Source organism: Bradyrhizobium sp. 87, assembly GCF_023073015.1.
In the GTDB taxonomy this organism is placed as follows: domain Bacteria; phylum Pseudomonadota; class Alphaproteobacteria; order Rhizobiales; family Xanthobacteraceae; genus Bradyrhizobium; species Bradyrhizobium canariense_D.
In genome coordinates this window covers 1-44,152 of record NZ_JADPIQ010000009.1, presented here as the reverse complement: position 1 = coordinate 44,152, position 44,152 = coordinate 1, and the positions used below count along the sequence as shown (strand labels likewise).

Sequence of the window (44,152 nt, the reverse complement as noted above, 5' to 3'; positions counted from 1 at the left end):
CGAACTTGTCGACAAGTTGCGCAGCGACTGGAAGGTATCGATCGTGCACTGTACGTCTACAAGTCGAAACGCGGCGACCAGGCCGACCTCAAGCATAGGATCAAAAAGCATCTGCGAGATCCGCGTGCGCTACGGATATCGTCGCATCCATATCCTGTTGCGCCGGCGGCGGGGCGAGATCACGGTCGCGATGATAAGCGGCCTCGCCTCGAATCTCGTTCCCAGCAACGTGAAGGAGTTTGGCGCCGCCAATCCTAGGGTCAAGCTCAACCTGGCGCTGTTCAATACCGGAGCGGAGATCTAGCTCGCCGTTGCCAGTGGCGAAGCCGATCTGGGTATCGGCTTCGATTTCGAAGGACAGCAACCTCAAAGTTCTGGCGCGCGGCGTCGGCCGGCTCGGCGCGGTTATGGTGCACAACCACCCCACTATCTCTTATTCGATCATGCTGGATCACGCTCGATCCCTCTGAAACACCTATAAAAATAGTGCATTCCCGACATTGCGCACTGGGGGCCGCTATGGCAAATTGGGAGCGTTAGAGGGATAGCGAACGGCCTTCCGCTCCCAGCAAACGATCCCCGTTTCTCCCCGACCGATCCCAGTTGCGGAACAGAAGAAACGCCATGCCAAGCCTGACTGATACCGCCATCCGACACGCGCTGAAGCGCGTCGAACTCAGCCGGAAACAAGAAAACCTCGCAGATGGTGAAGGCCGCGGCACCGGCCGACTTCTCCTCGTCCTCAAGCCGATGCCGAAGCGCGTGACCGCAGACTGGATGGCGCAGCAATGGCGCGATGGCAAACGCGCTAAAAAGAAGCTTGGCGCTTATCCGTCGACGTCCTTGGCTCAGGCGCGCGATATCTTCAAGCGCGACTACGCCGATGTGATCCAGAAAGGCCGCAGCATCAAGATTGCAACGGATACTCGTCCCGGTACCATCGCTGATCTGTTTGAGGGCTATGTTGCGTCGCTCAAGGGCGCCGGCAAACCATCCTGGAAGGAGACAGAGAAGGGCCTCAACAAAATCGCTGGCACGCTCGGGCGCAACCGACTGGCTCGTGAGATCGAGTCTGAAGAGATCGTCGAACTTATCCGGCCGATCTACGAGCGTGGCGCCCGCTCGATGGCCGATCACGTGCGATGTTACATCCACGCGGCCTATAGTTGGGGGATGAAATCCGACAACGATTATCGGAACACATCCCCGCGCCGGTTCCGTATCCCATTCAATCCGGCCTCGGAAATTCCGACCGAACCCAAGGTTCAGGGCACGCGCTGGCTCGACGAGGAAGAGTTCGTGCAACTCTATCGCTGGCTGGAATGCCCCGATACGCCGGTTCATCCTTCCTATCCCCGCGCTGTGCAGCTCATCATGCTGACCGGTCAACGCGTCGAGGAAATCGCGCGCCTGCATGTCGATCAATGGGATGCGCCGGAGAAAATCATCGATTGGTCCAAGACCAAGAACCTTCAGCCGCACGCCGTTCCAGTGCCGTCGATCGCCGCCGAACTGATTGGGTCGATCAAGCCGAATAAGTACGGGTGGTTCTTTCCCTCAGCGAAGGACCCATCCAAGCCCGTGAGCCACGGTACTCTCTATAGCTTCGTTTGGCGTCAACGGGACCGCGGCGTGATCCCCTATGCAACGAATCGGGACCTCCGGCGAACCTTCAAGACGTTGGCCGGCAAGGCCGGCGTGTCCAAAGAGATTCGAGACCGCCTGCAAAATCATGCGCTCCAGGACGTCAGCTCCAAGAACTATGATCGCTGGCATTACATGCCCGAGAAGCGCGCGGGAATGGCAAAGTGGAACAAGTTCGTGCGCGCCATGCTGGCAAAGAAGCGCTTGAAGGTGGCCGCATGATCAAGCGCCCTCCCAAATCCCTTAAAGTCCGAAAAGGCGCCAAACCGACGAGTGAAATTGACACGCGAAGCTATTCGGCGTTCGTTAGTGACCTTAAAAGGAAGATCGCGGAGGCGCGGCACCGTGCCGGTCTTTCGGTGAACCGTGAGCTGATCCTGCTCTACTGGAACATTGGACGTGATATTCTCGCGCGCCAGGAAAGGGAGGGATGGGGCGCCAAGATCATCGATCGCCTTGCTGACGATCTTGGCCGCGCATTTCCTGAGATGACCGGGCTTTCGGCCCGGAACCTGAAATATATGCGCGCTTTGGCGGAGGCGTGGCCGGATGGCGGATTTGTGCAACAGGTTGTTGCACTTTTGCCTTGGGGCCATAACGTCCGCCTTCTAGATGCCGTCAAGGCGCCGAAGCAACGTGCTTGGTACGCGCGACAGGCCATCGAACACGGATGGAGCCGCAACGTCCTCATCAATCAGATCGATCGTGACCTGTTCGCCCGTCAAGGCAGCGCACTTACCAACTTCTCGCGGACTCTACCGGCGGAGCGGTCCGAGCTCGCTAAAGAGATCCTCAAGGATCCCTACAGCTTCGACTTTCTTTCACTTGGCCCCGAAATGCTGGAGCGAGACCTCGAACGCGGGCTGATAGAACACCTGCGTTCGCTGATTCTCGAACTCGGCAAGGGGTTCGCCTTTGTCGGCAGCCAGTATCATCTCGAGGTGGGCGACCAGGACTACTACCTCGACCTACTCTTCTATCATCTGCGGCTGCGCTGCTTTGTGGTGATCGAATTAAAGATCGAGGACTTCAAGCCCGAATTCGCAGGCAAGATGAATTTCTATCTCTCTGCTGTCGACGACCAATTGCGACACAAGGATGACCAGCCGACGATCGGCATCATCCTCTGTAAGGCGCGTAACAAGGTGATTGTAGAATACGCGCTGCGCGACACCAGCAAGCCGATGGGTGTAGCCCAACACAAACTCTCGCCCGCACTTCCACCGCAGCTTGCGCGGGATTTGCCGACGGTAGAGGAGTTCGCGCGCGAGTTTCCACTCATGTCAATCGTTAAGCTTCGGATCGAGATCGAGCGCATCATGCGCGAGAACGGCATTGCCGTCAGACCACCCGCTGGGCTCGGCAACATGTTGGGCGAGCTGCATCGCCGCGGCCTCGCGCCTAAAAGCACTACCCCGCTCCTTGACGCTGTACGCGTCATGAATCAAGCGGCTCATGGTCTAGATGTCGACGCGGAAAGCGCCCAGCGAGCCGTCGATATCGGCACCGTGTTTCTGACCGAACTTCGAAACCAGCGAGGACGCGACGCCGGCAAGACATCATGATTCAGACCTGTTCACTCACCGTTAACTTCAGCAAATTTAGCGGCGGCGCCTGATCAGACCGGCGGCGCAAGAACCCGATCCACGAATAAGACCACAAGGCGCTGTTTTTGTTTGGATATTTCGAGCCCGAAACCTATTTCCTGAACTCCAAAGGGCCATGGTGATCCAGTCGGCGATAACGCTCGTTGCCGGCGTGGAGTTGGATCGGCATTAGGCCGCGTGGCGTCAGCTGACACCCGGATGTAGAGGAGCGAGAATCCTGGGGTCATCCAGCGCACCAGCCGTTTTCCGGTTGCGAATAAAACAGGAAATAGGAATCGTGTTAGATCTACGGTCGGCCGATTCTAATAGCGCGCAAGCTCCACATCGACGTTTGCGTTCAAACGGCGGTAGATTGATGGATCCGGCACGCGGCAAACGACAGTTGGATACCCTCGAGCAGCGGTTCCAGCTCGATGAGAGCTTTTTGTCATCGCCTAATACGGCTGCCCTGAAATCAGGAGTGATACGTGCTGCCGATCGTCGGACTGGCGACCCGGTGGTTCTCAAATACTGGGTGAAGACAGGGACCGCCGTCGACGCGGACTTCAGAGAGCTTTGGCGTCACGAAATGCGCCAAAGCGAGCGGGTGCGCGCTTTCCCCCGCGCGGACGAGGTTGTCGTCGAGGTGACGGCTTCGGGCGAAAGCGACGACGCGTTTTATATCGCCATGCCGGGCGATGTAGCTCCGCTCGAACATGCTGCGAGGTTCGTCCGTCCTGATCATTGGCTCCGAAACCTGCAAGGGGCGCGCCAACGCGCACTGCTCTGGAAGAACGTTCGCCGATTAGGGGAAGCCCTGGGCGCGGTCCACGGCCAGGGGCTGGTCCATGGAAGGATCGATAGCCGAGCGGTCTACTCCGCCGGAGCCGCGACCAAGCCGGACTTCCGCCTCGGCGGATTTGAATTCTGTTTGCGCGTGGCCGAGATCAATAAGACGCCCTTGCGGATTATCGCAAAGAGCCGCCCAGTGGGGTCAGTCATATTCTCCTTCTTGGATGACTGGCGAGCCCTTGGCCAGGTTGTGACCGACTTGGTCGGACTTGATGCAAGTACGCTGGAGCAAGAGGAGATCCAGTTCGTCGAGGGACGGACCAGGCTCGATCTTCGGTCATCAGAAATAGATCTGATTTGATTGCTGTTCCAACCGGAACGCAATCGCATTCTTGACGCCGCAACGGTTACGAGTCGAATAGACGCCATTCTCAATGAATTGGACGTGGAAGCATTTGCCGATAACGGCCGCTACGTGCTTGCTCTTCGACTGGGACAAACAAGTCGGTTATCTGCGACGTTGAATGCTGCGTCAGGCGACGCATTCGACACAGACGACGCGGATCGCCAAATGGATTTCATTCGCGCCGATCTGGAGACAGGTGCGAGCCCTGCGCGCACCGCGCGCGGCGATCTCCTGCTGATGACCGAAAATCTGGTCTATGATCTTCAACCTCTTCGAGCCGCAGGAGTGGACGAGAGTTGGAATGTCGCATCCTGCGACAACGCTCGTCACAGGGATCGGGTAACCCTTGGTCGGCGAGAAAACATTGAATTGCCATCGCATCGCATCGAGATCATCAGATTCGGACACGATCGCTTCAGCTTCTCAGCTTCGGTTTCAGCGCTCAAAGCAAAGCGCAGCATTCTTTCCGGCGCTGGCAGGCGGAGGAGTACAGCCAACCATGCGGCGGTCCGCCTGCCGCTACTCGCCAATTTTCAAGGTCGGGATGAAGCCGCCGACGGACCGGTTTTGGTCATAAATATGCAGCGGTAGATCGGCTTTCGGCATCAGCACTCTTCCGACCTCAACTGCCGCTGACGTTGGGAGTGCCGGAAAAACGTTGATGGTGGCCTGTTCGCCGTGAACCGCCTTGATCCGATCGAACAGACGCCGAAGATGACGCTTGAACTCCACGAGATCCTCGGGCCGCCGTATAATGTCGTTATGCGGGTTTTCCGCCGTCAAGGACCAGATAGCAGTATCATCACCAAGCACGGCGCGAATTCGATCATCCGTCACTGTCGCGCTTAGCGCCAGCTTGAGCGCAACGCTTGCGGCTGCTGGCCCCGAATACTCCTCAACGCGGAAGGTTTCGCGGCTTGGTTGGGCTGCCAGCGCCAGGTCGCGGGCTCGCGATACCGCTGATGGACCGTGACCGGGACGATATCTCCCAAGAGATGCCCGAACTGGATGAGCAGCGGCTGCGGCGCTAACCCGACCGACCCCTTGGAAAATTTTGTCGACAAATGGGCAGAGCATCCGGAGCGGGCCAAGCCGTTTTTCGAGTGGCTGCAGAAGGCCAGGACGGAATTTGCTCAAGCCGCGCGTTCGAACGATAGGAAACTCATCACCGAAACCGTGGGCCGCGGCGTCGGCGGCTCGCTGGCCGACCGCGCAGCCCGCCGCCGCCAGCCACCGGCTCGCCCTGCGCTGCTGAAAACCGCATCGGTGGCGCCGGCCTGCGGAATCCGGGGCAAAGCGGCCACCGATTCCGACGGAAGGCGGCCACCGATTCCGATCGAAAGCGGCCACCCGATCCGAACGAATGCGGCCACCCTGTTGATAGGGTGAGACGGGGGGCGTTGTCGGCAATCTGAACGGGGCAAGGTCCCTCCTTTTGCGGTTGACGCAATGGGAGGTCCGATGCCCGCCGAGAGATTGCCGATGCGGAAGATTCGAGAAGTTCTACGCCTGAAGTATGCTTGTGGGGTGAGCGATCGGGTGATCTCCCGATCGGTCGGGATCGGTCGCACGGCGATCGCGGAGTATGTCCGCCGGGCCGCGGTGATCGGCATCACCTGGCCGATCCCGGAGGAGCTCGACGACACAGCCCTGGAGCGCAAGCTGTTTGCGCCAGCCGGCTACAACCCGCCACGATCGAAGCCGCTTCCGGATTGGGGGCATGTCCATGCCGAGTTGCGCCGCCGCAGCGTAACGCTGGCACTGCTGTGGGAGGAATACCGCGGCCATCATCCCGACGGCTACGGCTACAGCCGGTTCTGCGACCTCTACGTCGAATGGCGCCACGGCATCACGGCGACCATGCGGCAGACCCACGCGGCCGGCGAAAAGCTGTTCGTGGACTTCGCCGGCGATACCATGCCGGTGTTCGACGGGCTCACCGGGGAGGTGCGCGCCGCCAAGATCTTCGTCGCGGTCATGGGAGCGTCGAATTACACCTTTGCCCAAGCCCGGTTCAGCGAGGCGCTGCCCGACTGGATCGGCGCCCATGTGGATGCGCTCACCTTCCTGGGCGGGGTGCCGAAGGCGCTCGTCTGCGACAATCTGAAGGCCGGGGTGACGGTGGTGAGCCGCTACGAGCCAGGCGTCAACCGGACCTACCAAGATCTTGCCGCCCATTACGGCACCACCATTATGCCGGCGCGGCCCCGCAAGCCGCGCGACAAGGCCAAGGTGGAGGCGGCGGTTCTTATCGTCCAGCGATGGATTTTGGCGCGGCTGCGCAACCGGCGCTTCTTCTCGCTCGCCGAGTTGAATGTTGCGATCCGCATCCTGGTCGACCAACTCAACGCCCGCCTGATGCGCAAGCTCGGTGCCAGCCGCCGCGAGTTCTTCGACACCATCGATCGTCCGGCCCTGATGCCGCTGCCGGCCGAGGCCTATCAGTACGCCGAATGGCGTCGTGCCCGTGTGGCGCCGGATTACCATGTCGAAGTTCAGGGACACTTCTACTCGGTGCCATCCCGCATGATCCGCCAGGTTGTCGAGGTTCGGGCCACCGAAGCCACCATCGAGGTGTTCCATCGCGGCACCCGCATCGCCAGCCATGCACGCTCGGGGGTGAAGCGCCGCCACACCACGATCCCCGAGCACATGCCGAGCGCGCATCGCCGATACGCCTTCTGGACGCCGGCGCGTCTGCTGGCCGCCGCTGAGAAAGTCGGTCCGTCCACAATCGCGCTGTGCGAGGCGATCATGCGGACAAAGCCGCATCCCGAGCAGGGCTTCCGATCCTGTCTCGGCATCCTGCGGTTGGAAAAGACCTATGGGACGCAACGTCTCGAAGCCGCTTGCCGCCGCGGGATCAGCATCGGCTCAGCGAGCTATCGGTCGATTGCCTCGATCCTCAAGACCGGCCTGGACAAGTCCTTCCTTCCCGACACCACCCCCGACGCCGATCCCATCCAGCACGGTAACATCCGTGGCCGCGGCTACTACCACTGACCAGCAACAAGGAGGCATTATGCTCAGCAATCATACCCACGAACGTCTCGCCGCTCTCGGGCTCGCCGGAATGGCCAAGGCCTTCGATGATCAGCAACGCCAACCGGACGTCACCGCGCTGACCTTCGAGCAGCGCCTCGGCCTGATGATCGATCGCGAAGCAACTGAGCGAGAGAACAAAAGGCTCATCGTACGCCTGAAGTTTGCCTCGCTACGGCAGGCCGCAATCGTCGAAGATGTCGATCTGCGCGCTCCGCGCGGCATCGACCGCGCCTTCTTTGCCAAGCTCGTCGATGGCGATTGGATCGGCCGCAAGCAAAATTTGCTCATCACCGGGCCGACCGGCGTCGGCAAGAGCTGGATCGCCTGCGCGCTCGGTCACAAGGCATGCCGCGATAATCGATCGGTCTTGTACCATCGCCTGCCAAGGCTGTTCGAAGCTCTTGCGCTCGCCCGCGGCGACGGACGCTATGCGCGGCTCCTCAAGACGTTATCGAGGGTCGATTTGCTCATCCTCGACGACTGGGGCCTCGCTCCGATTACCGGCGAGCAGCGTCGCGATCTCCTCGAAGTCGTCGACGATCGTCACCAGCGCGGATCGACCATCATCACCAGCCAGGTACCGATCGAAAATTGGCATGAGATCATCGCCGACCCGACCATCGCCGACGCCGTCCTCGACCGCCTCGTCCACAACGCTCACCGCCTCATCCTCAAAGGAGACAGCATGCGGAAAATAACTGCCCAACGCGCCAATCTTGACGCCGCGAAGAAAACCTGACCCAACTCCTCATGCCGGCAACGACACCCCGGCCGCCTTCGTCGGAACAGGTGGCCGCCTTCGATCGGAATGCATGGTCGCGTTCAATCGGAATCTCTGGCCGCAATCCCCGGAATCCGCACCGGCCAGTGCAGGTCTGTCCTTTCCCGACAAGAGCCGCGTTCCAACGAAGCCGCAGGGGTTCGGCGGCGCGGGATGATCTGGTGGCTCGAAAACCCGGGACGGGCCAGATCCGAGCGCCAGAGCGTCGCCGAGCTGGCCGAGCGCGTGAGCTGGCTCAAGAATTTGCGCTGGTATTTATCGGACGGCGCCGCACTTGCCGTCGATTTCGAGATCGACCACGACGGCCGGAGCGTTCCGCTCACGATGACCTACGCGGAATTTCACCCCAACGCGCCACCCATCGTCGTCCCGCGCGATGGAAGTCGGTTGTCGAGCCATCAATATGGCGCCGGCGGAAATCTCTGCCTGGAATATCGCGCCGACAACTGGGAAGGAAGCCTGACAGCAATGTCTTCATTGCCGCCATCAAGTCGACGGGCCTCTCTTCGCGGAGCCTTTCCGCCTGTTCGACGAAGCCCGAGAGCAGGCCCTTCATTTCATCCGGCGCCTTCTCGAGCCGCCTCGCTCCTTGCATCATTGAGTTCGATGCGACGCCTAGACGGTTTTCTCCGCTAGCGGTGCTTGAGATCTTCTGCTCGGTGGTCCATTAGGCGACGTTCATGGGTTCTTCCGCACATTTGGTGCAGGTGCAGGAGTTGACGGACAGTGCGCATCAGAGCATAAGGTCGGATTCAGCGTCCCCCAAATCGCTTAGCTCCGTGTCTTCCACTCGTTGCTTTTCTCGAGCTTCCGATTGTCCAGACTTCCCCAAACCGGAGTGTGGTACTCGTTGCTCGGGCGAAGTCGCGGTCTCACTCGGTCGCGTCCCTGCGCCAGAGACCGCGGCAGCAACAGCGACGCAGGATCTGATGGCGGCCCAGCGACTTGCGCCCCTGATATTGAGCGATGATGAGCGTGCCAGACTTTAGTCGGTGGCGATGCGCCGGAAGACGGCACAGGCGCTAGCTCTGAGAGCCCGGATCGTGCTGACCTGCGCGGAAGGCGGTCAAAACAAGGAAGTGGCGGACAAGCTAGGCCAGGAGCGGGGACAGTAGGCAAATGGCGGCGGGCCTACTACCTCACCGGTTCGTCGGATCTACTCACCATCGCGGCTGAACGCGCTTTCCTCGACGGAGGCGCCACATGAGCGAACACCTCCTTCTGGCGCCGCTCGTGCGGGCGCGGCTCTACGACGATCACCTCGACGTGTTCGTCGGCGGCACGCACCTCCTTACCTTGCCGCGCGGACGACCGCATCCCAATGGCAAGTACGATCAGGTCGTCGATTATCGGCACGTGATCCATTCCCTGCGGCGCAAGCCAATGGCGCTTCTCAATCTGGTCTATCGGGACAGGTTGTTCCCGCGCGAAGGCTATCGGAGAGCCTTCGACCGATTGCGCGAGCGCTTGCCGGACAAGAAGGCCTGCCGGATCATGGTTGATCTCCTCGCGCTCGCTCATGACCGCGGCTGCGAAGCCGAACTTGCCGATCAACTCACCGCCGACCTCGACGCCGGCCGACTGCCCGACCTCAACCGGCTGCGTGCTCACTTCGCCCCAGACCCCGGCAACCTGCCCAACGTCGTGGTGCAGCTCGTACCGCTTGCGACCTACGAATGCCTCATCGGTACCGCCGAGACCGGAGGTGCCGCATGAGCGTGACGAACACCGTTGATGCCGCGCGCCTCAATCTGTTGCTCAACGAGCTCCAGCTGCCTGCCATCAAGGTGCTGTGGGCGCAATTTGCCGAACAGTCCGACAAGGAAGGCTGGCCGGCCGGCCGCTTCCTCCCGACCATCGCCGAGCACGAGATCGCCGAACGCGGTCGCCGGCGCACCGAGCGCCATCTCGTCGAGGCGAGGCTGCCAACCGGGAAGATCTTCGACAGCTTCGACTTCGAGGCCGTGCCGATGATCTCAAAGGCGCAGGTGGATGCGCCGGTGACAGCTGACTGGGCAAAGGCGCCAATTTGCTCCTGTTCGGTCCGCCCGGCGGCGGCAAGAGCCACTTGGCGGCAGCTATCGGCCTGGCCCTCATCGAGAACGGATGGCGCGTCCTCTTCACCCGCACCACCGATCTCGTGCAAAAGCTCCAGCTGGCTCGCCGCGAGCTCAATCTCGAGGCCGCCATCAACCGCCTTGATCGCTTCGATCTCCTGATCCTCGACGATCTTGCCTACGTCACCAAAGACCAGGCCGAGACTAGCGTGCTGTTCGAACTCATCAGCGCACGCTACGAGCGCCGCTCCATGCTGATTACCGCCAATCAGCCCTTCGGTGAATGGAACAAGGTCTTCCCGGACCCCGCCATGACGCTGGCCGCCATCGATCGTCTCGTTCACCACGCCACCATCGTTGAGATGAATGTCGAGAGCTATCGCAGGCGCACCGCGCTCGAGCGAAAACGCGGTCCAGGACGGCCGCCCTCGCACGCGACAATCAAAACCGTCGCTGATTGACGCTCCGCGACAATCAGACTTCAACAAAACTCTTGCGCACGACAATCTGCGCGGCGATCATCAACTCGCCGCGACACTGACTCGTCATCCAGATTGCCGCGCCTTCCGACCCAGATCGACGCGCTACACGCGTCTTCTCACGATTGTATCGTCGGCTATTCCTAGAGCGCCTTCAGGCGGCGTTCGATAGCACCAGGCTCCGGTTCTTCGGCCACCTCGCGCAAAGGCCGGGATCAGCCAGGCGACCTATTTCAACTGGAAGAAAAAGTACGACGGACTGCTGCCGACCGAGATGCGCCGGTTGAAGCAGCTCGAGGACGAGAACGCCAAGCTGAAGAAGCTGGTGGCCGATCTGTCGCTCGACAAGGAGATGCTGCAGGACGTGATCCGCCGAAAGCTATGAAGCCTGGTCGGAAGCGCAAGCTCGTCGATGAGGTTTGTGGTGATTGGCAGGTCTCGATCCGCAAGGCTTGTGAGGCCCTCGAGTTCGACCGATCAACCTACCACTACAAATCTCGCCGCTCCGGCCAGGCCGCCCTCGAAGCACGGATCAAGGAGATCTGCCATGTTCGCGTTCGCTACGGCAATCGCCGCGTCCACGTCCTGCTCCGCCGCGAGGGATGGCGTCACGGCCAGAACAAGACCCGCCGCATCTATCGCGAATTGGGCCTGCAATTGCGCAATAAATCGCCGAAGCGAAGGGTCAAGGCCAAGCTGCGCGATGACCGCAGGCCAGCGACGCGCGCCAACGAGACCTGGGCGATGGACTTCGTCCACGATCAGTTGGCGAGCGGACACAAGCTGCGCGTGCTCACGATCGTCGATATCTTCTCCCGCTTCTCACCGGTGCTGCAGCCACAGTTCAGCTTCCGCGGCAGCGACGTCGTGGCGATACTGGAAAGGGCCTGCAAGGAAGTGGGATTCCCGGCGACGATCCGGGTCGATCAAGGCAGCGAGTTCGTGTCGCGCGATCTTGACCTATGGGCCTACCAACGCGGTGTCACGCTGGACTTCTCCAGGCCCGACAAGCCAACCGACAACGCATTCATCGAAGCCTTCAACGGCCGCTTCCGCGCCGAGTGCCTCAACACGCACTGGTTCCTCAGCCTTGCGGACGCCCAAGAAAAAGTGGAGACTTGGCGCAGATACTATAACGAAGAACGGCCCCACGGCGCGATCGGCAATCGACCGCCGATTTTGCTGCACAACCACGTCGGCGCAACCAGCCCGCCAACGTGACAGAGGCGCAAAACTCTAGTTCTGGGTGGTCCAAAGTTCGGTCTCGCTACAAACCCAACAGGACTCTAAATGCTACTGGATTAAATTTCGGTGGCAGGTCACGAGGGACAGCTTGGCCGGTGCTATCTCAAAGGCCGCGCCGGCGACGCCGCCAACGTCGTCCTCTCAGCCGTCGGCCACAACTCTCGCCGCATCCTCGCCTGGTTCAGAGAACTTTTGCGCCTGTTGCTGGTCTTGCTTTGGCGCGCTCTCAACTGTCCAGCTCAGCTCAATCCGGCTTCTTAACGGTCGACTAAAAGCGACCGACTTCGGCACCGCCTCGGACCCCCGAAGTCGTTCAATTTCATGAATAACTATTTTTACTATAATTACTCTAGCGAATTATTTTTCCCGGATGATTTCGTTGAAAAAGGCGGCAGTGGTCCGATGTATTGGCGCCAGCTATGAAGCGGCCTAGCGCCTGGGTTCTCCGCTATGCGGACCTGGGGATTTGCATCGGGATCAGCTTGGCCATCTTACGAAGGTTCTGAGCGGTGGCTGCGAGGGTGAACTCGTTCCGCGCGCCGTTCGGGCCCCTCAGTCGGAGGCGGTCGAGCTTGAGAATGCGCTTGAGGTGCGCGAACAGCATCTCGATCTTCTTGCGGAAGCCGACGCGAAGTGCGGCCCTCCAAAGATCTTGCGATCTGGCGCGCCATGTCGCGAGCGCCCTCATAGATCGAGCGCGGCCCCCTCCGTGAAGGCTGCTTAGGGCAACACCGGGACTTGAATGCGCAGCGATCACAATCATGCTTGCTGGCGAGGTAAAGCATGGTGGCGCCATCATTCACCAGCGTTCCGGTCGTGGTAAGAACTTTACCGCTGGGACAACGGTAGACGTCCCCGGCATGGTCATAGGTGAAGTCATCGCGCGAGAAGATACCGTCTGTGCGGGCGGACTTGTCGAAGACTGTAACGTGCGGCTCGATGCCGTGCTCATAGACCAGCCAGGCAAGCATCTCGGCCGAGCCGTAGCCGCTGTCACCGAGGAGCCGGTTCGGATAGAGATCGAACCGTTTGAGCGAGCGCTCAATCATGCGTTTGGCGGCCAACACCTCCGCCTGCCGGATTGCCGTCGTCGCCTCGACATCGACGATGATCGCGTTCTCGACGTCGATCAGGTAGTTCGTCGAGTAGGCGAAGAAGGCTTGGCCACCATGCGCCCCCGTCCAGCGTGCCGCCGGGTCGGAGGGCGACACGAACTTCGGCGTGACCTCGGTCGCAGCTCCGAAAGCGGCATCATCGAGGAGAGCCAGATACTCATCGATCGCTCGGCCGGCAGCCTCCGGGGGAAGTCCCTTGCCGCCTTCGATCCCCTTCTGCCGATTGGCATCGGCCTTGATTAGGCTCGCGTCAACGGCAAATCCTTCGCCGCCGACCAGTCGCTCCTCGATGCAGCGGCCCAACACGCTCTCGAATACGCGACGGAAAAGGTCGCTCTGCCGGAAGCGGCCATGCCTGTTCTTGGAGAATGTCGAGTGATCCGGCACCGCCCCATCCAGACCGAGCCGGCAGAACCACCGATAGGCCAAATTGAGATGAACCTCATCGCATAAGCGCCGTTCCGATCGGATGCCGAAGCAGTAACCGATCAGCAGCATCCGGATCATCAGCTCGGGATCGATCGAAGGTCGACCGATACTGCTGTAGAAAGGTGCCAGCTCCTGCCTGATCTTTTCAAGGTCGACAAATCTATCGATCGACCGGAGCAAGTGGTCGGTGGGAATATGCCTTTCGAGCGAGAACTCATAGAACAACGCAGACTGTTCGACTTGCCGATGCCCCATCATGATCTTCAGTCCTGCCAACTAGACAGACTGAATCACTGATCCCTCTGCGTCGCAACAGCCGCCTTTTTCAACAGAAACCGGATACAATCTTACTTTATCCAATTTATATTTTTTCTCTAATGCGCTAATAGCTATTTCAACATAGTCGTTTTTCAATTCTCATACCTTGTGCGTGTTTTGAGACGATCCCTGGCACAAAAACTCGCATTAAAAGCACCACGGCAATAATCAAACACAAACGATCATTTTATTAAGTGGCCTCGACTTATTTTCAAAGAGACTATTACAGAGAACCCGTCGCTATGACGGGCCGCCAAATACAGCTTTAAGACCCTAAAGGGGCAAACAAAAACATACAAAACAATACCCACAACACCACAATAAGCGCCCAGGCCAATATACGGCGACTTCGATCATTCCTTTTTCCCACGCCCCCATGCTACCACCTCGATCTCACCGGTCAGGTCCGGGGCGCTCTTGACAGCGATGAACCACTCGCGCCCCCCCTCCTCCGTAGCAAATGGGCGACCGCCTTTGACCCAAGTTCCGAAAAAACGTCGACCGGACACGGTCGTTTGAGCGTCAGCCTCATTCCCATAATAGAATTCAAGCGTAACATTGGCTTCATTCTCTAGGCCTTCATAATTTATCCTGGCGTTCTCAAGAGCGCGTCTAAGGTTGCTGGTCACATTATGGCTGGTGAACTTCCATGTGTAACGTTCCGGCATCCTGAAACGAGATATTTGATTCTGTTTGCGATGAAAGAAGTGGTTGTGGGATGGCAAGAATTATGAGGTTTTAAATAGATGACCGCTGAGGCCTTTCAAGCCTCGCAAAAAGTTGCGTGCCGTTTTGGGCAAGCGAAAGAGAGTAATGGCTTTTTTTATAAGCGAAATGCTAAAAGAAAAATAAGTTCGGCTCTCAGCGGGACCAAGAATATTTGGGATAACGACAGAAAATGGCGTGCTCGTCACCACCATCTTCAAAGGACGTCTTTTCGAGTGACCCGAATGCTTTATCCGTTGAGGGCAAATTTTGGTGAGGCCAAAGCGGCTGTTGGAAAATGACAGAAAATGAATATTCAGCCAGCCAGCCAAGTGGACCCCGGGAGCAGGACCACTGGCGCCGCCTTCTTAGTTGGAAGTCTCGCCGCTCCGATTTTCTGATATCAGGCCGCGAGGGCCTGTTTCTGCGTCTGTTGTTGAGGTTGAAGTCGGTGAACTTATAGAACGCTGCCCATCCCGCTGACGCACTTCGTGCGCAGCACCTCGATCGCATTCGTCAGTAGCTCGAGAGAGTGAAGAATATTGTACGCAATCACGGGCTCCATGACGTTCAATTGGAGCTGCCCTGCTTCGGCAGCAAGCGTGATTGTTAGGTCGTAGCCGATGATCTGGAATGCAACCTGATTGACGACTTCCGGCACCACCGGATCGACCTTGCAAGGCATGATTGATGAGCCCGGCTGAAGCGGCGGTAGATCGATTTAATTTAGTCCTCGCCGCGGTCCACTAGAAAGTATTCTTAGGTCGTTTCAGATCTTTGACAACTTAGTGGCGGTTCGCTTGAGCATCCCCGAGAGCAAAACGAAGGCTCCGGTATCTCAACATGCTTCGATCAGGTTGCCGGCGGCCACGAGCGGGAGACCCGAGATCTTGCAAAGCACCGATACCGCCAGCGCCTGATAGTCGGAGTTGGTATTGATGCCGGTACCGATCGCTGTGCCTCCAAGATTGATCTCCTGGAAGAATGCGGCGATCTCTCCGAGCCGAGCGACATCCTCGCGAAGTGTCGTCGCGAAGGCTTGGAATTCCTGTCCCAGCGTCATGGGGACAGCATCCTGCAATTGCGTTCGGCCGAGCTTTATCACTTCGCTGAAAGACGCCGCCTTTTCCTCGAAGGCAATCGCGAGGCGTTCGAGCGCCGCCTGTAGCTGCCCATGGGATAACAGGATCGAGAGCCGGATTGCCGTCGGACAGACGTCATTTGTGGGCTGAGACAGATTAACGTCGTTGTTGGGGTGCACGACGTCGTATCGCCCGCGCGGCAAGCCCATCATCTCAAGGGCACGGTTCGCAATCACCTCGTTGATGTTCATATTGGTCGACGTTCCCGCTCCTCCCTGGAAAACGTCGAGCGGAAATTCTCTCCACAGCACTCCTCGCGCTATTTCGCTGCAGACCTCGCAGATTACGTCGGCCTTATCTTGCTGGAGATCTCCAAGACGCGCATTTGCCCTTGCCGCAGCCGTCTTCACGAACGCTAGCCCTTAATAAAATGGGAAAGTGATTGATCGGAATACCTGAGATCGGGAAATTTGCGATCCCGCGTGCGGTCTGCGGTCCGTAGTAGGCGTTCGCCGGGATCGTCACCGGGCCAAGGCGCAGGCGAGCGGCAGGGCGAGCGCGTGTCCGCACCAGGCAGGAGTCCCGACCGCGGCCGCGGCAACGACCATCGCCACGGCGCGCCAGGCGTTACCGACCGAAGGTGAAGACGGGCCGGGCAAGGCCGAGAACGCCCGATGACGGGAGCGGGCCGAAGTAGCGGGAATCATAGGAGCCTGCGAAATCGGAGTGGAGATAGAGCTCGCCGGCGGGAATGACGCCCCCGGCAAAGGCTAAGAAAGGACGGCCGACGGCATCGGTATGCCGGACATTGGAATCGGGAACCGACGGCCATCGATCGAGACCTGCTCGGCCACATCGACCTGTTGGCCGCCGACGGCAGCGACGGTCTTGATGAGTGGGCTTAAGCCCCCGGCGCAAAGTCCGCGCCGAATGTAGCTGCGCGAATGCCCGTTCGAACTCGGCTGTGTCGGGCGGACAGATGAAGACGAGATCGCCGACGGCGGCTGCCCGATCCAGCCTCTCGATCCGCCACAGGCCGCGTAGATAGCTCGACGTCATGTTGATGCGCAGTCCGGCGCCCCAGCCGGCGCCAGCCACGGCGGCGACGAGCCCGGCGCCAGCCACCAGGATCGCCAAGGGGGAGCGCCGACTGCTCATTTCAGGGTCTGTCCCTGGCTCTGGATCAGGCGCTGCGCTTCGGCCTGCTTGAGGGCCTGCGCGGTGCGCTCCCCCGCTGCGAGCTGCTGTGCCGCACGCATGGCGGGCCATGCTTCTTTCAGCTGCTCGCGCCGCGCCGGATCCATGTCGGCAGCCGCCTTCTCGAAGATCTGCCCGTTGGGCTCTTTAGCGGCGTTCGGCAGGAATGTACGATCGCCAAAGCGCTCTGCGACGGCCTTGCTAAAACCGTCGATATCCGCCTCCACCATCCGGTCCTCGAGCGCGAACTCAAGCGCGCTCGGCAGGTCGTTGCGTTCGATGGCATCGCGCACGCGCTCGAGCACGCGACGCGCGTCGCGCGACAAAGCGGGGATGTCAATGGCCACACGATGCCGGATCGCGCGTTCCTCGGCTTCGTGCTTGTGCTCGGCCTCGGCGCGAAGACGTAAGTAGCGCTCGATGTCGCGCCGGAGCGCCGGCACATTGGCGTCTGCGCGCTGGCGTTCCTCCTTGTCCGCCTTGCCGGCCATCAGACCGCTTTTTCCACGCAGCGCGCCGAATAATTCCGGGGTTGCGGCGATGCACGCGAGCGTCGTGCTCGCAACGGCCGGATCCTTCAGCATGGCGTCGAAGTTCGTCGCCCTGAACGCCCGCTGGGGATCGGCAAAGACGAGGCGGAAGCGGGTGGAGACATCCTCCCACTGCTTCTTGATGGCGGGGTCCGCCAGGATTCTGTCCTCGACGGTGTCGATGAGAGATTTTGGGGAATGTCGTCACCCCAGTGACCATGGGCTTTGCCTCCTTATGTGCGGTGTTGATGATGGGTTTACGGCCATCGACGAGGCCGAGTTTTGCACCGAGCGCACGCAGCCGACGGCCGACTTCGGTGAGGCGCTGCTTCTGGCGAACCGTCCAGCGCAGGCGGTCGCTCATGAGCGTGCGCGCCACCCGAACGATGTGCAGTCCGCGGTTTGCGGCGAAGCGAAGCGCATCGCGGTAGAGGCTGCCGCGTTCGTAATCGAGGGTCGTTTCCTTCGCCCTGCGCTGAGACAGGATCGGGATCAGGCCCCCGGCCTTCTGGAACGAACGCCGGCCATAATACAGCGCCACATCCTCGCGATGGCGGGTCAGCGCGACATAGGTCAGGTGCTTATCCAGGGACAGCGTTGCCAGCACCTTGACCCGGTCGACGGTCGCCCTGCGCCTTATGCACCGTCGTCGCGTAGCCGTGGTCGACATTGCGATAGAAGCGCTGATCGACCTCGACGCGGCGGCGGCCCTCGCCCTCTCCAATCTCGGCGACCAGCGCTTAGGCTCTGCTTCCACGACCTTGCCGATCATGCCGTTCTTGACGCCGAGCGAGCCCTCGTTCTTCAGGAAGACGATCTGGTCGCCCGGCGCAAACCGGCGCTGGCCGTCCTCCGTCCGGAACGCATGTCCCTGTGCGACGAGACCGCGCTCGACGAGCTTGGCGCGCGCCATCTCGTTCAGCGCGCGGAAGTCGCGGCGCAAATGCGCGAGGATCAAAGTTGACTTCGATGGATCGTAGTCGCGGTTCCAATCAGCGATCAGATTGTCGATCGCCTGCGCCTTCAACTCCGAGCCGAACAGACGTCCATGATCGCGATAGGCGGATAGGGCCGGCGCCGTCCGGCCACGGGCAAGATCGAGTGAGGCGTCGCGCATCCATTGCTGGCCCTGGCGATAGATCGTCTCGAGCTCGGCATAGCCGATACGTTCGACGATTGCGCGAAACGCCGCCCCCGCTTCGATCGGCTGGAGCTGCTCGGGATCGCCGACCAGGACGATCTTCGCTCCCGCCTTTGATGCTGTTTCGATGAACAGCGCCATCTGCCGCGAAGCGACCATGCCGGCCTCGTCGAGGACAAAAACCGTCCTATCATTGAGGCCATTGCGGCCTCTCTTCCAGCGTAACTCCCAGGAGGCGAGCGTGCGGGATTGGATGCCCGCTTCCTTCTCCAATCCCTCGCGCTCCGCCCGGCGCTGGATGGCCTTGGCCGCGACGCCGATATGGGTGGTCGGCACGACGTCGATGCCGCGCTCGGCGTAGGAGCGGCCATCGACGCGAATCTCGTGACCATGCAGAGCTAGGTGCTGATTCTGCAGGTCGAGCGAACCGTTGCGCTGCTCGAGGAACTCCTGCTTCTCGCCGGCCCAAAGCCGGTAGGCGATCTTGCCGGATTTCATGCGCAGCGGCTGCCCGTCTTCTCCGACGACTGCGACCCGCTTCGGCCCGAATCCGTCCTCGGTGAGAGGCCGCAGCGTCGTCATCAGGTGGACATCCTCGCGCAATGCCGGTAGGCAGCGGCCAGCACGGCGCTGCGGCCATCGCCGCGTCCGATGAGCTGTGGCGTGAAATGCGTGATGGCCACGGCTGAAGCGATCCTTCGAACGAACATGCTGTTCGTCGGGATCGGCCCGCCCAGTTGGGCCGCGAAGCAGGACGTCGCGTCAGCGACGTATTACTGCGCCCTTGGAAGCCGCTCCTTCGGAACGGCGGGATGATCTTCCAAAGCGTCGGCTCCGCCGACCCCGTTAATTACCCGGGTCGCGCTTCGCGCTCACCCCGGCTTTCCTGTCGGCGCTTCGCGCAATTAATGACAGGAAAGGTCTTCCGGAATGAAAAAACCCTCGCGGCAGATCAGGGACGAAATCGCTCGGCTCCAGGACCAGCTGAAGCAGGCAGAAACACGGGAAGCCGAGCGCATCGGCCGCATCGCGCTCAAGGCCGGGATGGGAGAAATCGAGATCGAGGAAGGCGCGTTGCTGTCGGCGTTCGAGGAGATCGCCGGCCGGTTTCGCAAGGGCGGGAGCAGACCGGCCAAGGCGGCCACGACCATCCCGCCTGTCGCGCCTGCGGGCCTGGCTGAACAGGGCTGAACGCATGCGTCGGTCCGATGCAACTCACGCCCGCAAGAAGGACACGCGGGAGAAGATCGAGCTCGGTGGCCTGATCGCCAAGGCCGGGTTGCGCTACGAGAAGCGTGCGCTGCTGCTCGGCCTGTTGCTTGATGCCGCCGATCGTCTGCGCGGCAACGAGGCGGAACGCGAGCGCCTGACGGCGATCGACGCGATGGCCTTCGGCCATGAGAGCAAGTAGGATCGCGCTGGCGATCGCGCCGGCCGTGCTGATGGCGGGCTCATGCCTTGTCCTTACCGGCATCGAAGCGTGGCTTTCGAAGTTCGGAACAACCCCAAACGCGCACCTGGTGCTCGGGCGGATCGGCATGGCCTTGTCCTACGTGATGGCCGCGGCGATCGGCGTGGTCTTCCTGTTCGCGGCGGCTGGTGCGACGGCGATCCGCTGGGCCGGTTGGAGCGTCATGTTCGGCGGCCTGCTTGTGGTCGCGATCGCCGCCTCGCGCGAGATCGCCCGCCTCCATTCCTTTGCCAATGCCCTGCCCGCTGGAGACCGGCTTGTCGCTTATGCCGATCCCTCGACCATCATCGGAGCGACGATCGCATCGCTCGTGGCGGTGTTCGGACTGCGTGTAGCGATAAGGGGCAATGCCGCGTTCGCGGCCGCCGAGCCGCGCCGCATTCGTGGGCGACGCGCCATCCATGGCGAGTCGGACTGGATGACGATGATTGAGGCTGCGCGGCTGTTCCCGGAGGCGGGTGGCATCGTGGTCGGGGAGCGCTATCGTGTCGATCGGGATGCGGTCGCCGACCAGTCGTTCCGCGCCGATGACGTTGAGACATGGGGCGCCGGCGGTAAGTCTCCTTTGCTCTGTTTCGATGCGTCTTCGGCTCGTCGCACGGCATCGTGTTCGCCGGGTCCGGCGGCTTCAAGACAACATCGGTCACGGTGCCGACGGCGCTCAAATGGGGTGGAGGGTTGGTCGTCCTTGACCCGTCCAACGAGGTCGCACCGATGGTCACCGGACACCGGCACGGGGCGGGTCGTCAGGTCTTCGTGCTCGACCCGCGCGCCTCGGCGATCGGCTTCAATGTGCTCGACTGGATCGGCCAGCACGGCGCAACCAAGGAAGAGGACATTGCCGCCATCGCGTCATGGATCATGACCGACAATCCACGCCAGGGCCCGGCGCGGGACGACTTCTTTCGTGCCTGGGCCTTGCAGCTGCTGACCGCGCTGATCCGGCCCAGTCGGCTGCGCAGGATGCGCAACTGCCGCTGATGCCGCTTGAATTGCTTGGCATGGCCGTAGCGCCCCGCCATCATTGTCGCGGTTTTGGCAATGCGCAGATAGGACTGCCGCAGCTTGACCCCGTGCTTCCTCGCCAGACGGTTGGGCCCCTTGATGGCCGCGTGCAAGAGCTTGGCATCGGTCGGGAAGGTGATCGCCTTCGGCTGCACGGTGGTATCGACTGTGACCCGTTTGATGTCCTGGCTGCGTAACGCGCCGGCCTCGTGTGCCACCCGCAAGCTCTCGGCCAGCAACAGCTCCAGCTTGTCGCCGAGCCGCTTGCGCCAGTGGCTCAGGTCCGAGCGCTTGTGCGGGAATGCGTGCTGGAAGAACTCTTCGCCGGTGAAGTACTAGAAATATGGATCGTGGACCCAGCGCTCGCACACCCTCTCATCGGACAGCCCGTAAATGTGCTTGAGCAGCAACAGCCCGATCATGAAGCGGGTCGCGATCCCGGGCCGACCATTCTCGCTATAGAGCGGCGCGATCTCGCCGTCGATCCAGTCCCAATCGACCTTGCCGGCGAGCTGAACCAGCTCGTGCTTCATATTGATGATTTGGTCCAGCCTGGCCCGGAACAGATCGCCCGATCCGTCGTCCTGTGCTTCTTCGGTCGCATCGCCACCTCCGATGCGATGACGGAATCATGGTTGGCGATTCGACGGAATCCTGAAAATGAAATTGCAAGGTTCCGACGCCCGAAGCATCAAACCCCTGCAAACGCAAAACAGTCCACAACGACAAATGCGATTCTAGCTCAATCGCTTAGCCACTCTTCACGGACGACGCGATCGCCTAGGAAGCTGGCTCGACGGGCTCCAGAGTCGGATGCATCCGAACAAGGCCGTTGTCGCTCTAGCCGCCAAGATGGCCCGCATTGTCTGGGTGGTCTTGAACAAGGCTGGAGCTCTCTACGAACCCAGAGATCCTGCTTCCACCTGACGCTTTTGGCTTCGATTGCAAGGCTCGGGAACAGTGATGACGAAACAGTGGATCAACATGCCGTAAGCCTGTGCAAAAAAGCGGGCTTCGTGCCCGAACCATTTATTGGGAACGGCGTGCGCGGATCTCATCATGGCCTGGCTGCAACCGCAGTCCACTCGCGAGAGGCCGGATACATTTATACAACTGGAAGCGTCATTTTTGCTGGTTACGAACCCTTGCACGAACAGGACGGACCATACATTAATTGAAAGGAGCTCGCGAAGTGCGGCCGCATCGCCTTGACCCCTTGAACAACGCAAGTGGCGGCCAGGCGGGCTCGCCCTTTGTCACCAGCCCGGTCTGTTCACCCGAGATGGAGGCCACCCACGGGAGCAAGTTCAAGCCGTCAAATATCCGCACTGAGCCACTCTGACGCACGATGGTGAAACTGCCCTCGTTTTCACGCGAGTTTCACGGCCGTTCCTTTGGACCTTCTGTATAATCGCAGTAACAAGACATTACGAGGCCAGCTCCACAGGAAGTGGTAGTGTTTGAACATCAGAAGACTTTGACTGTCGCCCGACCTGACCGTTTCGTGAGTTCGTACAGTGTATTCAGCTGACACCACCAAAGGCGAACGGCGCCGGGCGGTGCTCGTAGGCATCAACGATTATCACGGCGCAGCGAACAACCTTCCGAGCAGTGTTAACGATGTTAATGCCTTTGAGGAGGTACTCAAGAAGCAATACGGATTCGCCAACATTGTTCGACTTGTCGATTCCGAAGCCACCGTAGGCAATGTAACAGCTGCCTTGCGAGAGCTCTTCGCAGACGTATCGCCGGACGATCGATTGGTCTTCTTTTTCTCCGGTCACGGAACGACTGCACTCCGAGGCCTCGTCATTGAAGAATGCATTGTTCTCTACGACGGCTATCTCTTCGACGTCACGTTCGCGCAGATGACGCAGAACCTGCCGCCCGGAATATTGACGCTCGTTGCCGATTGCTGCTTCTCCGGCGGCCTTGAAAAGCGGATGTTGGCGCCGGCGTTCAAGTACTCCGGGTTAGTCGGACGCGCGCGCGTCAAAACCCACATGCGTCCAACCCGCGACAAATTCCTCGAACACACCAACGGGCAGGGCAGGGCAATAGCAAAGAAGCGCTTTGGTGAGATGACTTACCTTCGGAATTCACCCGTCGCGGCGAATTCGCGGGATCCCCTGGCCGGGTTGCAGGCCTCTATGCCGGAGGCCGCGTCCGGTGAGACGGGGCAGCTACAGTTAAATGGCGTCCTTCTTTCCGCTTGCCTCGAAACCGAAACGGCAGCCGCGAGCACTGCATTAACGGAAGGGAAGTCGGCCTTTACCTTTGCCCTTCTCCATTCATTGAAGGCGCTCGGCCCCGGAGCAAGCTTGGCTGAGCTTGTGGACGCCGCGAAGTTAATGATCCAGAGGGTCGGGCTTCCCCAGACGCCTCTTTTAAAGGAACCTAAGATTCCAGGGGACACACGGCTCCGCTCCTTCATCACCTTTGCACGCCAGCGGAGAAGTGTGATCTGAGAGCCGCAACCAACCGCAAACATCAACAAGGTGATCAACAATGGACACATCTACGCTTACTCAACTGTCACTTGGCACAGCTAAAGAGAGATATCAGCTTGAGCGCGACCCTTTCGGAATAGATCATCCGAGTCTAGTTCGCGCGATCGTCTCGATGATTACGGCTGAGAACAATGACCAGCAGCCAACCCCGGAACCTAACCAAATTGCAGGTGACCTTGCCAGAGGTCAGCAGCTTACCGAGCAGAAGCTGTTCGGCATCAACCCTGCTATTCTGATCCCGGCGATCATCTCGGCGGCTAGGGCGGTGATCAAAGGTCAGCAGCCCAACGAGTTTGACGAGAGCCTACGTGGCGACGCGATCCAAATTGCAGGTGACCTTGCCAAAGGTCAGCAGCTTACCGAGCAGAAGCTGTTCGGCATCAACCCTGCTATTCTGATCCCGGCGATCATCTCGGCGGCTAGGGCGGTGATCAAAGGTCAGCAGCCCAACGAGTTTGACGAGAGCCTACGTGGCGACGCGATCCAAATTGCAGGTGACCTTGCCAGAGGTCAGCAGCTTACCGAGCAGAAGCTGTTCGGCATCAACCCTGCTATTCTGATCCCGGCGATCATCTCGGCGGCTAGGGCGGTGATCAAAGGTCAGCAGCCCAACGAGTTTGACGAGAGCCTACGTGGCGACGCGATCCAAATTGCAGGTGACCTTGCCAGAGGTCAGCAGCTTACCGAGCAGAAGCTGTTCGGCATCAACCCTGCTATTCTGATCCCGGCGATCATCTCGGCGGCTAGGGCGGTGATCAAAGGTCAGCAGCCCAACGAGTTTGACGAGAGCCTACGTGGCGGTCGTGTCCCAGAGAGTGGTGTAGCTGACGCGCGCCCCTACATAGCGCCGTAGCGAGCGAGCGGCTTTGCGGGTGGTCACCGATGATTCGTCGGTAAGGTTTGGATTGCGACAGCCAACCTGATTCGAGGAACCACCGATGACCGACGACATGATGAACCTGCGCGCGCTCGTAGAGAAGACCCCCGATGCTGATCTCTTGCGCGAGATGATCGGCTTTGCCGCCCACCGGCTGATGGAGCTGGAGGTCGAGGGCCTGACCGGAGCCGCGTACGGCGAGAAGAGCCAGGAGCGCCAGGTCCAGCGCAACGGCTACCGCGACCGGAGCTGGGAGACCCGGGCCGGCACGGTCGAGCTGCGCATTCCCAAGCTGCGCAAAGGCTCCTATTTCCCAGGCTTCCTGGAGCCACGGCGGATGGCTTCACTCGTGATCCTCGCTGAGCCGCTCTGACGCACGATGGTGAAACCTGGCTCTCGTTTTTAACGTGAGTTTCATGGCATTTCCTTCGGATCTTTCTGTATAATCGAGACAACAAGACATTCTGCGTTCAGCTTCACAGAGAGTTTCAATGGTTGAACATCAGCAGACTTCTACGATCGGCCGACCTGACCGTGGGTTCCTACAGTGGGTCCAAAGCGGGCACCAGCGAAGCCGAACGCAACCAAGGCTGGGCTGTGGACGCGGAATCAACGACTATCATGTCCCTGCCATACCTTCCGAGCTGTCTTAATGCCTTTTAAAGGGCATCGAAATGGCAAACGAAGCAACAAATGAGACGACAAACACAAGAGGACACGTCAGCAAAATGCAGAGCGGTTTGGAATTGCTTGCGCAGATCAAATTGAGGCCGAACGGATCGGTTGAAGCGTTTCTAACTGACGTGCGGCCAGTACTGAGGGCTTTCACAAAGAAAGATAACCCGTTCAAATACAAGAAGCCGGTGAACAAGATTAATAATGAATGCTACAGATTTGTGATAGGAAGGCTTGGGCAGGGCGTAGTGAAATCACCATCCGAAGGTGCCGACATTCTAGACAAGCTGATTTCGGCAGCATTGAACGACAGCGACACTGAATTTCAGGCGCTCATCGCAGAGGCATACCAATTGGATGCCAAAGTGGCAGAGGAAACACCAGACGAACCACCGGGAGCGGAAGGGAAGAAGAGAAAGTTGAAGACCGAACCAACACCCACCGATGACGGACAAACGCCCAAGGACCAAATGCAGGAATAACCAAACCGCCCCCCGGGGACGCTTTAGGGCGTACCGGGCAATCCTGCTCCAGTGCGTGCGCTGGATGTTTTTCAATGTCCAGCGGTACCGCGAAGCCAAGCCTCAAGGCGCTGCCGGTGATCCGCACATCGGGCCCGGAGGCCGGGCGGGCGGCGGCCCTGAGGGCGTAGCGCCAGTTTGTCGACCTTCGCCCCCGCATTCAACGGCGTCAGAGATGAGGCGGTGACTTTTGAGATCGGTTTTGGAGGATGTCAGGCCGCTACTGCGGCTGCGTGGCCCTATGGGGCGTGGAGCCGAACGGGGGAGAGCATTCTACCGCGTGGCCGCAAAGCTCAGGCAATCTTGGCTTATCTCGCCATGTGCGGAGAGGCACCCATCCCGCGCCGCCGCCTTGCTGGATTGCTGTGGAGCACGCGCTTTGATGAACAAGCGCGTGCTAGTCTTCACGATTATCGATATCTTCTCCCGCTTCTCGCCCGCCCTGGAGCCGCGGCTCACTTTCCGCGGCACCGATGTTGTGGAGGTGCTGGAAAGGGTTTGCAACGAAGTGGGCTTCTCGGCGACGATCCGCGTCGACCAAGGCAGCGAGTTCGTGTCGCGTGGCGTCGACCTCTGGGCTTACCAGCGCGGCGTCACGCTGGACTTCTCACGCCCGGGCAAAACGACCGACAATGCTTATATTGAGGCGTTCAATGGCCGCTTCCGGGCCGAATGCTTCAATGCCCATTGGTTCCTGTCGCTTGCGGACGCCCAAGAAAAAGTGGAGACTTGCCGCAGATACTATAACGAAGAACGGCCCCACGGCGCGATCGGCAATCGACGGCCGATTTTGCTGCACAACCACGTCGGCGCCACCAGCCCGCCAACGTGACAGAGGCGCAAAACTCTAGTTCTGGGTGGTCCAAAGTTCGGTCTCGCTACACAAAAGCCCGAGACTGTAACTGCCGCTGGATGAAAACTCGGTGGCAATGATATACCTCAATCATCTTAGTAGAGGGGCACGGTGAAATTCGATACCGACCCAGAGAACGTCAGACCGCTACTCCGGCTGCGCGTCTTTGGCGCAATGGAGGCTTGGCGCTGGACAGGTGAGAGCGTGCTGCCGCGCGGCCGCAAAGCGCAGGCAATCCTAGCCTATCTCGCCATGTGCGGAGACTCCACAGTCCCGCGGCGCCGGCTTGCCAGGTTGCTCTGGAGCACGCGCTGGTACGAACAGGCACGAGCCAGTCTCCGGCAAAGCCTAATGGAGCTGAAGCGAGGCATCGCGATCGACCCAGAGTTGCTTTGCATCGAAAAAGACCGCGTATCCTTGCAGACCAACAGGGTCTGGATCGATGGGATCGGCAGACCCGTCCAAGCTCACCGGTCAACATTCCCGCCTCAGCAGGAGCCCGACACATTTCTGGAGTCGCTGCGTGGCGTCGACACGGCATTCGACCGGTGGATCGACAGACAGCTGGCGATTTTCGCACAATCGGATGACATAATCATTGTATCAGCGAATTATGGAGAATTCCGCAACGTTCAACTTAGCTTGAGACCGGTGTCTGTCAACGACCGAGCAATCCGACCACCCGAGAAGAAACGGCTGGAGCGCTCCCGTTAATATCGTTCATTGCTGCCGACGTCGATGATCATTCTGGAAGCGTTCTACGTTTTGCAGACTTAAGTGACCTGCTACATTCGAAGCCCCCCAGTGGGCTCGTCCCCTGAATGGTCGCGATGCTGAGGACCATTGGGTCCGTTCTTAAGTGGTGCTGCTGCTGTTCTGGCCGCGGATGTCAACTTGCGGCGTTGTCCGAGCCTCTGGTTTGCCAGACGCTATCGCGCGCAGTTTTCCAGCGCGCTTGATGAGGGCGCTGTAAACCTTAGTTCGAGGGCCCAATGCTGGCGTGGAGCTTCTGGACTCCGGTTCGTGGGCCGCTTTGCCGTCCGACTGGCAAGCCCTCGTGTAGGTCGTGCGCTAGTGCACTGGCTTGGCCCGCAAGGTCCCCCAATGCCAGAACGGAGTGTTTACCGCCAATGTCTCGCGATACGCGCCACGCCGTCATCGTATATGACATGGCGAGTCCACACCTTGCTGCGCGAGGCTGGAAGAATGTTCAGGGGTCTTGCTCCAATCACGCGTTTCACCCGCGGGGCAGGTAGCAGTGCATCGCTGGCACCGCCGCCGCGATCCCGGCCCACATCGCAGCCGGTCTGAACAAACCGGTAGACACCTTGACGGGGTCATGGCCGGCGGATCGCCGCTCGAGCTTCAGGAGCGCAACGATCCGGCGGTACCCATAGCCCGGGCGGCTATCCACCAGGCACCGGATATCGGAAGTGAACTCCGCAACCCCGGCGCGCGGCCTAGGAACCACGGTTTCTACGCTTGCCGCCGGTTCGCTCAACCAGGTTGGAACGGGCGAGCCCGAAGGTCGCTGCGAACCCCTTTCACGAGCATCCTCCGGTGCTTGCATCGGGGCAGCAAGATCTTTTTTACTTGTGTTAGTACACTGTTGAAGAACTCAGCCGCGTTCGCAAACGAAGCCCGAATTGTGGCCATTGTGTGTATAGACATGGCCGGCGAGCCTGCCCGCAGTGCCGATCATAAACACATTCGCGTCCTCAGGCGGGGTCATTCTCGTCTCGGCCTTCGCATGAGAACTCCGTCAGGCCGAACCGTTTCGCGCGCCGGAGAGGACATCGGGAAAGCCCTCCAGCGCACCGAAGCCAATTTCACCGTCGGACTTGCCGCCGAAGCTGAGATGCGCCTCTTCAGGTAAGATCGAGGAAGTCGCCCCCCACTTGTTCACTTCGACGATGCGCCAGCAGCCGGAAAAAAGCCTTGGCGAAGCCGGGCACCTTGGTCGTCAGCCGCCCTCCGTGATCAACCATTGTAGGCGGCAGCAGCGAAGGTAAAAGCGATCCGCCCCGATCACGGCCACGGAAGCGGGTCTTCTCGTGCCCGGGGACCGTCTGGATCCAGCCGAATGCCTCCGCGATGCGCTTGCGGATGCTTTGGCTGACGGCATAGCTGCCGCGCCCGTCGTTCGCCGTCGATAGCAGAGCGGCCGCCGCTGGTGTTCTGCGCCACATGTGGCGTCACGTTCATCGAGCGCAGCTCGTTGACGAAGTCTTCTGCATCTTAGGCTTTGTCGGCGGCAGGCGGATCGCTGTCGGCCGGTCGGCACGCGGCTCGATCATGTGCAGCGCGGCGACCATTCGGCATGCCCGTTCACCAGCGTCAGGCGGGCGTCGACCAGGCCGCGATGAAGCAAGGCTTCGTTTCCCTGCCTTACCCTGCGGTACAGCTCGGCATCCGGATCGGTGGTCGAAGCATGGGTGTCGTTGGAGCGTTTCTGGCCGTGGAAGTCCGCTTCGGCATTGCGCCCGCCACCTGGCGCCGGCAACTCGCTGGAGCCGTCCTGCGGTTTGACGCTCTTCATCGAGGCCCAGGCCTCGATCAGGTTCTGTCGACCGAGAAGTATTCGCTCGACGGAAGCCTCGTCATCTTGGCTGCGCCAGCACCGCCGCGAGGAACTTGGCCGCGATGTCAACTAGCAGCCGGTCGCGGTTCTTCGAGAAACCCGAATGGTCCCAGGCTGCGTCGTCGGCGCCGGATTCCGATGAACCAGCGGAACAGCGGGTCGTAGTCTGGCCGCTCCATCAGAAGCCGCTCCGAGCCGATCGAATAAAACGCCTGCGACAGCATCGCCCGCAGCAGCTTCTCCGGGGGGATCGACGGCCGCCCAATCGGCGAAATAGAGCGCGGCAAGCTCGCGCTCCAGCAGGTCTCGAACCCGTTCCTCCAGCCGCGGGGCGTCCGATGCGGCGACCACGTCCTCAGCCGCACTCGCCGCTGCCTTGCCCCTTCGATTATCAATCATCTCCACGGAGACCAGCGTCGGGAGGAGGGCCCATGGCGACGGACAACATAGCTGATCTACATGCCCGGTTGCAACGTCTCGTTGACAGCCAAGAGCTTCTGCTCCCTCATAAACCGCCGCTCGCGGGCAAGGCCGGTGATGACTCCACCTTCGAAAACGTCTCTGACCAGGCGTCGCTCCTCCGGCTAACGCCGGTGTCCGCTCAAAATTCTGAAGGCTGTTGCGCAGCAAGCCGGCATGTCGCCTCTTGATCAAAATGCCAGGGCCGACCCGCCCTAAATGAAACGCGCACTCATATACGCCGTCAATTTGGTAAGGCGGCACTTTCGACCATGCCGCTCAAGACCCATCGAAACGACACCGTAAGATCGCCCGGCTGGTGAGAACGTGGCTGAGGTTCTTGCACCGGCGTCAGCTCGATTGATTTCTCACGATGACCGCACGTGCCTCGTCAGTGTGTCGGGACGGAGCACCTTTTAGCGCGCTATTCACGCCTGCCGCGTTCTTTTGAATGCTATTGTCGCTGTGTATCGCTAGCTTCATCGCGAACTCGGAGAAGGCACATGGACCTAGCATTCTGCAGCCAGAAATGAAGTCCGCATGATCGCGTCGCGCTACGGGTGGACGGCAAGCCAGTCTCGGCCCCGCTCCCGAGGGAGGTGTTGCGAGTTGCCTGCGACTGGATCTCGCCTGTTCGAGCCGAGGAGTACACATCATGACCAGCCCCAACGCGCCCCATGGGACGAGGTATCGGTAGTTACCGAACACGAGCGTGCCCAAGGATCGTCTCCAAAATCACCGATGGCACGTCAGGTCGTCGTGGACACCGCGGCGCCTTTTTCGGGGCTCACGATTCCTGGACCGACGCGCGAACGAGCGGCAATTCATATAAGACATATCCTGGCCACGCAAAGTGTCACTGTGATTGGGGCAAACGTTTGGTCGTGCGGGAGACGAAACCTAGACAGGTATGCTCTGGGCACGCTCGGTTTGGGTGAGGTCCGATGGCGCGGACGGGTCCAGCCACTGTGCCTTACGAGCAACCCGACCGCGCGGCGACGGTACCTCTAGGAGAGCGTCGTGAGACGTTCCGAATGCTGATCGGCAGTGACTTGGGCAGTGACCAAGTCGCACGGTCCGTAGTTGCTCGTGAATCGGTTCGAAGCGGGCGGTCGGATGAGAAAGCCGTCCTGCGCGAGAAGCAACAACCATTCGATATTAAGCACACCTGAAACTTAACAATGAGACGGTGTGATGAGAGTATGCCGGTCTGGGCGCTAAGAGTCTCCACGACGAAATTTCAGCTGGGAAAACTGCTATGGCAATCGGAGGTCTACCATCGTGTCTGGCCGTAACTCTCAAATATGAAGGTGGATACTCGAACGATCCAAACGATCGGGGGAATTGGACTGGCAAGAAGCGCGGCGTCGGAGTTTTGAAAGGAACGAAATACGGGATCGCTGCTCATGCATATCCGAATCTCGACATCAAAAACCTGACGCTTGATGATGCAGAGTCAATCTATGAAAGAGACTATTGGAACCCAGTGCGCGGTGAGAGCCTCCCTTACGGCGTCGATCTTGCGACGTTTGACGCTGGCGTAATGTCCGGACCTCGGCGAGGCGTTCGCTGGTTGCAAGCGGCAGTCGGCGCGAAACAGGACGGCCTTGCCGGAAGCGAGACGATTGCGAAGACGATCGCCGCGAACGGCAAAGCGACCATCCTGAGGATTTGCGCCAAACGGCGAGGTTTTGTGCAATCCCTTTCGTCGAGCAACTTTTTCGGGAGAGGCTGGTCGCGGCGCATTGCTGAGGTTGAAGCGAAAGCCGTTGCCCTGTGGCTGACGCGCGGGGCCGGCAAGCTAACGGAAGAAGACCGTGCGGAGATCTATAACGATAGCATCGCTGCACGAAACAAGGCTGTTGCCCACACGAAGAGCGCGAAGTGGACTTGGACCGTCGGTGTGGCGCTTGGCGGCGGCGATACAATCCTAAGCCGCGGCCCCAACTTGGTCGTTATTGGGATCGTCGCTGTTCTCATGATCAGCGGGGTCGTGCTCTGGAACAAGGCCCGCCACAATAAGGAGCGAGCCTTGGCCTACAAGGCCGTGGGTGCTTGATGAGCAGTTCATTTTTCGAGCTGCAGAGCCCCTTTTTATCGCGATAGTTTCTGAGCCGAGACAAAAATACTCCATTGCCGGCTCAGTGCTTCCTTCGTATCCAGTCGTCGCAGGTCCGGTAGTCAGCGCCTGAGCAGGGTAGGATTTCTTTGTACACCTCAGCCGCCGGCTTGAGCCGCCGAATAGGACGCCGTGCGCTCGTTGCAGCCCTCGGCACGAAGCCGATCGCGCTGCTCGGTAGTCTCCACGCCTTTCGCGATCGTGGTGATGTTGAGGTGACCTGCCGCTGCTCCAGTAGGAGTTAGAGTCCGGGCCGAAGAAGGACGGACAGATGAAGCGAGCACGGTTCACGGAAGAGATGGGGTATTCGGTCCCGATCGCCTGACCGATTGCCGCGCGGCACGTTTTGGCTGACGATCATGGACCAACTCCATCCGGAAAGGAGGAAAGCCATAATCTACGTCGGCCTCGATGTTTCGCTGAATTCCGTTGCGGTATGTGCAGTGGACGAGACCGGAAAGCTTATCCGGGAGGGAACCACGTTGGCAGACGCGCCATCGATTGTTCAGTACCTCGAACCATGGGCTGGTCAAGTTGAGCGGGTTGGCCTTGAGGCAGGACCGATGTCAGAATGGCCCGCGCCGCGGCCGAACAAAAGAATGGACGCGATGCCCGCAATCGTCATCGGGGCGATCATTAAAAATCGCTTGTCTATCTCATCCGTCGAGTGCAGCTTGGCGCGATGTGCGGCGGGAACGTCATGTAGGCCAGCACATCGGTCTCGGCCTCGTCGAGGAAGCCGGCGAGCTTGGGTAGCTTGGGGCGGAGCTGATCGGCGACCTTCCGCCATTGCGCTCGTGCGGTCTCGGCATCGCCCTGGGCAAACGCAGTGGCGATGAAGGCGGAAACGACACGCCGTCCGCTTTTCTCGGCATGGGCCAGCGCATTGCGCATGAAGTGGACGCGGGGGTCGTTGAAGAAGGTGCCAATAGATCTCGCGCGATGCAGAGATCGGCCCTATCATGGCCCTCGCGTCAAAGCTCGCTCTACAGCGCGATCTGAAGCCGCAAACGCACTATGAGGGACAATCCAACGCAGAATAAGCGCAAGGAGAGCAGTTGCCAGCCGCTTGAGGTTGATGCCGGCGGCCGTGAGGTAGGCCTGGATCTTCATATTCGGTAGACCGCGCCGTATGGCGCGCGCCAGTCCATGCCAAGTTTTGGCTTCGCCGTGGAAGCCCTCTGAGCGCCAGCGATGCCGTTGATAGAGATGTCGATCCTGCTTACTCCATCGCTCGTGACGGCGGCGGGCACGCAGCAGTGCCGGATAATGGTCACCGACAACGACCGCTTTGTTAACTCGCCCTTTGGATAGGCAATCGCCCTTGAGCGGACACCGGGCGCAATCCTTCGCCTTCGAGTAAAAGAAACGGCCGTGCTTGATGAGCCGCGCGGGGCGCAAGATACGCCCTCGCGGGCACTTCAAGATGTCGTTTTTGGCATCGTACCGGAAGCGTCTGAGCGGTACGCGACTCTTGATGTCAATCGGCATTGGACTGGGACCCCCGTATTGCCGCATCAGCAAATGTTACCCTGATGGCACGGATACGAGGTCGACTGATCGGCCGCGCCAGGTAGCTTTCCCGGCTTGCTCGACGAAAGGGGCTGTGGGCGGGTCGGGCCCTACATAGCCCGAGCCGTCCACAACCCCGGGCGATGGAGCGGCGGTCGAGGCATCCGCAAGCGGCCGCTCCGCGACCAACTGCTCGGCCGTCTTTTGTCTAAGCGCCCTTAGCAGGCGCTGCACGATCGAATGCTGTCTCGCCCCGAACTCCTCGGGGTGAGTCTCGCTCAGCCGACCGACGATTGTGAGCGCCGTCAGTTGCGGCTGCTCCGCGAGCCAGCCCTCGATAGCAGCAATATGCGGGTCGAGCTTGGACGGCATGCGAACCCTGGTTTTATAGGGCCGACGAGTCCGCCGGTGCGTGGCACGCGGCTCGCCGGCGGTCACCCTCTTGCCGAGCGTCTTCGCGAACGTCGCCGCGGTCACCGGCGCGTTGCTCGCGTGAGCGGATTGCAGGCCACGCGCCTGTCCGGCACGACGATCGACGCGATTGCCGAGTTCGTTCTGGGTTGCGCGAATCTCGGCCAACAGCGCGACCGGATCGAGCGAGCGATACTGATCGCGCAGCCGTTTCTTCACGGCGGCGGTCACCTTGGGATGCGCTAATGCACGCTCGTAGGGCGTCGATGGGGGATGATAGCGCTTGATCACTTTAGCCCCTTCGCGGCGCTTCTCCTTCAGCTTGAACGAGGGCTGGAAGAAGTTGACGTAGAGCCGCGCCGCCGCATAGAGGCGGCCCATCACGCGCGCCGTCTCGACGCCATCGAAGCGGCCATAGCCCATGAGGCGGCGGACGACGGCACCATTCTTCTGCTCGACGAATGCTTGATCGTTCTTCTTGTACGCGCGCGAGCGCGTCACTTCGAGCTTCTGTTCGCGATACCATGGCACGACGACATCGTTCATGAAGGCGCTGTCGTTGTCGAAGTCAACGCCGCGCAACAACCAGGGGAACAGGCTCTGTGCGCGGTTGATCGCTTCGACGACCAGCGAACCCTCCCGCGTCAGCAACGGCAGGCACTCCGTCCAGCCAGTGGCGATATCGACCATCGTCAGGGTCTGGATGAACGAGCCGGCCACCGACGTGCCGCCATGCGCGACCATGTCGACCTCGCAGAAGCCAGGCACCGGGCTGTTCCAGTCATTGAACGTGCGGATCGGGACCTCGCGCCGGATTGCCGAATAGAATCCGGCACGGCGCCGCCTGCCGCCGCTCGCCGCAATCTTCACATCGACGAGCAGGCGATCAATGGTGGCGGCGCTGATGGCCAGAACACGATCACGGTCCGCCTGGCCAAGCCGCAATCGGCCATGTTGCTCGAGCGCCGGCAGCAAGGTCGGAACCATCACCTTGAGCCGCTTGCCGCACACCCGATCCGCGCCTCCCACAGCGCCGTCATCGCGTCCTTGATCGTCGTACCATATCTACGTTTACGCTCTTGCGGTTTCTCGACCTTGCTGGGCCCAACCGTCGTGCGCCGCCGGAGTGCGCGCATCGCATGCTTACGATGCCAGCCCGTCGTCGCGCACAGCGCGTCGAGGATCCGTCCCTTTTCCGCCCGCTTGGCCGACCGGTATTGCTCCGTCACTGCTGACACCACTTCGCGCCGCGCGCCCATGCTGATCTTTCCCGCCATAGTGGCCACCGAACCAATTCGGTGGCACCGACCCAATCATCGGCGAGAAGTTTTCCAGTAACATTTTGAATGAGGCAATGCGCAACGTAATTGGGCGCCGATCCGCGGATCTCATCAAGGCTCGTGGCATGCCATAAAGCCGGATAGATAGCTGCAAACGATCGTTAGCCAAAACAAAGCGAATGGCCTTGCAAAGCGGGGACCGTCCATAGATAGGTCCAGAGCCGGCCGGTCCTGGTCTTGCCCTTGGCCAGGACCGCCACCGTGGTGTCATCCGCGTGGATGCGCTCCGCCGCGAAGACGTGGCTCCCGATCGCATCGACCAGAGGCATCAGGGTTGCCGCGGAGGCACCTACCCAGTCCGCGAGCGTCGATACGTCGAGGTCGATGCCTTCACGCTGATAGACATCGCTCTGACGATGAAGCGGCAGGTGCAGGCCGTACTTGGCGAACAGGACATGGGCAAGCAGCTTGGACCCTGCACGCCCGCGCGCAATCGGATGCGAGGGGGCCGGCGGTTGAGTGATCGCTTCGCAGGCCCGGCAGACGAGCTTCTCGCGCACGTGCTGGATCACCTTCCACTGGCGCGGAACGAGCTCCAGCGTCTCGGTTACGGCCTCGCCAATCTTGCGCAATCGGCTGTCGCCGCAGCATGGGCAGGAAGCCGGCACGGGATAGACAATGCGCTCCCGCGGCAAATGCTCCGGCAGCGGCCGGCGGGCTGGCTTGCGGCGCTCGAACGATGGCGCCGCAATCTTCTCGGCTGCTATCTGCGCCGCGGTCTCAGCTTGAGCCGCGTTCTCCTCCAGGTCGGCCAGCTGTAGCTCGAGCTGGTCCAGCAATGCGCCTCGCTCGGAGGACTGTCCGAACTGCTCGTGCCGGAGCTTCTTGATCGTGAGCTTGAGCTTCTCGATCAGCAATGTTCCCGCCTGGGCTTCCGCTTCCGCGGCCAACCGGGCCGCTCGCTCGGCGCGCAGCATCGTCTGCAGCGTGGTCACATCGTCGGGAAGAGAATCATCGGGGCCCATCGCCGACCAGAGAATCACAAGACGCGATCTCTGTCCGAACCGCGGATCCTGTCACCCATTCAAATCCCAGCGATCAGCCAGCCGCCTGCGGTCGCCAGGTCTGTTGCGGCATCCGCCAGTCGATGCCCTCCAGCAAGTAGCCAAGCTGGGCAGGGGTGATTGTCACCACTCCATCAGCCGACGACGGCCACAGAAAGCGGCCACGCTCCAGCCGCTTGGCGTAGAGCGACATGCCCAGTCCATCGTGCCAAAGGATCTTGATCAGCTTGCCGCTCCTGCCACGGAACACATAGAGGTCGCCGCCGTGCGGGTCTCGCTTGAAGGCTTCCTGCACCAGCAAGCCCAGCGAGTTCATGCCGCGGCGCATATCGGTGTGGCCGGTCGCAATCCACACCCGCACGCCCGACGCAATCGGGATCACCGTAGGCGTCCATCTGCCAGCGCCGCCACGGCGGCCTTCAGCGTCGCCGCGTCGACCGCGCCCGTGATCCGCATCCGAGCCCCGGCCGCAAACTCGATCTCGATCGACCCGCCGTCGTTGGCCGGCGCGACTGGACAGGACGTCGGTCCTGCCTCCGCGACCACTACCGCCGGTACGAAGCCAGGTGGATCGGCGGCATCCTTCGGCTCAGGCCGAAACGACCGTCGCCATCGCAGCAGCAATGAGGGCGAAACGCCGTACCGCCGCGCGGTTGCAGCGACCTGGCGCGGCCCCTGTAAGCTCTCCAGGACGATCTTGAGCTTCTCATCCTCGGACCAGCGCCGTCGCCGGCCCGTGTCTACCACCTCAAGCCGTTCGACTTGGGCACTGCGCCTATCACTGTCCATAAGGACAGTTCTCAACAATACGCCTCATTCGGCAAGGCGGCCCTCACCGGGCGGATACGTCATAGGCGCAAGCGGCTCGGAAGTAAGCTTGAGCTCTTACTGGCGAGAGTCTCAGGGTGGCGCACCAAGCCGGCGCGTTGCGGACGCGCGATCTCGAGCGGGTGACGGTGGACACTACCGTGCAGCCCAAGGCCATCACGTTCCCGACCGATGCCAAGCTGGTCCATGCGGCGATCAGGGGCTCAACCGGCTGGCCCGCGCATGGCCTTGAGCTGCGGCAATCCTATCGGCGCATCGCCAAGCAGGCGGCGATGATGGCGGTCGTTATGCCCATGCCAAACAGTTCAAGCGCCATCGTCGGCAATTGCGCCTGCTGCGGTCGCGGCTCGGCCGCCTGATCCGAGACATCCGCCGCAAGATCGCCGGCCAGCCAGAACTCGAAGCTGCGTTCGAGCAACCGCTTTCGCGCGCAGGCCAGATCCGCTCCCAGGAGCAGCGGCAGCGCGGATACAAGCTTTACTCCTTCCACGCACCCGAGGTCGAATGCATCGGTAAGGGCAAGGCCTCAGCGCCGTATGAGTTCGGCGTCAAGGCTTCGATCGTCACCACCAATGCCCGCGCCCCGGGCGGCCAGTTCGTGCTGCACGCCAAGGCGCTGCCGGGTAACCCATATGACGGGCACACGTTCGGCGAGGTCATCAACAGCACCGAGACGCTCACTGGCTGCGGAATCGAGCGCGCCTATGTCGACAAGAGCTACCGCGGTCTCGAAACAGTAACCCGCGCCGCGTCTTCATCTCGGGCCAGAAGCGTGGCGTCTTCGGGGTGATCAAACGCGAACTCAGGCGCCGCTCCGCCATCGAGCCCGTGATCGGTCATATGAAGACCGACGGACACCTCGGCCGCTGCCATCTCAAGGGCCGCGACGGCGATCCGGCAAATGTCGTCCTGACCGCCGTCGGCCACAATCTTCCTCGCCTGGCTGAAGCTTTTGCTGCACCTAATCCTGAACGCTTTGATGCAGCTGCTCCCTCGCACACCCGCGCTCAAACCAGATTCTTAACGGAGGACTATTTGATCCAATTGCAACAACGGAAGCCTTTGACGCTGGTCTCTTCTAGCTCGATTGCGATCGTATGACCAAACCCCACCTTCCGTCATCGCCACGCGGCGGGTGCGGTGATGCAGACCGACTATGCCGGTCCGACGGTGGAGGTGATCGATCCGCAAAGCGGCGAGATCCGTCAGGCGCAGATATTTGTCGCGGTGCTCGGGGCCTCGTCGCTGACCTTCGCTATGGGAAGCTTCGGTCAGCGACTACCAGATTGGATCGAAGGCCAGACCCGAGCCTTGTCGTATTTCGGCGGAGTTCCCAAGGCGATCGTCTGCGACAATGTGAAGGCCGGGGTCGTCAAGGTGTTGTGGTTCGAGCCGACGCTCAACCAAACCTTTGCCGCCATGGCCGAGCACTACGACACGACGATTTTGCCGACCCGCAGCCGCAAGCCGCGGGACAAGGGCAAGGTTGAAGGCGCGGTGCTGATTGTTGAGCGCTGGATTCTGGCACGGCTGCGCCATCGGCGGTTCTTCAACCTGACCGATCTCAATACTGCGATCGCCGATTTGCTGGAGGAGCTGAACCATCGGCCGATGCGCCATACCGGCAAATCCCGCCGGCAGCTGTTCGAGGAGATCCAGCGCGCTGCGTTGAGGCCGCTGCCGGGCGAGCCGTTCGAATACGCCGAATGGAAAATGGCGAAGGTCCACCCGGATTATCATGTCGAAGTCGACAAGACCTTTTACTCGGTGCCGCACCGGCTGATCGGCCGTCGGGTGGACGTCCGGCTCACCTATCGGGCCGTTGAGATCTTCCAGGATCACCAGCGTGTCATCCCCTGATTGACGCTCGGCTTCCATCCTGATTGCCGCGCCGCAACAGTCCCGTCATCTCGTCCAAATAGCATCCATAGCGAGTCCCCCGACCTACAAAGACCATTCTAGCCGACCGCACATCCGCACGCGATCATTTCTGGGCGCAGACGCCAATTGAGCGAGCGCGTAGGATTCTCACGACCCCCTTTCGGATCGTCGCGCGCGCGCCTTGGGATCTTCCGCATATTTGGTGCAGCTCTCCTCTTCACGTGTCGTCCTAGGCGACTGTGCGTTGTCAGTCGGTTGCCAGCACCCTATTTCTGAGCAGTGCAAATCCCGAACGACCGTACATCTGGCGCTTCATCGTCTTCAGCCGGTTGATATGTCCTTCCACGGGGCTGGTACTCCAGGGTTGCTTGATCGCTCCCCGAACAGCTGCAATGTCCCTGGCGATACCTCGTGCCAGGGCAGCCAGTTCGCTGTTCGAAGCATCCTCGATCCATTGCTGGAGACTCGCATCATCTTGTCCCCGTATAACTCCCGCGAATCGTCGCGCGAGCCTGGCGGCGTCCGAAAGTTCCGGCGCAACCTCCAGGAGATGGTGAAGGAACAGCTCCGTTTGCTCATCGAGCAATGTAGGCTCTCCCATTAGGAGCCGTGCACAATTACGGCGCGAAGGCAATCGCCACTGCACATTTGACGGAGCATTCGATAAACCTTGCTTTCGCACGGCAGTCCATCGGTAGATTGTCGCCTTGCTGCCTTCAAAGCCCATGAGCTTGATTTCGGCCCATAGTTGCGACCCGCGGCGTTCACCTTCGTCCCAGCGCTTTTCTAGATAATCTTGGAAACCAACGATGACTGAGTGCGCGCGCGGCCTCCGGTGCTCAGGCTCACCACCCGCGGCAAGCCAGCGCTCGACCGTCCTCACACTCATACCGATCCGCAGCGCGATCCTGCGCGGCGCCAGGCCATTGGCGCGTAGGTCGAGGATTTCGGCATAATGTGAGCGGCGCTCGCTCCGTCGCTTGCGGCGCAGCTGATCAAGTTTTGTGGAAGCCTCTTTGGGCCGCGATTCGGGCTTAGCGTTATCTTCACGGACTACCTCCGCAGCCACGGCCTTTGCAGCGGCACCGAGGGCGTTGCGATGACGGCTAACTGCCAAATGCAGCGCATCGCTTAGGCTTTGAAGAAGATGAAAACGGTCTGCCACCTGCATTGCATCGGGAGCGCCACGACGGGCACCCTTGGAATAAACGCCGGCACGATCGCGGGCAATCACTTCGATGCCTGGATGGCGTTTTAGCCAATGCGCGACCGTATTGGCGTTTCGGTCCGGCAAAAGATCGATGACGCGATTGCGTTCAAGGTCGCAGATGATGGTTCCGTAGCGTTGCCCCTTGCGCCAGGCCCAGTCGTCAATGCCGATCACACGCAGCGGCTCTGGCGGCTTGAACTCGACCGCGCGGATCATCCGTAGCAGTGTGTCGCCGCTGGCAGGCATACCAAGCTTGCGAGATAGTCGTGCACCCGGCTTTCCGCCGATCGCGAATCCGATCGCCAATTGCCTGTCGCAGAGACGGGAGGTTCGTCTCGCTTTCGATCGCGCAATTTGCGGCAACCGCTCCGTGAAAATCTGTCGTGGGCATTTCGAGTTAGCGCATCGAAAGCGTCGTGCGCGAAGACGGATCTCAACAATCCGATCCTGCCACGGCAGATCAGCTAAGCGGCGCACGTAATGGCTGTGCACGCGGTCGGTCTGACAGCCGCAACAGGGACAGCTTGAGACCGCTGACTTCGGCCGAGCCAGTAGGATCACTTTATCGGCCTCCCGAAGGATCTGAACAATCGAAAGCTCGGGGGAGACGAGCGAGTGGTAAGGCATGGATATATGAGGTGGTCCCGGTTGTCTGAACAGCAATTCGGCGTCGATAAAGTGAAGCTTCCGCCAAAATTAAGCTGCCGCGCGGAACGGCAGCGGATTGAAGTAAGCTTGATCCGGGGTGCCGCCGTCAAGGCTCGAGTGAGGACGCCGGCCATTGTAAAAGTCGAGGTATCGGCCGATCGAGGCGCGGGCGTCGGACACGGTGTCGCAGGCGCGCAGATAGACCTCCTCATATTTGACGCTGCGCCACAGCCGCTTGACGTACACGTTGTCGCGCCAGGAGCCCTGGCCGTCCATGCTGATGGCGATGCCGTGACTGGCGAGCACGCCGGTGAACGCCGCGCCGGTGAACTGCGAGCCCTGGTCGGTGTTGAAGATGTCCGGCTTGCCGTGGCGAGCGAGAGCATCCTGCGTCTCGACGCAGAATGCGGCTTGAAGCGCCGCACCAACGAGATGGGCGCGCTCGCTGGGTTCGAGAAATCCGGCCACTTCTTCTTCAACAAGCCGTTCGGCCGCGGCTATGAAGACGGCCTGGTCTCGGCCATCGCGATCTGCGACATGCTCGCTGCTCAATTTTGTGACCCGGCGGTTTTCTGAAGGCCACGGCCTCACGGTGCGCATCGGAAGCGAAACTCGCCTCTGGTGCGGCGATTTGAACGTCTTCCGGTGGCATCATGATTGGCCGGTTCTGTCTGGTTCGACGATTCATAGCGTACTCATGGCGCTGGAACATTGACTCCACAAGAAGATCGATCGCGGCGAATCTGTCGACACGTGGATTAGCCGCATCCTGAAGGAGAGCGAGTCGCTGGCATTCGCCGGCCTCCTTTCGATGTTGGCAAATACTGTCCCGCCCTGTTTCGCCGGCGTCTTGAAGCCGCTTCTTCAGAACTGGGTGCTTTTGGATTGGGACCGCCAAGCCTCTACGCTACGAAATTCGGACAGTTCCGGTCCCATGGGGCTTTGGATACACCAGCCACGTGCGATGATCGAGCTTGGCCGCGCTTGGCATCAGATGCCCCACCGTCGAAACATGCTGCTCTACATCGGCGGCGGCATCGTTGAAACGCTGGTCGCCGATGAAGCCGAGCGGCCCTTCCTCGCACAGTTGCGACCGGGATGGGTTGCCGATCTCGACGGCGAGGAACCGCCGAAGAGCGAACGTCTCAACCCCGACAACTACACCTTCGAGATGCGCGACGGAAAGCGCGTGGCTGTCAGCTTCGAGTGGTCGGACGAGGTGAGGCAGAAGAATCACGAAGATCTTCAGCGCATCGCCACGGACCAGACGATTGCCAACTTTCCTTTCCAGATGCGGCAACTGCTCAATTCAGGCGAGCGTTTCTCGCAGGTCCAGCTCCCGCAGTTCTGGGAGTTTGTCCAGGGCCTTGAAGGCCTCTCGCCGCGGCTTGCCCATGACGGCGATCCGTTGCATCACATCGAAGACTTGCTTTGCGGCGCCATCGCTGCGCTCGTCGTCAAGCATCATGAGTGGCTCGCGGCCGATCGGAGCGCATGGGCTGGTGTCGCAGTAAACTGGAAGCCGTGATCGGTCTCCTCCCAGACCGCTCTGCAGTGCGGATCTTCGGCATCCTCCGGTCCAAGCGCGCGGCAGCGGCGCAGCTCGGCCGAGAGATCATCGGGTGCGGAGATGGCGGGCACCTCGGATACCGGCCGCGGCGCCGGGCGCCGATGGATGTAGGACAGCGTGACCATGAACACGGCCAACAGGGCAACCATCGCGATTGCGCGCCGGAAATCCGAGCGATCTATCTTCTGCGCCTTCAGTTGCTGCTGAACATGGTGACGTTGCCCGGCTGGTAGCCGCCCCGCGTCGAGAAGATCTTGTATTGCTGAGCGCCTTGCGACTCCGTCGCCGTCACTCGCGCCTGCTCCAGCGCGTCTGCGCGTCCCTTTGCGGCCAGAACCGCGACAACGCCGTTCGAAATGTTCGAGCCGCGCGGCCGCACCCTCCGCGATCAAATCGAGAGACACATGGACCGGAATCCCGGCGATTGGTCGGTCGAGCATTTGTTCGGAGAAATCGGGGCGTTCGACTGCTCGCGGGCGCGTTTCGCTGCGATGATCGAGGAGACGGTTCATCCACTGTCGCGAACGGGGGACGGGCAACTACGGATAGTGGACGCGCTCAACAAAGTCCTCACGCGAGACGGCTATCATCTAGCATTACAGTTGTCTTTTTGATTTGACGTGAGCGCGTTGAGCGGCAGCCTGATGAGCTCTGCGCCAGAAAGACCATGCGATGATGCGTGCGGGTTGAATACGCTTTCGAGCAAGTCTGATGGCAATGCGGCGGATTTCCTGGATTGACCAACGGATCAGTGGCGGTGTGGTTATGCTTTGGCTTTTGCCGGGGGGCGAGGTTTCGTTTTTTGGGCGGTGGCGGATTAGCGCGATGGCGGATCGCCGCCAGCATGGCGAAGGCGAGCATCACCAGGGACACGTGGCGATGCCAGCCATGCCAGGACCTGCTCTCGTTATGATCGAGCCCGAACTCGTTTTTCGCGGTTTCAAAGCTGTCCTCGATCGCCCATCGATGGCCTTCGACCGCGACCAGCGTTTCAATTGATGTTCCCGCTGGGCACCAGGTGGTGAAGAAGGCGAGATCGCCATCGGCGATATGGCGACGGATCAGCAGACCGCGCGTCCATAAACCATCATTTGCGCTGTTGAACTGCTCGGCCTCGAGGTCGGCCAGTTCGAGATAACACCAGTCGTGCAGCCGCGGTCCTTTGGTTCCGGCTCCCGCCGACAGGCGCTTCCAGTCGGACGGGCGCCGCGTCCGGGCGAGGTCCGCGGCCGTACCGGCGACCGGCGGTCGCTTGCCCCAGGATCGAAACACATGAGCGCTGCTGACCCCAAGCACGTAGCCTTTGCCTGCCCGACGTAGTTGCTGTTCGATGTCGCCAACACCGTAGACCGTGTCACCGGCAACCCACTTGAATGGTACAGACGCGGCTATCGCACGTGCGATCATTCTCGTCGCAAGCTTTGGTTTGGTCGCAAAGCAGACATCGGGCACGTATGCGGCTTCCAGACGATCTGGATCGTCGGTCCATTCCTTCGGAAGATACAACGCGCGATCGATGAACGCATGACCATGACGCGAAACGTAGGTAGCGAAGACGCCGATCTGGCAGTTCGTGATCTTTCCTGCCGAACCAGTGTATTGCCGCGCCACTCCGCACGAGGCGTTACCCTGCTTGAGAAAGCCGGTCTCGTCGATCACCAGCACCGCATCGTCATCCGCCAAGTGCTCGATGACATAGTCCCGGACGATATCGCGCAGGGCATCAGCGTCCCAATCCCCGCGACCCAGGATCGCCTGCTGCCGCCATGGGCCGGGATCGCCAGCCGCCTCCGCGCGCATCCAACCGGTCTTGCGCTGCTCATCTCCGAGCAGACCTTCCAGGAACAGGCCTGCATTCGTCGCCACACGCTCTTGCGTGAACAACGGACGTATCCGCTGCTTGACCTCTCGAAGCGACGCCGCCCACAACGCAAGCGTCTCCTCAACCGACGCGGCCCGCGTCCACGACATTCGAATCATGGTTGCCCATGGATTCAGAAGCGCGCAAAAAAGGCAACTGTAATGCTAGGGCTTCTCGGAATTCCGGCGACTCCAGCATAAGTAAAGAGCACATGTACTAACCAGTGAAATGAAGGCAGCCGACCAGCGCGGTCTTTCGAGACCG

General features: G+C 60.5%; 25 protein-coding genes and 24 pseudogenes. 30 read left to right on the top strand and 19 right to left on the bottom strand.

Features of this window, described 5'->3' with window-relative positions:
- The 5 genes and pseudogenes from IVB50_RS02210 to IVB50_RS02190 form a co-directional block, all read left to right on the top strand.
- Positions 1 to 166, top strand: a pseudogene (locus IVB50_RS02210) (IS3 family transposase); the annotation flags it as partial.
- A 458-nt stretch (positions 167 to 624) separates the two neighbouring features.
- Positions 625 to 1,866, top strand: a complete 1,242-nt coding sequence (locus IVB50_RS02205; protein ID WP_247294121.1) for a site-specific integrase — start codon at positions 625 to 627, stop codon at positions 1,864 to 1,866.
- Positions 1,809 to 3,209 (top strand): PDDEXK nuclease domain-containing protein, encoded by a 1,401-nt coding sequence (locus IVB50_RS02200; protein ID WP_247294119.1) that lies wholly within the window; start codon positions 1,809 to 1,811, stop codon positions 3,207 to 3,209. Before IVB50_RS02205 ends, IVB50_RS02200 begins: the two co-directional genes overlap by 58 nt.
- A 397-nt stretch (positions 3,210 to 3,606) precedes the next feature.
- Positions 3,607 to 4,383 carry a hypothetical protein gene (locus IVB50_RS02195; RefSeq protein WP_018458971.1) on the top strand — a complete coding sequence of 259 codons (777 nt, stop codon included), beginning with the start codon at positions 3,607 to 3,609 and terminating at the stop codon, positions 4,381 to 4,383.
- A complete protein-coding gene (locus tag IVB50_RS02190) occupies positions 4,384 to 5,019 on the top strand; it encodes a hypothetical protein (protein WP_157643083.1) in 636 nt (211 codons plus the stop codon). It abuts the gene before it with no gap.
- On the opposite strand, the pseudogene IVB50_RS02185 reads toward IVB50_RS02190, so the two are convergent.
- Positions 4,948 to 5,420: pseudogene (locus IVB50_RS02185) on the bottom strand (SAVED domain-containing protein). The gene IVB50_RS02190 and the pseudogene IVB50_RS02185 sit on opposite strands and share 72 nt — an antisense overlap.
- A gap of 16 nt (positions 5,421 to 5,436) precedes the next feature.
- On the opposite strand from IVB50_RS02185, the gene IVB50_RS02180 reads away from it, so the two are divergent.
- The 8 genes and pseudogenes from IVB50_RS02180 to IVB50_RS02145 form a co-directional block, all read left to right on the top strand.
- The gene (locus IVB50_RS02180; protein ID WP_247294123.1) at positions 5,437 to 5,817 is read left to right on the top strand and encodes a hypothetical protein; all 381 of its coding nucleotides are present in this window, start codon (positions 5,437 to 5,439) and stop codon (positions 5,815 to 5,817) included.
- Between the two features lie 72 nt (positions 5,818 to 5,889).
- A complete protein-coding gene (gene istA / locus IVB50_RS02175; protein ID WP_247294116.1) occupies positions 5,890 to 7,431 on the top strand; it encodes an IS21 family transposase in 1,542 nt (513 codons plus the stop codon).
- 19 nt (positions 7,432 to 7,450) lie between these two features.
- Positions 7,451 to 8,212 carry an IS21-like element helper ATPase IstB gene (istB, locus tag IVB50_RS02170; protein WP_027515747.1) on the top strand — a complete coding sequence of 254 codons (762 nt, stop codon included), beginning with the start codon at positions 7,451 to 7,453 and terminating at the stop codon, positions 8,210 to 8,212.
- Between the two features lie 195 nt (positions 8,213 to 8,407).
- Positions 8,408 to 8,890 (top strand): hypothetical protein, encoded by a 483-nt coding sequence (locus IVB50_RS02165; protein ID WP_083926538.1) that lies wholly within the window; start codon positions 8,408 to 8,410, stop codon positions 8,888 to 8,890.
- A 597-nt stretch (positions 8,891 to 9,487) separates the two neighbouring features.
- Positions 9,488 to 9,970 (top strand): annotated as a pseudogene (locus IVB50_RS02160) (IS21 family transposase); the annotation flags it as partial.
- Positions 9,967 to 10,772 (top strand): annotated as a pseudogene (istB, locus tag IVB50_RS02155) (IS21-like element helper ATPase IstB). The pseudogenes IVB50_RS02160 and istB (IVB50_RS02155), both read left to right, overlap by 4 nt.
- Positions 10,773 to 10,995: 223 nt before the next feature.
- Positions 10,996 to 12,011, top strand: a pseudogene (locus IVB50_RS02150) (IS3 family transposase); the annotation flags it as partial.
- A 102-nt stretch (positions 12,012 to 12,113) separates the two neighbouring features.
- Positions 12,114 to 12,296: pseudogene (locus IVB50_RS02145) on the top strand (IS5/IS1182 family transposase); the annotation flags it as partial.
- 187 nt (positions 12,297 to 12,483) lie between these two features.
- Here the strand turns inward: IVB50_RS02145 and IVB50_RS02140 are convergent.
- Positions 12,484 to 13,837, bottom strand: a pseudogene (locus IVB50_RS02140) (IS1182 family transposase).
- Positions 13,838 to 14,643: 806 nt separating this feature from the next.
- On the opposite strand from IVB50_RS02140, the gene IVB50_RS02135 reads away from it, so the two are divergent.
- Positions 14,644 to 14,904, top strand: a complete 261-nt coding sequence (locus IVB50_RS02135; protein WP_157643082.1) for a hypothetical protein — start codon at positions 14,644 to 14,646, stop codon at positions 14,902 to 14,904.
- Between the two features lie 170 nt (positions 14,905 to 15,074).
- On the opposite strand, the pseudogene IVB50_RS02130 reads toward IVB50_RS02135, so the two are convergent.
- From IVB50_RS02130 to IVB50_RS02120, 3 genes and pseudogenes are all read right to left on the bottom strand, one after another.
- Positions 15,075 to 16,257 (bottom strand): annotated as a pseudogene (locus IVB50_RS02130) (aspartate ammonia-lyase); the annotation flags it as partial.
- A gap of 54 nt (positions 16,258 to 16,311) precedes the next feature.
- Positions 16,312 to 16,842 carry a S26 family signal peptidase gene (locus IVB50_RS02125; protein ID WP_345947062.1) on the bottom strand — a complete coding sequence of 177 codons (531 nt, stop codon included), beginning with the start codon at positions 16,840 to 16,842 and terminating at the stop codon, positions 16,312 to 16,314.
- Positions 16,839 to 19,143: pseudogene (locus IVB50_RS02120) on the bottom strand (AAA family ATPase); the annotation flags it as partial. The pseudogene IVB50_RS02120 and the gene IVB50_RS02125, both read right to left, overlap by 4 nt.
- A 339-nt stretch (positions 19,144 to 19,482) precedes the next feature.
- Between IVB50_RS02120 and traC the strand changes: the two are divergent.
- The 3 genes and pseudogenes from traC to IVB50_RS02105 form a co-directional block, all read left to right on the top strand.
- Entirely contained in the window at positions 19,483 to 19,743 is a 261-nt protein-coding gene (traC, locus tag IVB50_RS02115) for a conjugal transfer protein TraC (RefSeq protein ID WP_018458955.1), read from the top strand.
- A gap of 4 nt (positions 19,744 to 19,747) precedes the next feature.
- Complete coding sequence (traD, locus tag IVB50_RS02110) at positions 19,748 to 19,963, top strand: conjugal transfer protein TraD (RefSeq protein WP_018458954.1); 216 nt, start codon at positions 19,748 to 19,750, stop codon at positions 19,961 to 19,963.
- Positions 19,950 to 20,965, top strand: a pseudogene (locus IVB50_RS02105) (type IV secretory system conjugative DNA transfer family protein); the annotation flags it as partial. The gene traD and the pseudogene IVB50_RS02105, both read left to right, overlap by 14 nt.
- Here IVB50_RS02105 and IVB50_RS02100 read toward each other — a convergent pair.
- Positions 20,962 to 21,632: pseudogene (locus IVB50_RS02100) on the bottom strand (transposase); the annotation flags it as partial. The pseudogenes IVB50_RS02105 and IVB50_RS02100 sit on opposite strands and share 4 nt — an antisense overlap.
- A 173-nt stretch (positions 21,633 to 21,805) precedes the next feature.
- Here IVB50_RS02100 and IVB50_RS02095 point away from each other — a divergent pair.
- From IVB50_RS02095 to IVB50_RS02065, 7 genes and pseudogenes are all read left to right on the top strand, one after another.
- Positions 21,806 to 21,955, top strand: a pseudogene (locus IVB50_RS02095) (IS110 family transposase); the annotation flags it as partial.
- 590 nt (positions 21,956 to 22,545) lie between these two features.
- On the top strand, positions 22,546 to 23,496 hold the full coding sequence (locus IVB50_RS02090) for a caspase family protein (protein WP_018458949.1): 951 nt from the start codon (positions 22,546 to 22,548) through the stop codon (positions 23,494 to 23,496).
- 40 nt (positions 23,497 to 23,536) lie between these two features.
- Positions 23,537 to 24,391 (top strand): hypothetical protein, encoded by an 855-nt coding sequence (locus tag IVB50_RS02085; protein ID WP_247294114.1) that lies wholly within the window; start codon positions 23,537 to 23,539, stop codon positions 24,389 to 24,391.
- A gap of 85 nt (positions 24,392 to 24,476) precedes the next feature.
- A pseudogene (locus IVB50_RS02080) lies at positions 24,477 to 24,758 on the top strand (transposase); the annotation flags it as partial.
- 331 nt (positions 24,759 to 25,089) lie between these two features.
- Positions 25,090 to 25,572, top strand: a complete 483-nt coding sequence (locus IVB50_RS02075) for a hypothetical protein (protein ID WP_157643113.1) — start codon at positions 25,090 to 25,092, stop codon at positions 25,570 to 25,572.
- Between the two features lie 427 nt (positions 25,573 to 25,999).
- Positions 26,000 to 26,443: pseudogene (locus IVB50_RS02070) on the top strand (integrase core domain-containing protein); the annotation flags it as partial.
- Positions 26,444 to 26,575: 132 nt separating this feature from the next.
- Entirely contained in the window at positions 26,576 to 27,178 is a 603-nt protein-coding gene (locus IVB50_RS02065; protein ID WP_018459540.1) for a hypothetical protein, read from the top strand.
- 1,266 nt (positions 27,179 to 28,444) lie between these two features.
- Here IVB50_RS02065 and IVB50_RS02060 read toward each other — a convergent pair.
- Positions 28,445 to 29,317: pseudogene (locus IVB50_RS02060) on the bottom strand (IS5 family transposase); the annotation flags it as partial.
- Positions 29,318 to 30,762: 1,445 nt separating this feature from the next.
- On the opposite strand from IVB50_RS02060, the gene IVB50_RS02055 reads away from it, so the two are divergent.
- On the top strand, positions 30,763 to 31,563 hold the full coding sequence (locus IVB50_RS02055) for a glycosyl hydrolase 108 family protein (protein ID WP_083926563.1): 801 nt from the start codon (positions 30,763 to 30,765) through the stop codon (positions 31,561 to 31,563).
- Between the two features lie 706 nt (positions 31,564 to 32,269).
- On the opposite strand, the pseudogene IVB50_RS02050 reads toward IVB50_RS02055, so the two are convergent.
- The 7 genes and pseudogenes from IVB50_RS02050 to IVB50_RS02020 all read right to left on the bottom strand — a co-directional run.
- A pseudogene (locus IVB50_RS02050) lies at positions 32,270 to 32,529 on the bottom strand (transposase); the annotation flags it as partial.
- A 120-nt stretch (positions 32,530 to 32,649) separates the two neighbouring features.
- A pseudogene (locus tag IVB50_RS02045) lies at positions 32,650 to 33,102 on the bottom strand (transposase); the annotation flags it as partial.
- A 48-nt stretch (positions 33,103 to 33,150) separates the two neighbouring features.
- Positions 33,151 to 34,557 carry a DDE-type integrase/transposase/recombinase gene (locus IVB50_RS02040; RefSeq protein ID WP_088930825.1) on the bottom strand — a complete coding sequence of 469 codons (1,407 nt, stop codon included), beginning with the start codon at positions 34,555 to 34,557 and terminating at the stop codon, positions 33,151 to 33,153.
- Positions 34,533 to 34,823: a hypothetical protein gene (locus tag IVB50_RS02035; protein ID WP_088930824.1), complete on the bottom strand. Its 291-nt coding sequence runs from the start codon at positions 34,821 to 34,823 to the stop codon at positions 34,533 to 34,535. The genes IVB50_RS02040 and IVB50_RS02035 overlap by 25 nt, the downstream gene beginning before the upstream one ends.
- A gap of 209 nt (positions 34,824 to 35,032) precedes the next feature.
- Positions 35,033 to 35,851 (bottom strand): annotated as a pseudogene (locus IVB50_RS02030) (IS66 family transposase); the annotation flags it as partial.
- A 73-nt stretch (positions 35,852 to 35,924) separates the two neighbouring features.
- Entirely contained in the window at positions 35,925 to 36,272 is a 348-nt protein-coding gene (tnpB, locus tag IVB50_RS02025; RefSeq protein WP_008545089.1) for an IS66 family insertion sequence element accessory protein TnpB, read from the bottom strand.
- Positions 36,269 to 36,637: a transposase gene (locus IVB50_RS02020; protein ID WP_245288547.1), complete on the bottom strand. Its 369-nt coding sequence runs from the start codon at positions 36,635 to 36,637 to the stop codon at positions 36,269 to 36,271. Before IVB50_RS02020 ends, tnpB begins: the two co-directional genes overlap by 4 nt.
- 108 nt (positions 36,638 to 36,745) lie before the next feature.
- Here IVB50_RS02020 and IVB50_RS02015 point away from each other — a divergent pair.
- Together IVB50_RS02015 and istA (IVB50_RS02010) are read left to right on the top strand one after the other, a co-directional pair.
- Positions 36,746 to 37,742: pseudogene (locus IVB50_RS02015) on the top strand (IS5 family transposase); the annotation flags it as partial.
- A gap of 89 nt (positions 37,743 to 37,831) precedes the next feature.
- Positions 37,832 to 38,569, top strand: a pseudogene (gene istA / locus IVB50_RS02010) (IS21 family transposase); the annotation flags it as partial.
- A gap of 277 nt (positions 38,570 to 38,846) precedes the next feature.
- Here the strand turns inward: istA (IVB50_RS02010) and IVB50_RS02005 are convergent.
- Complete coding sequence (locus IVB50_RS02005) at positions 38,847 to 40,436, bottom strand: ISL3 family transposase (protein WP_026233831.1); 1,590 nt, start codon at positions 40,434 to 40,436, stop codon at positions 38,847 to 38,849.
- A 69-nt stretch (positions 40,437 to 40,505) separates the two neighbouring features.
- Positions 40,506 to 40,874, bottom strand: a pseudogene (locus IVB50_RS02000) (integrase core domain-containing protein); the annotation flags it as partial.
- On the opposite strand from IVB50_RS02000, the pseudogene IVB50_RS01995 reads away from it, so the two are divergent.
- Positions 40,869 to 41,000, top strand: a pseudogene (locus tag IVB50_RS01995) (hypothetical protein); the annotation flags it as partial. The pseudogenes IVB50_RS02000 and IVB50_RS01995 overlap by 6 nt on opposite strands.
- 421 nt (positions 41,001 to 41,421) lie before the next feature.
- Positions 41,422 to 41,985: a hypothetical protein gene (locus IVB50_RS01990; RefSeq protein ID WP_018459528.1), complete on the top strand. Its 564-nt coding sequence runs from the start codon at positions 41,422 to 41,424 to the stop codon at positions 41,983 to 41,985.
- On the opposite strand, the gene trbK-alt is transcribed toward IVB50_RS01990, so the two are convergent.
- Positions 41,922 to 42,176, bottom strand: coding sequence for a putative entry exclusion protein TrbK-alt (gene trbK-alt, locus IVB50_RS01985; RefSeq protein ID WP_083926562.1), 255 nt, complete (start codon positions 42,174 to 42,176; stop codon positions 41,922 to 41,924). The genes IVB50_RS01990 and trbK-alt overlap by 64 nt on opposite strands.
- A 44-nt stretch (positions 42,177 to 42,220) precedes the next feature.
- Positions 42,221 to 42,385: pseudogene (locus tag IVB50_RS42625) on the bottom strand (conjugal transfer protein TrbJ); the annotation flags it as partial.
- On the opposite strand from IVB50_RS42625, the gene IVB50_RS01980 reads away from it, so the two are divergent.
- Positions 42,384 to 42,641, top strand: coding sequence for a hypothetical protein (locus IVB50_RS01980; protein ID WP_198293405.1), 258 nt, complete (start codon positions 42,384 to 42,386; stop codon positions 42,639 to 42,641). The pseudogene IVB50_RS42625 and the gene IVB50_RS01980 overlap by 2 nt on opposite strands.
- 202 nt (positions 42,642 to 42,843) lie before the next feature.
- Here the strand turns inward: IVB50_RS01980 and IVB50_RS01975 are convergent.
- Positions 42,844 to 44,007: pseudogene (locus tag IVB50_RS01975) on the bottom strand (IS701 family transposase); the annotation flags it as partial.
- Between the last annotated feature and the right edge of the window lie 145 nt (positions 44,008 to 44,152).

Bases quoted from the DNA above. Each gene is read 5' to 3' on its own strand.
- istB (WP_027515747.1), top strand. From the start codon at position 7,451: ATGCTCAGCAATCATACCCACGAACGTCTCGCCGCTCTCGGGCTCGCC.
- IVB50_RS02180 (WP_247294123.1), top strand. From the start codon at position 5,437: ATGAGCAGCGGCTGCGGCGCTAACCCGACCGACCCCTTGGAAAATTTT.
- istA (WP_247294116.1), top strand. From the start codon at position 5,890: ATGCCCGCCGAGAGATTGCCGATGCGGAAGATTCGAGAAGTTCTACGC.
- trbK-alt (WP_083926562.1), bottom strand. From the start codon at position 42,176: ATGGTTGCCCTGTTGGCCGTGTTCATGGTCACGCTGTCCTACATCCAT.
- IVB50_RS02055 (WP_083926563.1), top strand. From the start codon at position 30,763: ATGGCAATCGGAGGTCTACCATCGTGTCTGGCCGTAACTCTCAAATAT.
- traD (WP_018458954.1), top strand. From the start codon at position 19,748: ATGCGTCGGTCCGATGCAACTCACGCCCGCAAGAAGGACACGCGGGAG.
- IVB50_RS02005 (WP_026233831.1), bottom strand. From the start codon at position 40,436: ATGCCTTACCACTCGCTCGTCTCCCCCGAGCTTTCGATTGTTCAGATC.
- IVB50_RS02035 (WP_088930824.1), bottom strand. From the start codon at position 34,823: ATGGCGGGAAAGATCAGCATGGGCGCGCGGCGCGAAGTGGTGTCAGCA.
- IVB50_RS02135 (WP_157643082.1), top strand. From the start codon at position 14,644: ATGACCGCTGAGGCCTTTCAAGCCTCGCAAAAAGTTGCGTGCCGTTTT.
- IVB50_RS01980 (WP_198293405.1), top strand. From the start codon at position 42,384: ATGTTCGAGCCGCGCGGCCGCACCCTCCGCGATCAAATCGAGAGACAC.
- IVB50_RS02205 (WP_247294121.1), top strand. From the start codon at position 625: ATGCCAAGCCTGACTGATACCGCCATCCGACACGCGCTGAAGCGCGTC.
- traC (WP_018458955.1), top strand. From the start codon at position 19,483: ATGAAAAAACCCTCGCGGCAGATCAGGGACGAAATCGCTCGGCTCCAG.
- IVB50_RS02165 (WP_083926538.1), top strand. From the start codon at position 8,408: ATGATCTGGTGGCTCGAAAACCCGGGACGGGCCAGATCCGAGCGCCAG.
- IVB50_RS02085 (WP_247294114.1), top strand. From the start codon at position 23,537: ATGGACACATCTACGCTTACTCAACTGTCACTTGGCACAGCTAAAGAG.
- IVB50_RS02195 (WP_018458971.1), top strand. From the start codon at position 3,607: ATGGATCCGGCACGCGGCAAACGACAGTTGGATACCCTCGAGCAGCGG.
- IVB50_RS02075 (WP_157643113.1), top strand. From the start codon at position 25,090: ATGGCAAACGAAGCAACAAATGAGACGACAAACACAAGAGGACACGTC.
- IVB50_RS01990 (WP_018459528.1), top strand. From the start codon at position 41,422: ATGATCGAGCTTGGCCGCGCTTGGCATCAGATGCCCCACCGTCGAAAC.
- IVB50_RS02125 (WP_345947062.1), bottom strand. From the start codon at position 16,842: ATGAGCAGTCGGCGCTCCCCCTTGGCGATCCTGGTGGCTGGCGCCGGG.